At 72.2% G+C, this 46908-nt stretch carries 40 protein-coding genes, 2 pseudogenes and 2 CRISPR repeat arrays; of the genes and pseudogenes, 16 read left to right on the forward strand and 26 right to left on the reverse strand.

All coding sequences use genetic code 11. The annotated features are described in order from the left end of the window. Together GQS09_RS06770 and GQS09_RS06775 are read right to left on the reverse strand one after the other, a co-directional pair. A partial coding sequence (locus tag GQS09_RS06770) for a serine/threonine-protein kinase (RefSeq protein WP_165985077.1) occupies positions 1-846 on the reverse strand: 846 nt, incomplete at its 3' end. Between the two features lie 158 nt (positions 847-1004). Beyond that, entirely contained in the window at positions 1005-1370 is a 366-nt protein-coding gene (locus GQS09_RS06775) for a PH domain-containing protein (RefSeq protein ID WP_165985078.1), read from the reverse strand. A 213-nt stretch (positions 1371-1583) separates the two neighbouring features. Between GQS09_RS06775 and GQS09_RS06780 the strand changes: the two genes are divergently transcribed. Next, positions 1584-2531 (forward strand): NADP-dependent oxidoreductase, encoded by a 948-nt coding sequence (locus GQS09_RS06780; RefSeq protein ID WP_165985079.1) that lies wholly within the window; start codon positions 1584-1586, stop codon positions 2529-2531. Positions 2532-2596: 65 nt separating this feature from the next. On the opposite strand, the gene GQS09_RS06785 is transcribed toward GQS09_RS06780, so the two are convergent. From GQS09_RS06785 to GQS09_RS06795, 3 genes are read right to left on the reverse strand one after another with little or no spacing between them, the layout of a single operon-like run. Further along, entirely contained in the window at positions 2597-3244 is a 648-nt protein-coding gene (locus GQS09_RS06785) for a DUF3618 domain-containing protein (protein WP_165985080.1), read from the reverse strand. Further along, entirely contained in the window at positions 3220-3651 is a 432-nt protein-coding gene (locus tag GQS09_RS06790) for a phage holin family protein (RefSeq protein ID WP_165985081.1), read from the reverse strand. Before GQS09_RS06790 ends, GQS09_RS06785 begins: the two co-directional genes overlap by 25 nt. 3 nt (positions 3652-3654) lie before the next feature. Continuing rightward, positions 3655-4260: a hypothetical protein gene (locus GQS09_RS06795; RefSeq protein WP_165985082.1), complete on the reverse strand. Its 606-nt coding sequence runs from the start codon at positions 4258-4260 to the stop codon at positions 3655-3657. A 387-nt stretch (positions 4261-4647) separates the two neighbouring features. Between GQS09_RS06795 and GQS09_RS06800 the strand changes: the two genes are divergently transcribed. The 5 genes from GQS09_RS06800 (at position 4648) to GQS09_RS06820 (ending at position 10871) form a co-directional block, all read left to right on the forward strand. After that, positions 4648-7350, forward strand: coding sequence for a hypothetical protein (locus tag GQS09_RS06800; protein ID WP_165985083.1), 2703 nt, complete (start codon positions 4648-4650; stop codon positions 7348-7350). A 150-nt stretch (positions 7351-7500) separates the two neighbouring features. Beyond that, positions 7501-8064 carry an isochorismatase family cysteine hydrolase gene (locus GQS09_RS06805; RefSeq protein ID WP_399552433.1) on the forward strand — a complete coding sequence of 188 codons (564 nt, stop codon included), beginning with the start codon at positions 7501-7503 and terminating at the stop codon, positions 8062-8064. A 72-nt stretch (positions 8065-8136) separates the two neighbouring features. Beyond that, complete coding sequence (locus GQS09_RS06810; protein ID WP_313896022.1) at positions 8137-9129, forward strand: AraC family transcriptional regulator; 993 nt, start codon at positions 8137-8139, stop codon at positions 9127-9129. A gap of 57 nt (positions 9130-9186) precedes the next feature. Then, positions 9187-10008, forward strand: coding sequence for a carbohydrate-binding protein (locus GQS09_RS06815; protein WP_165985084.1), 822 nt, complete (start codon positions 9187-9189; stop codon positions 10006-10008). A 185-nt stretch (positions 10009-10193) separates the two neighbouring features. Beyond that, positions 10194-10871, forward strand: a complete 678-nt coding sequence (locus GQS09_RS06820; RefSeq protein WP_165985085.1) for a cyclopropane-fatty-acyl-phospholipid synthase family protein — start codon at positions 10194-10196, stop codon at positions 10869-10871. Positions 10872-10883: 12 nt separating this feature from the next. On the opposite strand, the gene GQS09_RS06825 is transcribed toward GQS09_RS06820, so the two are convergent. From GQS09_RS06825 to GQS09_RS06850, 6 genes are all read right to left on the reverse strand, one after another. Further along, complete coding sequence (locus GQS09_RS06825; RefSeq protein ID WP_207957543.1) at positions 10884-12236, reverse strand: erythromycin esterase family protein; 1353 nt, start codon at positions 12234-12236, stop codon at positions 10884-10886. 108 nt (positions 12237-12344) lie between these two features. Further along, entirely contained in the window at positions 12345-12980 is a 636-nt protein-coding gene (locus GQS09_RS06830; protein WP_165985086.1) for a DUF305 domain-containing protein, read from the reverse strand. A gap of 101 nt (positions 12981-13081) precedes the next feature. Beyond that, the gene (locus tag GQS09_RS06835; protein ID WP_165985087.1) at positions 13082-13507 is read right to left on the reverse strand and encodes a DUF6153 family protein; all 426 of its coding nucleotides are present in this window, start codon (positions 13505-13507) and stop codon (positions 13082-13084) included. A 37-nt stretch (positions 13508-13544) separates the two neighbouring features. Further along, on the reverse strand, positions 13545-14441 hold the full coding sequence (locus GQS09_RS06840) for an SGNH/GDSL hydrolase family protein (RefSeq protein WP_165985088.1): 897 nt from the start codon (positions 14439-14441) through the stop codon (positions 13545-13547). Positions 14442-14743: 302 nt separating this feature from the next. Then, positions 14744-16774, reverse strand: coding sequence for a PA14 domain-containing protein (locus GQS09_RS06845; protein WP_165985089.1), 2031 nt, complete (start codon positions 16772-16774; stop codon positions 14744-14746). 214 nt (positions 16775-16988) lie between these two features. Further along, positions 16989-17789: an NAD(P)H-dependent oxidoreductase gene (locus tag GQS09_RS06850; RefSeq protein WP_165985090.1), complete on the reverse strand. Its 801-nt coding sequence runs from the start codon at positions 17787-17789 to the stop codon at positions 16989-16991. Between the two features lie 98 nt (positions 17790-17887). Here GQS09_RS06850 and GQS09_RS06855 point away from each other — a divergent pair, with 98 nt between their 5' ends. Then, a complete protein-coding gene (locus GQS09_RS06855; RefSeq protein WP_165985091.1) occupies positions 17888-18817 on the forward strand; it encodes a helix-turn-helix domain-containing protein in 930 nt (309 codons plus the stop codon). Positions 18818-18909: 92 nt separating this feature from the next. On the opposite strand, the gene GQS09_RS06860 is transcribed toward GQS09_RS06855, so the two are convergent. Further along, positions 18910-20091: an FAD-dependent monooxygenase gene (locus GQS09_RS06860; protein ID WP_165985092.1), complete on the reverse strand. Its 1182-nt coding sequence runs from the start codon at positions 20089-20091 to the stop codon at positions 18910-18912. Positions 20092-20331: 240 nt separating this feature from the next. On the opposite strand from GQS09_RS06860, the gene GQS09_RS06865 reads away from it, so the two are divergent. After that, a complete protein-coding gene (locus GQS09_RS06865; protein ID WP_165985093.1) occupies positions 20332-20898 on the forward strand; it encodes a nitroreductase family deazaflavin-dependent oxidoreductase in 567 nt (188 codons plus the stop codon). Here the strand turns inward: GQS09_RS06865 and GQS09_RS06870 are convergent. Then, entirely contained in the window at positions 20792-21856 is a 1065-nt protein-coding gene (locus GQS09_RS06870; protein ID WP_313896023.1) for a saccharopine dehydrogenase, read from the reverse strand. The genes GQS09_RS06865 and GQS09_RS06870 overlap by 107 nt on opposite strands. 97 nt (positions 21857-21953) lie before the next feature. Here GQS09_RS06870 and GQS09_RS06875 point away from each other — a divergent pair, with 97 nt between their 5' ends. Continuing rightward, positions 21954-22580 carry a TetR/AcrR family transcriptional regulator gene (locus GQS09_RS06875; RefSeq protein ID WP_165985094.1) on the forward strand — a complete coding sequence of 209 codons (627 nt, stop codon included), beginning with the start codon at positions 21954-21956 and terminating at the stop codon, positions 22578-22580. A gap of 42 nt (positions 22581-22622) precedes the next feature. On the opposite strand, the gene GQS09_RS06880 is transcribed toward GQS09_RS06875, so the two are convergent. Continuing rightward, the gene (locus GQS09_RS06880) at positions 22623-23534 is read right to left on the reverse strand and encodes an oxidoreductase (protein WP_165985095.1); all 912 of its coding nucleotides are present in this window, start codon (positions 23532-23534) and stop codon (positions 22623-22625) included. Positions 23535-23616: 82 nt separating this feature from the next. Between GQS09_RS06880 and GQS09_RS06885 the strand changes: the two genes are divergently transcribed. Then, the gene (locus GQS09_RS06885; RefSeq protein WP_165985115.1) at positions 23617-24252 is read left to right on the forward strand and encodes a TetR/AcrR family transcriptional regulator; all 636 of its coding nucleotides are present in this window, start codon (positions 23617-23619) and stop codon (positions 24250-24252) included. A gap of 218 nt (positions 24253-24470) precedes the next feature. On the opposite strand, the gene GQS09_RS06890 is transcribed toward GQS09_RS06885, so the two are convergent. Continuing rightward, positions 24471-25574 carry a hypothetical protein gene (locus GQS09_RS06890; protein WP_165985096.1) on the reverse strand — a complete coding sequence of 368 codons (1104 nt, stop codon included), beginning with the start codon at positions 25572-25574 and terminating at the stop codon, positions 24471-24473. 404 nt (positions 25575-25978) lie between these two features. Continuing rightward, on the reverse strand, positions 25979-27406 hold the full coding sequence (locus tag GQS09_RS06895; protein ID WP_165985097.1) for an endo-1,4-beta-xylanase: 1428 nt from the start codon (positions 27404-27406) through the stop codon (positions 25979-25981). Between the two features lie 1132 nt (positions 27407-28538). Here GQS09_RS06895 and GQS09_RS06900 point away from each other — a divergent pair. Continuing rightward, complete coding sequence (locus GQS09_RS06900) at positions 28539-30008, forward strand: non-reducing end alpha-L-arabinofuranosidase family hydrolase (RefSeq protein WP_165985098.1); 1470 nt, start codon at positions 28539-28541, stop codon at positions 30006-30008. A gap of 448 nt (positions 30009-30456) precedes the next feature. Here GQS09_RS06900 and GQS09_RS30915 read toward each other — a convergent pair. The 3 genes and pseudogenes from GQS09_RS30915 to GQS09_RS06915 all read right to left on the reverse strand — a co-directional run. After that, positions 30457-30600 (reverse strand): annotated as a pseudogene (locus GQS09_RS30915) (DNA-binding protein); the annotation flags it as partial. Positions 30601-30607: 7 nt separating this feature from the next. Beyond that, the gene (locus GQS09_RS06905; RefSeq protein ID WP_165985099.1) at positions 30608-31006 is read right to left on the reverse strand and encodes a PIN domain-containing protein; all 399 of its coding nucleotides are present in this window, start codon (positions 31004-31006) and stop codon (positions 30608-30610) included. Positions 31007-31147: 141 nt separating this feature from the next. Further along, complete coding sequence (locus GQS09_RS06915; protein ID WP_165985100.1) at positions 31148-31396, reverse strand: type II toxin-antitoxin system CcdA family antitoxin; 249 nt, start codon at positions 31394-31396, stop codon at positions 31148-31150. 918 nt (positions 31397-32314) lie between these two features. Here GQS09_RS06915 and GQS09_RS06920 point away from each other — a divergent pair. The 5 genes and pseudogenes from GQS09_RS06920 to GQS09_RS06940 all read left to right on the forward strand — a co-directional run bounded on the left by GQS09_RS06920 (position 32315) and on the right by GQS09_RS06940 (position 34492). After that, positions 32315-32575 (forward strand): CopG family transcriptional regulator, encoded by a 261-nt coding sequence (locus tag GQS09_RS06920; RefSeq protein ID WP_165985101.1) that lies wholly within the window; start codon positions 32315-32317, stop codon positions 32573-32575. Then, entirely contained in the window at positions 32572-33015 is a 444-nt protein-coding gene (locus tag GQS09_RS06925; RefSeq protein ID WP_165985102.1) for a PIN domain-containing protein, read from the forward strand. The genes GQS09_RS06920 and GQS09_RS06925 overlap by 4 nt, the downstream gene beginning before the upstream one ends. Before the next feature lie 51 nt (positions 33016-33066). Then, positions 33067-33306: an XRE family transcriptional regulator gene (locus tag GQS09_RS06930; RefSeq protein WP_165985103.1), complete on the forward strand. Its 240-nt coding sequence runs from the start codon at positions 33067-33069 to the stop codon at positions 33304-33306. Between the two features lie 495 nt (positions 33307-33801). Continuing rightward, positions 33802-34169, forward strand: a pseudogene (locus GQS09_RS06935) (type II toxin-antitoxin system RelE/ParE family toxin). Continuing rightward, entirely contained in the window at positions 34169-34492 is a 324-nt protein-coding gene (locus GQS09_RS06940) for a helix-turn-helix domain-containing protein (protein WP_165985104.1), read from the forward strand. Before GQS09_RS06935 ends, GQS09_RS06940 begins: the two are co-directional and overlap by 1 nt. A 58-nt stretch (positions 34493-34550) precedes the next feature. Then, positions 34551-35920: a CRISPR direct-repeat array (repeat unit 28 nt; unit sequence GGGACCATCCCCGCAGGCGCGGGGAGCA). Between the two features lie 117 nt (positions 35921-36037). Here the strand turns inward: GQS09_RS06940 and cas2e are convergent. The 7 genes from cas2e to casA all read right to left on the reverse strand — a co-directional run bounded on the left by cas2e (position 36038) and on the right by casA (position 45705). Then, the gene (cas2e, locus tag GQS09_RS06945) at positions 36038-36400 is read right to left on the reverse strand and encodes a type I-E CRISPR-associated endoribonuclease Cas2e (protein ID WP_165985105.1); all 363 of its coding nucleotides are present in this window, start codon (positions 36398-36400) and stop codon (positions 36038-36040) included. Continuing rightward, positions 36397-37344 (reverse strand): type I-E CRISPR-associated endonuclease Cas1e, encoded by a 948-nt coding sequence (gene cas1e / locus GQS09_RS06950; protein ID WP_165985106.1) that lies wholly within the window; start codon positions 37342-37344, stop codon positions 36397-36399. Before cas1e ends, cas2e begins: the two co-directional genes overlap by 4 nt. A 3-nt stretch (positions 37345-37347) precedes the next feature. Then, on the reverse strand, positions 37348-38064 hold the full coding sequence (gene cas6e / locus GQS09_RS06955) for a type I-E CRISPR-associated protein Cas6/Cse3/CasE (RefSeq protein WP_165985107.1): 717 nt from the start codon (positions 38062-38064) through the stop codon (positions 37348-37350). Continuing rightward, complete coding sequence (cas5e, locus tag GQS09_RS06960; RefSeq protein WP_165985108.1) at positions 38064-38822, reverse strand: type I-E CRISPR-associated protein Cas5/CasD; 759 nt, start codon at positions 38820-38822, stop codon at positions 38064-38066. The genes cas6e and cas5e overlap by 1 nt, the downstream gene beginning before the upstream one ends. Beyond that, a complete protein-coding gene (gene cas7e / locus GQS09_RS06965; RefSeq protein ID WP_165985109.1) occupies positions 38819-40021 on the reverse strand; it encodes a type I-E CRISPR-associated protein Cas7/Cse4/CasC in 1203 nt (400 codons plus the stop codon). Before cas7e ends, cas5e begins: the two co-directional genes overlap by 4 nt. Positions 40022-40090: 69 nt before the next feature. Next, a complete protein-coding gene (gene casB / locus GQS09_RS06970; RefSeq protein ID WP_165985110.1) occupies positions 40091-40960 on the reverse strand; it encodes a type I-E CRISPR-associated protein Cse2/CasB in 870 nt (289 codons plus the stop codon). A 44-nt stretch (positions 40961-41004) separates the two neighbouring features. Beyond that, on the reverse strand, positions 41005-45705 hold the full coding sequence (gene casA / locus GQS09_RS06975) for a type I-E CRISPR-associated protein Cse1/CasA (protein ID WP_207957548.1): 4701 nt from the start codon (positions 45703-45705) through the stop codon (positions 41005-41007). Positions 45706-46634: 929 nt separating this feature from the next. Beyond that, positions 46635-46907: a CRISPR direct-repeat array (repeat unit 29 nt; unit sequence GGGACCACCCCCGCAGGCGCGGGGAGCAC). Position 46908 lies beyond the last annotated feature (1 nt).

Below are 46908 nucleotides of genomic sequence, written 5' to 3' on the forward strand. Positions count from 1 at the left end.
GTCCGGCAGCGCCCTCGCCCACCGGCCGCCGCCCGCGCCGCGCTCCGCGGTCAGCGCCGCCGCGGCCGGCCGGGCGCCGGGCTCCTTGGCCAGCAGCGGTTCCACCACCGGGCGCAGCCCGCCGGGCAGATCGTCCAGCACCGGCGGCTCGTGCATCACCCGGTAGAGCAGGGTGGCGGTGGCCGGCGACTCGCCGGTGTGCTGGAACGGCCCGTGCCCGGTCGCGGCGAAGACCAGCAGCGCGCCGAGCGCGAACACGTCGGCCGCCGGGGAGAGCTCCCGGGCGCCGCCGACCTGCTCCGGGGCCAGGTAGCCGGGGGAGCCGACGACCCCGCCGGTGTGGGTGACCGGCGAATCGTCCAGGGCGCGGGCGATGCCGAAGTCGATCAGCTGCGGGCGCTGCGGGGCCAGCAGCACATTGGACGGTTTGAGATCGCGGTGGACCAGGCCCTCGGCGTGCACGGCGGCCAGTGCCGCGGTCAGTTCGGCGGCCAGTTCCCGTACCGCCTCCGGGGCCAGCGGGCCGGCCCGGAGCACCCAGTCCTCCAGGGAGGGCGCGGGCACGTACTCGGTGGCCAGCCACTGCGGGCCGTCGCCGCGGCTCCAGTCGACCACCGGCACGGTCCACGGGCTGCGGACCCGGTCGGCGTTGCGTATCTCGCGTGCGAAGCGCAGCCGGAAGCCCGGGTCGCCGGTCCGCTCGGCCAGGATGGTCTTCAGTGCCAGCGCCCGGCCGCCCGGGGTGCGCGCCAGATAGACCCGGCCCATGCCGCCGGCCCCCAGCCGGCCCAGCAGGACATAGCCGCCGATCGCCTGCGGGTCCTCCGCATGCAGTGACTCCACCACGCCGTTTCCCCCTCAGCCGCGCACCCGCCAGGGCTCAGGGTACGGCAGCGACCGTCTCCGGAACGCCCCGCTCTGCGGGGAAAGTTCGCCCGCCCGGCGCCGCCGCAGCCCTTGGTGGGGACGCCGCCCGGGCCCCGGACGGTTTCGCCGCCCGCCGCCTAGCGCATGGAGAAGTGCGCCAGGATCGCCTGCACCTCGTAGATGTCGACGCCCTTGGTGAAGGTCTTCTCGATCGGCACACTGCTGCCGGACAGCCAGATCTTCAGCTCCGAGTCCAGGTCCATGTGCCCGGAGGTCTCCACCGCGAAGTGCGAGATGCTCCGGTACGGGATGGAGTGGTACTCCGTCTTCCTGCCGGTGACGCCCTGCTTGTCGATCAGGATCATCCGCCGGTCGGTGAACAGGATCATGTCCCGGATGAGCTGATACGCGGCGTGCACCTGCTCGCCCTGCGCCAGTATCCGCGCGTACTCCTGCTGCGCCGCCGCCGGATCGACCGCGTGCGCGTTCCCGAACAGTGCCATTGCCCCGCTCACCCCTCCGCTCCCGGACCGTGCCCCTCCCCGCACTGTAACCCTCCGGCACGGCGGTGCGGCCCCGCCGGATCGCCGGGCCGGCACCGGAGGGTCACCGGTTCGGGCGCGGCCGTGGTGCGGGCGGGCGGCCGGGAGGGTCCCATGGCGGTGGTGGCGCGGTCCTCCCTGCCCCGCGCCACCCGACAACGTACGGAGCACCCCATGCGCGCACTCACCGTCCCCGCCGCCGGCCGGCAGCCCGTGGTCTCGGAGCTGCCCGTACCGTCCCCGGGCCCGGACCAGGTCCTCATCCGGGTCCGGGCCGCCGCCCTGAACGCCGTGGACACCGCCCTGGCGAGCGGTGCCATGGCGGAGCGGATGGAGCACCGCTACCCGCTGGTCATCGGGCGGGACGCGGCGGGCGTGGTGGAGGCGGCGGGCGCCGGCGCGGGCCGCCTCCGGGAGGGCGACGAGGTGTTCGGCAACATCCGGCTTCAACCGCCGGTCCAGGCCGGGACGGTCGCCGAATACGCGGTGCTGCCCGCCGGGCATGTCGCCGCCAAGCCCGCCGGCCTGGACTTCGTCACCGCCGCCGCCCTGCCGCTGGCCGGTGCCGCAGCCGTCGGCTGCATCGACGCCGTCGCCGCCGAACCGGGCCAGTCCGTGCTGGTGATCGGTGCCACCGGGGGCGTGGGCTCCTACGCCGTGCAGCTGCTCGCCGCCCGGCGGGTCACCGTCGTCGCCAGCGGCACCGCGGCCGACACCGACCGGCTCACCTCGCTGGGTGCCACCACGGTCGTCGACTACACCACCGGCGATCTGGTCGAGCAGGTGCGTGACGTGTATCCGGACGGAGTGGACGCCATGATCGATCTGGTCTCGCGCACCCCGGACGCGGTTCCGCTGGAACTCGTCCGCAAGGGCGGCCGGGTCGCCTCCACGCTCGGCGCCGCCGACGACCAGACCCTGACCGCGGCCGGGCTGTCCGGCAGCAACGTCATGGCCGCCCCGGAGGCCGGGGTGATCGCCCCGCTCGCCCAGGAGGCCGCGGCCGGCACCCTCACGGTGGACGTCAGCACCGTGCTGCCCCTCGACCGGGCGGCCGAAGGGCTCTCCACCCTGGCCGCCGGCGAGGCGCGCGGGAAGATCGTCATCAGCATCGACGGCTGACCGGCCGCGGGCGCCCGCGGCCCGCCCCGGCCGGCCCGCGACCGGCCGGGGCGGGCGGGTGGCTGTCAGCCGGGGCCGGGGGACTGCCGCCGCGCCTCGTCGGCGACCTGCCGCCCGGACTCCCGGGTGTCCTCCCGGACCTGTCCGGCCCGCTCCCGCGCCTGCTCCCCGGTGGTCCGGGCGGCCTCCGTCGCGGTCTCCTTGACCTGCTCGGACGCCTGCTTCGCGGTCTGCGTGGCATCCTCCTTCAGCCGCTGGGCCGACTCCGTGGCCGCCTGCTTCACCGGCTCCAGCGCCTCGCCAGCCCGGCCGGACGCCCGCCCGGCGGCCTGCTCCTCCGCCTGCGAGGTGGGCAGCAGGGAACCGGCGAGCAGCCCGGCGCCGAAGGCCACCAGGCCCGCCGCCAGCGGGCTGCCCTGGGTGCGGCGCATCGCCTGCTCCGGGCTCTGCCGCACCGCCTGGGCCGTCTCCCCGGCGCCCCGCTGCACGGAGTGCGCCGCCTGCCGTGTCCGGTCGGTGGCCCGTCCGCCGGTCTCCGAGGCCGTTCCCATGACCCGTTCGCGCAGTCCTGACATGGTGCCGCGTACCTTCTCGTTCCGCCGGTGCATCATCCGTTTCGGGCTCGTCTTGTCCGCGAGCCGGTCGACGTCCTCCGACAGCCGTTCCCGGGTCTCGGCGATCTCGGCCCTCACCTGGTCGGGTGACGTGCCCATCGGGCGTCCTCCTTCAGCGTCTCCAGGGTCTGTTCCGGCTTCGGGGACACGCTCCGCATCCGGGCGCGGCCCATGACGAACAGCACGGCGGCGATCACCGCCCACAGCACGGCGACGATCAGCGCCGCCCAGCCCGCGTCCATCACATTGGCCAGCCCCAGCATCAGCGCCAGGGACAGGAACAGGGCGACCATGTAGCCGCCGAAGCCCGCCCCGCCGAACATGCCGGCGGCCTTGCCCGCCTTGCCGGCCTCCTGCTGGATCTCCGCCTTGGCGAGCTGCACCTCCTGCCGGAACAGCGTCTGCATGTCGGAGGTCACCGCCGACAGCAGCTCGCCGACCGAGGCGTCCTCCTCCCGCGGCGCCGTGCGGTGCCGCGGGGGCGACTCCTGCTGAACCGAGGCCATGTCTCACACCTCCGTTCCGTACCCCTGCGCCGCCAGGGAGCTGCCCTGGCCCTGACCCGGGCCCAGCGCCGGACCCTCGGTCCGGCTCTCGGCCGCGGGCTGACGGGAGCCGTCCGGCTGCCCGTTCCCGGCCGCCGCCTTGCCCGCCTTGGCCATGCGGCCGACCACCAGACCGGCCACCAGCGCCCCGCCGAGGAACGCGCCCGGCCTGCGGCGCGCAAAGTCCTGGAGATCTCCGATCAGACCCTGCACCCCGTTGCGGTCCAGATACTCCGCGGCACGGTGACCGCCTTCGGCCGCCTGGGCGGCCAGCGTGCGGGCCGGGGAGTCGTCGGGGGCGTTCCGCGCCATCCCGTCCAGATCGTCGGCCCACTGGCGCACCGTGCCGGCCAGGCGTTCCACCTGCCCCCGGCCCTCGTCCGCCACGCGCTTCCTGAGATCCTGTGCGGCCTCTCCGGCCTGCCGGCGGGTCTCCCCGGCGACCGCGCCCGCCTGCTGGGAGGCGGTCGCGGCGACCTCGTCGGCCGCCTGCCCGGCCCGGCCGGCCGCGGCCGTGGCCTGGTCGCGCGCAGCCTGCCTCGTCTCCTGCACTCGTCCGCCGTCAGTCATGAGCGCTCCTTCCCTGTACGGGCGCACATTCGACCCTGGGCGGGTTGCCCGTCACGGGGGCGGGAAACCCCCGGGGGCGGGCGGTTCAGCGGGCGGTTCAGCAGGCGGTTCTGCCGGAGCGCGGCAGGTCGGCGAGGGAGGCGGCGGGGCGGCCGGCCGGGCGGGGCATCGCCGACGCCGTCCGGCGGGCTGCCGGGCCGGGACGGCCGCCGCCGGTCCGCGATGCCGTCCCGGGCCACCGCCGCGGCCCGCCCCTCCCCGGCCCGGCCGCGGATCAGGCCCTGCCCGGGTGAACGCCGGCACCGGACCCGGTGAACGTGCGTGTGACGTACAACATTAGGCTGCGGCCATGGCCCCGCCGTCCGGGGCCGCAGAAGGGAGCCCCGCATGACGGCAGGCGACAGACCGGAACCCCGCAGACGGACGCGCACCGCGCTCACCGCCATGGTGCTCGCCACCGTGGCACTGCTGGTCCCGGGCCAGGCGAACGCCGCGACCACGTCCACTTCTCCGGCCACCGCCGCGCCGGGCCTGCCGGCGCAGCCGGCGGCACCGGGCGGGGAGGCGGACGCAGCCGCGGCGGCCGGACCTCCGGCCGACGCCCCGGTGGCCGAGGCGGAACTCGCCTCCGGCGCCCGCCTGAAGGTCCGGGCGCCGGAGGACGAGGGTGCCGCCCCCGTCTTCCAGATCACGCCCGGACAGGCCGGAGCCGGACCGGGAGGAACCGGGGAGGGCGGTGCCGGGGAGGGCGGTGCCGGGGAACCGGCGCAGGGCCCCTACGCCTTCACGGCGGAGGACGGCACGCTCACCGTGCAGCCGCTGGGCGGCAGTGAGGCGCTGCCCGCCACCGAGATCGAGATCCCCGAGGAATCCGGGGACACCGGCTCCGGCATGTCCACCATGGGCGGTGCCGCGGAACTGGCCGCCTTCCGCACCGCCGCCCCGGAGGGCACCTACCCGGTCAAGCTCGTCCTGGACACCGACGAGAGCTTCGCCTACAAGTCGATGGTGGTCTGGAACCGCCAGACCTGGACGACCCACTGGGTGCGGGACGGTGGTACGTTCACCGACCACGGCTGGGTCAACCTGCCGCCCGGCAGCTATCTCGGTGTCACCATGTTCGACACCCTGGACAGGGCGGCCGCGTACCTGCTGGTGCAGCCCTTCACGGTGACCGACAGCAGGCGCACCATCGTCTTCGACGCCGGTAAGGCCCGGGACACCCGGATCTCGGTGGACGCCGCCCATGACCGGCGGGCCGACATGGCGGTGTCCCTCGCCGTGCCGCGCGGCGGCATCACCGGCTTCGTCGGCGTCGGCAACGCCAAGGTCCATGTCACCCCCTTCACCGCCACCGGCACCGAGCTGCACGTGCGCGAGGTGCGGGTGCAGAAGGGCACCACGCCCGTGACGCACTCGCCCTACCGCTACGACCTCTTCCACTCCTTCGTCCGCACCGTGCCGTCCTCCCCGGTCGTGTCGGTGCGGACCGCGGATCTGGCCACGTCCGTCAGCACCTTCCGCAGCCAGGGCAACACCGGCCAGTCGTACCTCTTCTCCGCTGCCGTCCACGGCCCCTGGATGACCGGTACGGTCGTGTCCCCGGTGCGGCTCCCGGCCCGGGTCACCGAGTACCAGACCCCGGGCGTCAGTTTCTCCCGGGTCCTCATGTACGGCGACGGCCAGCTCCTCGACCTGGCCGACCGGACGCTGCCGGCCGGCACCTCCCCCGGCGAGACCATCGGCATCGCGCCCTTCGCTCCCCGGCACACCGACCGCCTCCAGTCCCGCCGGTACGGGGACACCGTCACCGTGTACGAGCCGGTCCCGTTCACCGACGCCACCGGCCGGGACGGCCACGGCGGAAGCGCCACCTGGTCCTACCGGCTGACCGCGGACGGCACGACCATCGGTGAGGGCTCCGGCCTCGGGCTCTACGACAGCGCCGCCCACGCGGTGCCGTCCCCGGCCTCGGACATGGCCCTCGACCACACCGTCACACGGCGGTCACCGCAGGCCCGGCTGTCCACCACGGTGCGGCGGGAGTGGACCTACCGGGGCAGCACCACGGGCGCACTTCCGCTGCTCGATGTCGACTTCTGGGTCTCCGGGCTGAACTCCCGCAATACCTCCGCCGGCTCACCGGTCCGGATATCCGCCAACGCCCGTTCCCGCTCCGACCACGCCCAGGAGACCCTGACCGGGCTGGAGTTCTCCACCGACGACGGCGCCACCTGGCGCCCCCTGGAAGTGCCGGGCACCGGCAAGAAGGCCACCGTGGAACTGGCCGTGCCGGCCGACGCGGCCTTCGTCTCCCTGCGGGCCACCGCCGAGGACGACAACGGCGGCACCGTGCGGCACACCGTGGTGCGCGCCTTCGCAGGACCGGCCGGGCACCGCGGCGGCACCGTCGGCGACATCTCGGTCTCCGGGTTCTCGCTCAACGACGGCTCGCCCCTGGTGGTCGGCACCCGGCAGTACCAGTACGTCAATGGTGAGGTCACGGTGACCGTCCCGGACGGCCTGGGCGGCGCGGAGGTCATGCTCTACCGGGGCTCCTACGACGCACCGGATGCCGAGCTGCCCAGCAGCAACGTCGTCTGCGAGGCGGCCGGCTCTTCCGGGACCTACTCCTGCGGCGTGCTGTTCGCCGTCTCGGGCCACTTCTCGCTCGGGGACAACGGGCTGGCCGGACCGTGGAAGGCGGCCGTGATGGCCTGGTCCCGGGACGGAAGCCACTACACCGAACTGCCCCAGGCCGGCACCACCTCCGTGCGCCGGCACACCACGGTGGACCTGCGGACCTGGCCGCGCTACGTCGCCGAGGGCGAGCCCATGATCATCGCCGGTCAGCTGGACCGCGCCGACTGGGCGGCGGGCACCTACCGCCCGCTGGGCGGCCAGTGGGTGGCCCTGGAGCACCGCGCGCCGGGCAGCAGCACCTGGATCAAGATCAAGGGCGTGAAGTCCGCCGCCGACGGTGACGTGCGCACCACCGTTCCCGCCGCGAACGGGTACTACCGCTGGCGGTACAAGGGCGGGATCTACACGGCGGGGACCGTCTTCACCGAGCGCGTCTTCGCCTACTGACCCCGCGCGTCCCCGCCCCGGCCCGGCGGCGGTGTGTGCGGCGCCGACCGCCGCACGCCGTCGCCGGGCCCGGCCCGGGGCGCATACGCTCGGCGCAGTGACCGGCAAGGTTCCGTGCGGAGCCGACAGGTGTGGAGGAGACAAGGCAGCGTGCCCCAGCTCGCCATGAATACCGCGGCGCTTGTCGTGGTCGACATGCAGAACGGCTTCGTCAACCGGCACAGCGCGCACATCGTGCCGGCCGTGGCCGGGCTGGCCGGGCAGTGGCTGGCGAAGGGGCGGCCGGTGATCCTCACCCGCTACCAGAACCACCCCGGCAGCCCGTTCGAGCGGTTCTTCTCCTGGACCCGGCTCCGGCACCCGCCGGAGACCGATCTGGTCCCGGAACTGTTCGACATCACCTTTCACGCCCGGGCGGTGGTGACCAAGCCGGGCTACTCCCTCTTCACCCCGCAGGCGGACCAGCTCATCGCCCGGGAGGGCTGGACCGACCTGGTCTTCTGCGGCATCGCGACGGAGAGCTGCGTGCTGAAGTCCGCCGCCGACGCCTTCGAGCGCGGCTTCGCCCCGTGGATCGTCACCGACGCCTGCGCCAGCGACGCGGGCCGGGCCGTGCACGAGGCCGGCCTGACCGTCGCCCGCCGGCTGATCGGCCCGGGCGGGCTCATCACCGCCCGGACCGCCCTCACCAGCCCCGCCGACCACCCGCACTGACCCGCCGCGGCCGGGCCTCCCGCGCCGCCCGCGGACTGGGACCGTCCCGGGGGAAGCCCTAAGGTGTGCCGCGTGTCCCCGTCCGTCCCCGCACCGGACCGCCCCGGCACCGCCGACGACCCCGTGCCGCTGCACCGGCTGGAGGTGCCGGCGCCGCAGGTGCTGCCGTTCGCCATGGGCACCTTCGACACCATCGGCCCGCTCTCCCGGGCCGCCTTCCCGCACCGGCACACCTTCTACGAGGTGACCTGCGTGACCAGCGGCAGCGGCCGCCATGTGGTGGATTCCGCGGCCCGCCCGCTGCTGCCCCCGCAGCTGTGCGCGGTGGTCCCCGGCCAGGTCCACCACTGGGCGGACGCCCGGCGGCTGCGCGGCTGGGTGGTGCTGTTCAACGCCGACTTCCTGCTGGCCCACCCCGGGGACCGGGAACTGCTGCACCGGCTGGGCGGCCAGCCGCTGCTGCCGCTGGACGGTGAGCAGGCGGACGCGGTCACCGCTCTGCTGCGGGAGCTCCGGCGGGAGTTCCTCGCCCGGGCCCCGGGCCATCTGTCCGTGCTCCAGTCGCTGCTGCACGTGCTGCTGGTGCGGGCCGCCCGGTGGGCGGAACGGCCGGCCCGGCCCGCCGCCGCGGCGGGCCCGGCAGGCCCGGCAGGCGCGGCAAGGCCGGCGGCGGCCGGGGAGGACGACCGGGCGCGGGCCCTGGCCCGGGAGTTCCTGGCGCTGCTGGCCACGCCCGGGGCGGTGGCCGTACCGCTGGCCGGGCATGCCGCCCGGCTGCGGGTCTCCGCCGGGTATCTGACCGAGGCGGTCCGGAAGGCCACCGGCCGCCCGCCCGGGCGGCTGCTGCGGGAGGCCCGCACCCTGGAGGCCAAACGCCTGCTGGCCGCCACCGATCTGACGGTGCGGCAGGTCGCGTCCCGGGTCGGCTACCCCGATCCCGCCTACTTCTCCCGCTTCTTCCGCCGCGAGACCGGCATGAGTCCCGGCGACTTCCGGCGCGGTTCCCGCGCCGATCACCATGTTCACCGTGCGGAGTCCCTCGCCGACGGTCCGGCCGGCTCCTAGCGTTCCTGCGGGGCGCCCCCACAGCCACCCCCACCCCACCGACCGCAGGAGACCGCCATGGACGACCACCCCACGCCCGGGCGCCGGTCCGGCCTCACCCGCAAGGGCCTGCTGAAGACGGCACTCGCCGCCGTCCCGCTGTCCGCCGCGTTGGGCGGCGCGGGCGCGGCCACCGCGCTGGCCCGGGACGCCGGTCCGGGGCACCGGCCGCTCACCCCGACCCCGGTGTGCGACGACGGGGACGACCCCACGCCCCCGCAGATGGAGGGGCCGTACTTCAAGCCCGGCTCGCCGCGCCGCACCTCCCTGGTGGACGCCGGAACGCCCGGGGTCCGCCTCACCGTCAGCGGCCGTGTCTTCGGCCTGGCCTGCCTGCCGGTGCCGGACGTGCTGCTGGACTTCTGGCAGGCGGACACCAATGGCGCCTACGACAACGCCGGCCACCGCTTCCGGGGCCACCAGTTCACCGACCAGCGGGGCGCCTTCCGGCTGGAGACGATCGTGCCGGGCCTGTACCCGGGCCGCACCCGTCACCTGCACGTCAAGGCGCAGGCCCCGGGGCGGCCCGTGCTGACCACCCAGCTCTACTTCCCGGGCGAGCCGCGCAACGCCACGGACGCGCTCTACGATCCGGCGCTGCTGATGCACGTCCGGCAGGCCGGCGCGGGCCGGGAGGCCGGCTTCGACTTCGTGCTGAACCTGGAACAGGACGGCGGCGGCTCCCCGCAGCCGCCGGGCGGCACCTGGGCCGCGGGCACCGCCTACGCGGCCGGGGACACCGTCACCCACGGCGGCAGCGGATACCGGTGCCTCCAGGCCCATACCGCGCAGCCCGGCTGGGAGCCGCCCCACGTCCCGGCCCTGTGGCAGCGCCTGTAGCGGTCCCCCGCCGCGGACCGGGTACGGAAACGGAACGCCCGTGGCCGCCCCTGCCGTTCTTCCCGTTCCGCCCCGCCCGGCCCTCCGGCGAGTCCCCGGGGGGCCGGGCCCGTGCCGGGAATTCCTTGTTGCCGGAACGGCAACAATACTGGCGGTTCCCGCCCCCGTCTCCGCACTCTTACGGCATGAGCGATCACACCGAAACCCCCGCGCACGGCCCCGCGCACGGCCCCGCGCAGGACGCCGCCGACGGCGCGGCCTACTGGGAGAACCACTACGCCGCCCGTGACCAGGTCTGGTCGGGCAGGGTGAACGCGCCGCTGGCCGAGTTCGCCGCGAACCAGACCCCCGGCCGGGCCCTGGACCTCGGCTGTGGCGAAGGCGGCGACGCCGTGCACCTGGCCGGGCTCGGCTGGCGGGTCACCGCCGTGGACATCTCCGCCCTCGCCCTGGACCGCACCCGGGCCCGGGTGGAGGCGGCCGGTCTGGCCGACCGGGTGACCACCGAGCGGCACGACCTCTCCCGCAGCTTCCCGGAGGGCACCTTCGACCTGATCAGCGCGCAGTATTTCCAGGCGCCGTTCGAGTTCTCCCGCCCGGAGATCTTCCGCCGGGCCGCGGCGGCGCTGACCGCGGGCGGCGCGCTGTTCATCGTCGACCACGGGGCGCCGCCCCCGTGGGCCGGGGCCGCGCACGCCCACCACCACTTCCCCAGCGCGGAGGAGATCCACGACGGCATGGGTCTGGACCCGGCCGTCCACCGCACGGAACGCCTGGGCACCATCCAGCGCGAGGCCACCGGCCCGGACGGCGTGACGGGCCTGCTCACCGACAACGTGATCGTCATCAGGCGCGTCGCCTGAGACCGGTACACGTCACTGGCCGGTGGGCCAGGTTTCGGCTTCGCCGGCCCGGCGGTCGTCGCGGTGCAGCGGCTCCAGCGCGTGGGTGCGGTCCAGATGCAGCAACGCGTCGTAGCGCAGGCCGGGCACGGTGGGCACGTAGTTGCCCCACCGCTCGGCCCCCGGCCGGTAGACCACGCCGATCGCCCGGTGGTCGCGGACCGTCCGCCGCCAGCCGGCACCGGCCGCACCCGCGCCCGCGCCGGTCTGTTCGCCCGTGTCCTCCCAGACGAACAGGCCCGCTCCGCCCGGCAGCGCCCGGTGCATGAGGTCCTCCAGGCTGCCGCTCCGGGCCGGCGGCACGGTCATCTCCCGTGGCGGGCGCCCCCACTCGTCGGCGGCGATCACCGTGCCCTCGTAGGAGCCGAGGCCGACCAGCACCACACCCTCGTCCGCATGCCGCTCCCGCAGCAGCTGCCCGACGTTGACCATGCCCGCCGCCGCCATGTCGGTGGCCCTGGCGTCCCCGATATGGGTGTTGTGCTCCCAGATCACGGGCTTGCTGCGGGGCCCGAAATGCTCCGTCAGCCGGTCCAGGGTGTCGGCCATGTGGTGGTCGCGGATGTTCCACGACGCGGGGCCGCCGCGCACCATGGCCCGGTAGTACCGCTCCGCGCCCGCCACCGCCTCGGCGTTCTGCCAGGCCGCGAAATCCGCCGGCCGGCCGTCGGCGGCCCGCTGCCGCACGGCCCGCTCGCGCAGCCCGGCCAGCAGGGAGACCACCTCCGGCTCGCAGCCCTCCGGCACCAGGCCGGTGGCCACGGCGTAGGACTGGGGATCCTCGGCGTAGGGCTCGAAGCAGCGGAAGGCGGCGAGCGCGGGCTGCACCCGCTCCGGGTCGTGCGCCCGCAGATGCTCCAGCACGGCGTGCAGCGACTCCCACAGGCTGTAGACGTCCAGGCCGAAGAAGCCGACGCGCCGCCCGGCGGGCAGGGCGAGGTTGTGGGCGCGCAGCCACCGGGTGAACCGGACCACCTCGGTGTTGGCCCACATCCAGCGCGGCCAGCGGGCGAAGGCGGCCAGCGCCCGGGCCGGGTCCTCCGGGGCGTCCGGGGCGGCGGTGACGCTGTGGTGCACCGTCTCGCAGTCCGGCCAGTCGCCCTCCACCGCGACCAGGGAGAATCCCTTCTCCTCGATCAGCCGCCGGGTGAGGTCGGCGCGCCACCGGTAGAACTCGGCGGTGCCGTGCGAGGCCTCGCCGATCGCCACGTAGCGGGCCTCACCGATCCGGTCCAGCAGCGGGTCCAGGGAAGCGGGGCCGGTCAGCGGCATCGCCTCGTCCCGCAGCCGGGCCACCTGGTCCGAGGGGAATCCCGTGAGCGTCATGGCGCGCCTCCCTCGTGTGCGCCTGCTCCGCCCATGAAAACCCGGGCCCGGCCGCCCCGCACCCGGGGCCGCCGCACCCGGGGGCGGGCGGCCGGGCCGCCCGGCATGTCAGCGGCCGTCGAGCAGCTCCCGCATGCGGGTGATCTCCTCGCCGTGGGACTCCATGATCTCCTTGGCCAGCTCCCGGGCCGGGCCGTGGTCACCGTCCTCCCGCTCGGTCCCGGCCATCTCCAGGGCGCCCTCGTGGTGCTCGATCATCAGCGTCAGATAGAGGGTGTCGAAGTCGTCCCCGGTGGCACTGACGAGCTGCTCCATCTGCTCCTGGCTCATCATGCCGGGCACCGGCGCCACCCCGCCGTGGTGCCCCTCGTTCACGCCGCTCATGCCCGGGGGCACCTTCTCCTCCCACTCCTCCAGCCAGCCGGTCATGGCGTCGATCTCCGGCTGCTGCGCCCGGAGGATCTCCTCGGCCAGGGACCTGACCTCCTCGGCGGACGCCTTGCCGGGGGAGGAGGCGTTGCCCACGGCTATCTCGGACATCATCACCGTCTGCCGGTGGTGCGGGATCATGCCCTGGGCGAAGTGGACATCGGCGTCGTTGTGCCCGCCGCCGGAGGACGAGCCGGAGCCGTCGCCGCCGCAGGCGGCCAGGACCAGCCCGGCGGCGGTGACGGCTCCGGCCGCCAGGGCACGGCGCAGCGGCGAACGGTAGCGGGAGTGGTGCGGCGGACGGAAGCTGTTCATGGCAAGACTCTCCTGCGCGGACGGGGACGGATCTGCTGCGGGCGGTGCGGCGGGTGCGGCCCGGCCGCCCGGCGAGGGCGCCCGGCCACGGAGTGATCCGCCTATATGCGCAGGAGTTGCAGCTGGGCCAGTGAGGGCGGGGCCCGCAGGCCGGGCGGCACGCTCCCGGCCGGGCCGGCCGACGTGCGGACGGCCGCGGCGGGACCGCGGGCCGGCGAAGGCCGCACGGCCGCGGGCAGCGCGCCGCCGTGCACCGGCACCGGCCGGGAGAGACACGCGGGCACGGCCGGGCCGTCCGGCCCGCCGTCCTCCGGGTGGCACAGCGACGGCCCCTCGCCGTGCGGTGCGCCGTGGTGGTGGTCGGTGGTGAGGGCGGCGGCCGGGGCGAACCCGAGCACGGCCAGCAGCGCCAGCAGCGCCAGCAGGGCCGGCAGCGCGAGCAGGGCCGGGAGCGCCACGAGACCCGGCAGCGCCGGTGCCGGAACCGGACGCGGCCGTATCGGCTGTGCCGGAACCCGCGGACTCACGCCGCCATCGTACGGCCGCCGCCCCGGGAGGGTGCCGTCAGCCGAGGCCGAGGGCGGTCAGGGCCTCTTGGGCCATCCTGTTCTGGCCCAGGGCGTTGGGGTGGACGGGGATGAGGCTGGTGCCGAACAGGACGGGCTCGATCCAGCGGGTGCCGCGGGGCCGGCAGGCGTCATGGCCCTCGGAGACCTGCGACAGATCGACGAAGACCGCACCGGTCTCCTCGGCGGCGCGTTCGATCACCGCGTTGAGGTGCGCCTGGAGCGCCCGCAGATACGGCACGTCACCCGAGGCCACCGGCATCTTGAGGAAGCAGGACGGGTCGGCGGTGGCGGGCAGGATCCACGGGTAGCCGAGCACCGCCACCCGGGCGTTCGGGGCCTCGGCCCGCACCGCCTCCAGCGCGGCCTTCACCGCCGGATAGGTCTGTGCCTCCACCTGGTCGTCGAAGGTGCTGCCGTAGAGGTGCTTGCAGGGGCTGCCGTGGCCAGCGGTGAGGATTCCGGCCGAGCCGCAGGCCAGGATGGCTCCGATGAAGGTGTTGTTGTCGTTGCCCCCGATCGTCAGGGTGACGAGGTCGGTCTCCGGGCCGAGCGCGTCGAGCTGCGGGGCGACCCCGGGGTACTGGGACGAGGCGAAGTGCCGGGTCTGGGCGGCGCCGCAGGTGACGTCCGTCAGCTCGGCGCCGATGCGGTCGGCGATGACCTTGGGGTAGCTGGCCCCGGAGCGGAAGCACAGCAGCGGGGCGGTGGAGTCGGCGGGCAGGACGCCCGAGCCCGCGCTGTAGCTGTCGCCGAGGGCGACGTACTCCAGCGGACCGTCGTCGGCGGCCTGCGCGGCGGCCTGCGCGGAGGCGGGTGCGGCGAGCCCGAGGGCGGCCGTGCACAGGGCGGTGAGGGCGGCGGTCAGGGCACGGCGCAGCGCGCGTTTCGGCATGAGTCCTCCTCGGCTCCGGGCATGGCGAAGCCCGGCGTCGTGATGAGCGGCGGAGGCTCGGTGGCGAGCGGGAAGGGGCCGGTGTGCTGCGGTCGGGTCAGGCGGCACTTCCCGCCGGGGCGCAGCGGCGGGTCGCGGTTACCGAGCAGTTTTACTTGCCGGTAATGTGCCGCCGCGCCGCGCCGCCGTCAACGCTCCGCGCAGAACTTTCCGCACGGGACGTTCCGCCCCGGCCGGCGTCCGGGGACGACGCCGTGCGTGCTGTCCGCCGGACGCCCGGCCAGGGGCGTGTGCCGGCGCTGCTAGTACGTCACCGCGTACGTGTCGTCCGCGATGGTCTCCCCGTCCTGGTAGACGGCGGCCACCCGGTAGTAGGTCGTGGTCCCGCCCGGGATGGTGCGGTCGTAGTACGACCAGTCGTCCTCGGGGAGTTCCGCCAGCAGTTCCCAGTCCCCCGACCCGCGGTTCCAGCGGTGCACCAGGAAGCCGGTGATCTCCTCGGCGGGGCGCTCCGCCTCCGCGGCCACCAGCCAGACGACCCGGCCGTTCTGATCCGCGCTCAGGCTGACGAACGGACCGCCGGGCGCCGGTTCCACGGGCGGACGCATGTCCAGCTCCGTCAGCTCGACGACGGCCGCTTCCGAGCCCGGGGACAGCCGGTTGCCGTACTGGTCGACGGCGACGACGCTGTAGCGCACCTGCTCGGCGTCCGGCAGCGTGCGGTGGAAGTAGGTCTCCTCGGTGGTGGTCAGGGGGGTCAGCCAGATGTGGTCGAGCATGGGCTCGTACCGCCACTCGCCGCCCGCCAGGGTGCCCCTGAACAGGACGTAGTGAGCGATGCCCGCCGACTCGTCGCCGTCCCAGCTCAGGGCCACGCCGTTCTCCCGCGGCTCGGCGGTCAGGCCGGCCACCGCCGGGGGAGGTGTGGTGTTGACCGGTACCTCGGCCATGACATCCACCGAAGGGGTGCCCTTGTTGCTGCTGTAGTCCGACGCCACGATCCAGTAGTAGTGGGTGCCCTGCGGCACGGGCGTGGTGTCGGTGAACGTGGTGCCCCAGGTCCTGCCGACCGAGGCCACCTGCCCCCCGGCCGCCCGGGGCTGCGTCGAGCGGTAGACGACGAAGCCGCTGAAGTCCGGGCTGGTCTCGGCGGACGTCTCCCAGGTGAGCGTCACGCCGCGCTCGTCCACCGAGGCGACCGGGTCCAGCGCCCGGTTGGCGGGCCCAGTGGTGTCCTCGGTGTAGAAGACGGCGTACCGCGAGGGCTCGGACTCCGCGCCATTGGCCTTCACGGCGGTCACCACGTAGTAATACGGATGACCGGTCTGCGGCAGGTCCTCCCTGAAGTACCCGCTGGTGAGCAGCGTGCTGCCACTGACCAGGTTGGCCTCGGTGGTCTCCACCGGCAGTCCGGTGGAGCGGTAGACACGGTAGCCCGCGATGTGCACGTCGGCGTCGTACTGCCAGTACAGCTTGGCGACCGTGGAATCGCCGATCTCCCAGTTCTCCTCCACCCCGGTCGGCGCGGGGGGCGGCGTGCCCTGCGCGGCCACGGTGGCGGCGGCGCCGGCGGATTCGTTGCCGGCCTTGTCGACGGCGCGCACCTGGTAGTCGTAGCTGCTGCCGTCGGCCGCGACCTGCTCCTTGAACCACGGGCTGGTCAGCGGCGCGGTGCCGGAGACCCGGGTCCAGTGGTCCGTCCCGGCGGGCCGGCGGTAGACGCGGTAGCCGGCCAGGTCCATTTCCGGGCTTTCCGCCCAGTTCAGCTTCGCCTGACCGGCCTCCTCGCTGTACCAGGCGGTCAGGTCTGCCGGGGCCAGTGGCGGGGTGTGGTCGTCGGTGGTCGAGGTGCGGGGTGCGTAGCGGAATTTGGCGCTGGCGGAGCCGGACCAGTTGGCGTATTCGATGCGCAGGGTGTGGCGGCCGCGGGGGATGGTGACCTGTACGGTCCTGGACCGCTGGGTGGTGGTGTCCTTCCACAGGTCGATGGTGCGGGTGCCGTCGAGGTAGACGCGGATTCCGTCGTGTGCGGCGGCGTAGAGGTTGAAGGGGCCGCCGGAGCCGAAGTCGCGGGTGAGGGTCCAGCGGACGGAGAAGTTGTCCGAGGGCATTCCGGGCAGCGGGGCGCCGCCGGCCCACCATTCGGTGATCTCGCCGTCGCAGTCCTTCTTCACCGGAGTGCCGGAGAGGGAACCATTGGAGAAGAACTCACGGGTGAACTGTGTGGAGGAGCAGGAGACCGACGCCTGCGCCGGGGGGACGACGACGAGGCTGGTTCCGGCGGCGACGGCAGCGGCGGCGGAGCCGGATATCAGCCAGTTTCTCTTCTTCACTTGGCGGCAAGGTCTCTCTGCACAGTGGCCCGGAAGCGGACTCGGGCGCGGCGGGCGGCCGTCGGGGGCCCGGGAACGACGGAGGATGGATTGTGCAGGGAGTGTAGTGGTCGCGTGATCACGGCGACAATCCGGAGCCCACTGTTGAGTGCGCCCGGCCGCCCGGCCGGGGGCCGCGCCGGGAGCCGGAGGGCGTGCCGGCGCGGGCCCGCGGTCAGGCTTCCGCGCGCAGGTGAATGTCCAGGCCACCCGTTCCCGGCGGTTCGGCACCCGGCAGCAGGCGCATGCCGTGGTCGTAGTCGCCCCCCGTCAGGGACCGGAAGGGGACCGGCTCGTCGGTGAACAGCCCGTCGAGCCGCCTCCCGTACGCCTGGCGCGCCTGCGCGAACCGCTCCGCGGGCACCTCGTTCGCCTCGTACACCGCGAACGGTTCGAGCGGCGCCATGCCCGTGAACCAGAACAGGCCGTGCTGGAGCGGGTGGAGAAGATCGGCCAGACGCCCGTGGATGCCGCGGTCGGAGAACGCCGACGCGCGGGCACCGGCCGTCACGGACACCAGCGCCCGGCGCCCGGCCAGCGCACCCCCGCCGTAGGGCGGCGGCACTGCCGGGCCGTAGCCGAACCCGCAGGTGAACACCCGGTCGATCCAGCCCTTCAGGATCGCCGGTACGGAGAACCACCACATCGGGAACTGCAGGATCACCGCGTCCGACCAGCGCACCTTCTCCTGTTCCGCCATGATGTCCGGCGACAGCCGCCCGGCCAGCGTGGCGCGTTCCGAGGCGGTCATCACAGCCGGCCCCCGGCCCGGCTCCAGGGTCTGGCCGGGGAAGTCGTCGGCGTCCACGGCCGCCTTCCACTTCATCGCGTAGAGATCGGAGACCCGCACCTCGTGCCCGGCCGCCCGCAGGTGCCCGGCCGCGAAGGCCGCCAGGGCCGCGTTGAGCGAACGGGGCTCCGGGTGGGCGCTGACAACAAGGATCTTCTTCCGCTGCCGCGGTGTGGCTTCGGTCATGCGACCACGTTCCCCCGGCCGCGACGGGGCAGCCAGCACCCTGTGCAACCGGAGGAGCCGCGGTCCTGGTACCGCCGGGGCCACGCATACTGGAGCGCATGGACGGCGTCGACCGGGTCAGCGTCAGCACCGGAACCACCGGCACCACAGAAACCACCGGCATCACAGGAACCTCCGGCGGTTCCGGGACCGGTGACGGCCGGCGGGAGCTCGGCCGCTTCCTGCGCGTGCGCCGGGAGCGGGTCGCCCCGGAGCAGGTCGGCCTCACCGGAGGCGGCCGCCGCCGGGTGCGCGGCCTGCGCCGCGAGGAACTGGCCCAGCTCGCCGGGATCAGCGTGGACTACTACGTGCGCCTGGAACAGGGCCGGGCCACCCAGCCGTCCCCGGAGGTGCTCGACGCCCTCGCCAGGGCCCTGCGCCTGGACGCGGCCGGGCACAAGCACCTGGTCACCCTGGCCACCGCCAGGCGGGGCGCCGCCCCCGCGGCCCGGGTCAGCCCGCAGCTGCGGCGGCTGCTGGACGCCATGGAACGGCTGCCCGCCTTCGTGACCGACCACCGCCTCGACGTGGTGGCCTGGAACCTGCTGGGTGCCGAACTGATGGGCGGCCTCGCCGAGCCCGGACGCCGCGACCCGAACAACGCCAGGTATCTCTTCCTCGATCCCGCCTCCCGGGCCGTCCACCCCGACTGGGAGGACCGGGCCGCGGAGGCCGTGGGCCAGCTCCGGGTCTCCGCGGGCCGTTACCCGGACGACCGGGAGCTGACCGCGCTCCTCACCGAACTGTCCGCCCGCAGCGCCGACTTCCGGCGCATCTGGGACGCCGGGGCGGTGGTGATGTGCACGGCGGGGCGCAAGCGGCTGCGCCACCCGGTGGCCGGACTGCTCATCCTGGACTACGAGACGCTGCACGTGCCGGCCGCGCCCGGCGAAACCGGCCTGGTGGTGCACGTGTTCAGCGCCGGGGAACACAGCCGGGAGGCCGCCGCCCTCGCCCGGCTGGCGCCGCCCCGCCGCGCCCGGCCGTAACCGCCGGATCGCCCGCCGGGCCGTCCGCCCGCCCCGGGCGGGAGAAGAGGGAGGCCGCAGCGCGGCCCAGCGGTGACCGGCCCGTGCTCCCGTCACGGTTCACGGGTAGTCCCGGCGGTGAGCGGCATGTCCAGCAGGTCCAGCGCGGGCCGGACCAGGGCCCGGTACCGGCGGTCGGCCACGGCCCGGGGCACGGCCCGCAGCGCGGCATCGCGCACGGCGCGGGCCGCCGCCGGGCGCCACTGGGCCACGCTTCCCATCCGGCGCGAGGCGAGCCGGAGCGCGCGCACCCGGCGGTGGCGCAGCGCCGCGTAGCGGGCCGGGACGCCGGCGGTGCCGGGGCGCAGGGCCAGCGCCAGGGCGTAGGCGTCCTCGATGGCCATGGCCGCGCCCTGCCCCAGACTGGGAGGCATGGCGTGGGCCGCGTCCCCGAGGAGCACCACGCGCCCGCGTCCCCAGACCGTCCGGCCGTGCTCCTCCAGGTCGTGGCGGAGCGGCGGAGGACCGGGGAGGAGGTCGAAGAGGCGGGTGAGTCCGCCCCGGTGGTGGGCGAAGGCCCGGCGGAAAGCCCCGGGCTCCTCGGGCACGGGGGCCCCGCGCGGCGCGGCCAGGACGAAGTAGGAGTAGAGCCGGCCCTCGGGCAGGGGAACCGCGCCGATGCGGGAGCCGGGCCCCCACGCCTCCACGGGCCGGGTGATACCGGGATTGGGCGTGAGGGCACGCCAGCAGGTGTCGCCGCTGTAGCGCGGGGCGGCCGCGTCCCCGGTGAGGTGGGCCCGCACCGCGGAGCGGATACCGTCGGCACCGATGACCAGGGCGTACGACCCGGACCCGGCCCCGGACCCGGACGCGGACCCGGACTCCCCGTCGCAGCCGGCCTCGACCGCGTCACCCGCCTCGGTCAGGGAGGTGACGGTCTGTCCGGTGCGGACCCGCACCTCCGGCGGAAGGGTGCCCCGCAGGGCATCGTGCAGGGCGGTCCGGGTCATGGTGAGGGCGCCGGGTCCGCCGGGCAGCGGCCGGGGGACGAAGCGCCGCAGCAGCGTGCCGTCCGCGCGGACGATGTCGAAGTCCCGCACCGGACGGCCGCATCCGGTGAGGTCGACGCCGAGGGCGGTGAGAACGCGCACGGCGTTGGGCGCCAGGACGATCCCGGCACCGGCGGGCGTGAACCGCGGCATGCGTTCGGCGACCTCGACGTGATGGCCGATGCGCGCCAGGGCGAGCGCGGCGGTGAGGCCGCCGATGCCTCCGCCGACGATCAGGACGCTCATGCCGGGACCCCGCTTCCGGCCGGACACCGCGACGGGGTCCGCCCCCGGCCCGCACGGGGCGGTGCCTTCGCGCCCATGTCACCGGCCACGTGCACCGAGCATACCCACGAGGTGCCGGCCCGGAGACGGCTGCCACCGGCAGGGGGCCGCCCCAGTGGTCAGGATCGGAGAAGCCCCCGGAACCCGCCCGGGCCCAGCGTGATTCCCGAGGACATCGAGCCGGCCGACCGGAGGCACTCCATGACACGGAACCAGCAGGCGGGCACCGCCGCCAAGCGCACGCCGGGTACGCCAGGACCGGTGTCGCGATGGATGCAGCAGAAGATGAACACCCGCATGAACCGCAAGGTCCGGCGTGGCCGCGGCAGCTTCACGGGGATGGACGTACTGATCCTCAACACGGTGGGCCGCCGGAGCGGGCAGCCGCGGGAGACCCCCGTGGCATGGTTCGCGGACGGTGCGGACGCCTGGCTGGTCGTCGCCTCCGGGGGCGGCAGCCGGCACCCGGACTGGCACGCCAACCTGATGGCACACCCGGACCGGGCGTCGATCGAGCTGCCCGGTCGCGATGCGGTGGAGGTGACGCCGCAGCGGCTCGCCGGCACCGAACGGGAGCGGGCCTGGCAGCGCATCACCGCCGCCCAGCCCCGCTACGCGAAGTACCAGAGCACGTCGGACCGGGAATACCCGGTCATCCGCCTCACCCCGCGCCGAGGCCCCTCGGGCGCCGCCTGCCCCGCGCCGCCGCTCCCGGCCGGCCGGGCGGCCCATCGAGGGCATGGAGGGCATGGAGGGCATGGAGGGTGACGCCTTCCGCGGCCAGGCGCTCCGGCAGGTCGGCCAGCGGCGGCAGTTGTTCGAGGTGGTGGACACCGGCGGGCAGGCGCCCCTCCAGCGCGCTGCGGGCGGCGTGCGCCGCCACCAGGCCGCTGATCCGGCTCTGTGCACGGCCGGTCAGGGCGTAGCCGGCGTGCCGGTCCTGACGCCAGGCGTCGGCGCGGACCGCGAACCGGTCGCCGCCGAGGTGGATCCGCCGCAGCGCGGCCGTCAGCGCCCGCCGCGGCCCCGGGTGACGGGCGGCCGGGCGCAGCGCGAACAGCACGCCGGTGGCGGTGCGGGAGTCCAGGCACAGCCGGGTGGTGACCTCCGGCACGCCGAGTGTGCGCGGCAGGGTGTGCTGGTCGGAGAACGGGAAGGGGTGTGCCGTCCGACGGCCGTGGCCCGGCAGCGTGACGCGGCGCGTGCGGGCGGCGCCGGGCGAGGCGGCCAGCGCCTCGACGGTCCACCGCACCGCGTCGGCGCCGTGCCGCTCTCCCGCGCCGAGCAGCACGGTCAGCTCCAGGCGTTCCGCGCCGCCGACGGCGTCGTGCGCCCGGCGTGCGAGGAGGTTCGTCAGGCCCGGGGCGACGCCGACGCTGAGCACCGCCGTGGCGCCGGCGGCGGCCGCCACGCCGTCCAGCCCCGCCACATCCGCCAGCAGGCCGGGCTGGGCGTTCACGTCGACGAGATGGATGCCGCGTTCCAGGCAGGCCCTGGCCGGCCCGGCGTCCGGCGGCTGGACGCACAGCACCACCGCCTCGATGCCGTCCAGGCCGTCCAGCGCCCGGCGGAAGCCGTCGGAGTCGGTGACGTCCGCCCGGACGCCGCGGCTCCGGCCCGCGGTCAGGACCTGGTCCGGGAACCAGCGGCCGAGAGCGGCGGTCACGGCCGATCCGACGGCTCCGTGGCCGCCCACGACGAGGACCCGCCCGTTCGTTGTCGTCACACTCCCATGGAATATCACTGTAGTGTGACTACAGTCAAAGCCCGGCAGCAGATCCCGGCCGGGAACAGCGCCCGGAGCGGGAGGAGGAGGAACCGCCGTGACCGCTCGCCTGTCCCGCGCCGAGAAGACCCGCCGGACGCGGCAGCGGATGCTGGACGCCGCGGCCCGTCTGTTCGTGGCGCGCGGCTGGACCGGCACCACCGTGGAGGACATCGCCCGGACCGCCGAAGTCGGCGTGCAGACCGTCTACTTCACCTTCGGCACCAAGCGCGCGCTGCTGGCCGAGGTGCTGGACACCGTGATCGCCGGCGACGCCGACCCGGTCGCCACCCTGGACCGGCCCTGGGCCCGCGCGGTGGTCGCCGAACCCGATCCGGCCGTCCAGCTCACCCGCCAGGCCGCCGGCGCCCGCGCCGTCCTGGAGCGCGCCGCTCCCGTGCTGGACGTGGTCCGGGGCGCCGCCGCCTCGGACGCGGACATGGCCGAGCTGTGGCGGACCAACCAGCGGCAGCGGCACACCGTCCAGCTCCGTTTCGCCGAAGCCCTGGTCCGCAAGGCCGGCGGCGCACTGCGCGACGGCCACGACGCGGCCTCCGCCGCCGACATCGCCCTGGCTCTCCTCGGCCCCGAGACCTACGGCCTGCTGGTCACCGGCCAGGGGTGGTCCCCCGCCCGCTGGCAGCAGTGGGCCGCCGACGCCCTCACCCGCCAGCTCCTGCCGTAGCCGCCACCCCCGCACCCCGGTGGCCGGTCCGTCCCGCCGCCCTCAGGCGGCTGTCGCCGGCTCCGGGAACACCACGCCGGTCAGTTCCTCCGACACCGTCCACAGGCGCCGGGCGGTGGCCGGGTCGCTGGCCGCCTGCGTCCGGCCGACGAGTGTCGGGGCGCCGCGCATCTCGCCGAACCCGTCGGGTCCGACGTAGCTCGCGCCGGGCAGGTCCTGGACGGCCGCGTACAGGGTGGTCAGCGCGCCGGCCTTGCTGTCCTGGGCGTACACGCGGTTTCCGAGCCACATGAGGGCCCGCCGCACCGCGCTCGCGTCGTGGCTCTGGAGCCCGGTCGCGGACCATCCGGGGTGGGCGGCCAGGGCACGGACGGAGGAGCCGGCCGCGGTGAGCCGGCGCTGGAGTTCCAGCGTGAACAGCAGGTTGGCGAGCTTGGACTGACTGTATGCCGCGACGGGCGCGTACTCGCCGGTCATGTTGAGGTTGCCGAAGCGGATGGACGGCCTGCCGGGTGCGCGGTGCGCCTGGGAGGCCACGGTCACCACGCGGTCGGTGAGGTGCGGCAGCAGCAGGTTGGTCAGGGCGAAATGCCCCAGGTGATTGGTGCCGAACTGCAGCTCGAAGCCGTCCTTGGTGCGCGCCTCCGGGACGTTCATGACACCGGCGTTGTTGACGAGCAGGTCCAGGCGGCCCTGCCAGGAGGCGGCGAACTCGCGGACGGAGCCGAGGTCGGCCAGGTCGAGCCGGCGCACCTCCACGCTGCCCCGCACGGTCGCGGCGGCGGCCTCGCCGCGCCGCGGGTCCCGCACGGCGAGCACGACGTGGGCGCCTGCGCGGGCCAGGGCGCGGACCGTGTCGAGGCCGAGCCCGCTGTTGGCCCCGGTCACGACGGCGATGCGGCCGGTCTGATCGGGGATGTCGGAGATATCCCACTTTCTGGGTGTGCTGTCCATGAGAGGGAATGTAGTCGCCGCCAACAATGATGTCAATGTCAACATTGTTGGCGGTGCCAACCCCCTCGTTACACTCACCACCATGCAGACCGCGCCGCACCGCTATCACCACGGAGACCTCCGCGCAGCCCTGCTGAACCGTGCCGAGGAGACCCTCAGGGAGAAGGGGCGGGGCGCCCTGTCCCTGCGGGAACTCGCCCGCGACCTGGGCGTCAGCCACGCCGCACCGGGCCGCCACTTCAAGGACAAGCAGGCCCTGCTCGACGCCCTGGCGCTCTCCGGATTCGAACGGCTCGGCGCACTCCTCACCGCCTGCCGGGAGCAGGCCGGCGAGACCTTCGCCCGGCGGCTGGACGCCGTGGCCCGCGCCTACGTGGACTTCGCGACCGCCAACGCCGAACTGCTGGACCTGATGTACGCGGCCAAACACGAGCCCGCGGCCTCCGAGGCTCTCGTCGCCTCGGCCCATCGCGGATACGAGCAGATCATCGAAATGATCACCGACGGGCAGCGCCGCGGCGAGGTGCGTCCGGGACCGGCGGAACGCCTGACCCTGGCGGTCTTCTCGGCGCTCCACGGCTACGCCTCCCTCGCCGCGAGCGGCATGCTCCCCCCGGGCGCGTCCGAGCACGGGCTGGACGACACGATCGCGCACATCCTCCGGGGATGCGCCCCCGGCCAGAGCCCGCCCCTCCCCGGCACGGCCGGCCACCGCTGAGGACCACGCCCGGCCGGGGCCCGGCCTCAGCAGGGACGGTGAGCACCGGACCCGCGTGCCGGGCCCGGGCGGAACGCGCCACCGGGGCGGAGACCGGGGAGCGTCCTGCGCCAACGGCTGGGACGAGGCAGGAGGCGCCGGCCGCGGGCTCCGTTCCGCGGGCTCCGTTCCGCGGGCGTCGGCCGCGTGGGCCGGCCGACCGTCCTGCCCACCGGTGATCAGCTCTCGGCCGCGGGGACCAGGCGACTGAAGTAATTGCGGAGTCGGCGCACTTCGTACTCATTGACCACGAAGAGATTGGCGACGGTTTCCCCCCGGGCATTGGCCTGCGCCTCCCACCCGCATTGACCGTCCCAGACGGCGAAGTTCCGGTTCAGGTCGGTGTCCAGGGTCCGGCGCTCGGCGACGAGCACCGCCACTCCCGCCTGTCGTTGCTCTTCCACCAGATCGTTCAGCTCGGGGGAGACTTCGTCCGTGATGAAAACCCGGGTGATGCGCACACCCCGCGCCATCGCCTCAAGGTTGGCCTGCCAGTAGGCATTGCCCACGTCGCTGCGCCACCAGGCCGTTTCGTGCGCGATATTGGTGACGGCCTGCAGATGGTTCTGGCAGGTGCGGGTGGCGGCGAGGAGATGCTCGTAGTCGTCTCCCCGTCGTTCCATGCGTCCCCGGCTCAGGTCGTGCAGGTCTTCCACCAGCCGCCCTATCAGCTGCCGTGCCTCGGTGTGGAGCAACTCGCCGGAGCGCTGCTCCCCGATGCGTCGGCTTGCGCCGGCGATTGCGGTCAGCTCTCCCGCCAGCCAGTCCGGGGCACGTACAAGTTCCCTGAGTTCGAAACGGCGTTCAGCGCGGGCCGTGGCGCCCAGGACGAGGGAGACAGTGGTGACCATCAAGCCCGCCAACAGCGACTCGACACCGCTGGCCGCACCGGTAAGCCCTAACGACAAGGACAGCACGAGGGCAAGAGCCGTACCCAAGAGCGTCACGGGGTCACTGTGGGTGATGACCCGGAGGGTGTCCCCCCGTCGCTCCTCGGGCCGGCGCATGGTATTCGTCACCACGACAGCATAGAAGTCCCGTGTGCGTTCCGTACGCCCGTCCGACCACAGGCGGGACGCTGGATCGGCGCCGTGCAGCACCGCATGGCCCGGGCCGGAGAGCGCCGCAGCGCCTCCGCGGTGGCTGGTGATGTCGCCTCTCCTGCCGGCCGAGCCGGACCATGTCGCCACCGGTGAACCGGGCCGGGCGGCTACGGTGAGCGCTTCGACGACATCCGGCGCTGGATGGGGCACGGGCGCCTCACGGCGGGCGATGGCCTCCACGGTGCAGACGCGTACGTCGCTCCACTTGTTGCTCCGGGCGTTGCCGCTCCGCCCCCGCCACCGGACGACAGCTTGATCATGTGCCGCTGCTGGTTGGCGCCGCCCCGGTCGGCATGCTGGACGACGCTGCCGCCGCCGGCGGTGGAGGCGCCCCGCACCTCCACCGCCTTGCCGCTGCTGCGATCGACCAGGACGTACCGGAGCGCCTGTGTCCACCGCCGCGGCCTCGGCAGGCGCCGGCAGCCCTGAGCGGGCGCGGTGATCACCGAGGTGAGCAGGCCGTCGCGAGGACTGCCGCCAGTACGGCGGTGAACCGGGACTGCCTTCGAGGTCTGCGTGGGCGGGCGGAGAGAGCCGCACCGCAGGCCTTCATCGATTCACTCCCTTGTCGGCGGCAGGCCCCGTCAGGTAACGGTCCAGCGCTGGTTGCTGCCGTTCCAGCAGGAGTAGAGCTGGAGCAGGGCGCCGTTGCCGGAGCCTGCGGCGTCGAGGCAGAGGCCGGACTGGACGCCGACGATGGAGCCGTCGGAGTTCACGCGCCACTTCTGGTTGTCGCCGCCCCAGCAGCTGTAGATCTGGACTCTGGTGCCGTTGCCGGTGCCGCCGGCGTCCAGGCACTTGTTGCCGTAGACCCTGAGCTCGCCGGCGGCGGTGTACGTCCACTGCTGGTTGGTGCCGCCGTGGCAGTCCCACAGCTGGACCTGGGTGCCGTCGGAGGTGCTGGCGCCCGGCACGTCCACGCACCGGCCCGAACCGACGCCCCTGATCTGCCCGGAGTCCGGAGGGGGCGGCTCGGACGAGCCTCCGTTGAGTGCGTCGAGGACGGCGTCGTAGGCGGGCTTCTTGCTGCCGTTGTCGTTGAACAGCAGCGGCGTGTGGTGCGATCGCCAGGAGTCGCTGTCGCGCACACCCCAGACGGTGATGCCGAGGCAGCGCGCGACTGCCAGGCAGTCGTTGATCACGTTGGCGTAGGTCGTGGGCGAGGCGCCCTGGATGTCGAGTTCGGTGACGGAGACGTCGACCCCGAGGGCGGCGAAACTCTGCAGGGTGGTGCGGAAGTTGCTGTTGTAGGGGTTGCCCTCGTTGAAGTGCGCCTGGAAGCCGACGCAGTCGATCGGCACGCCGCGCTGCTTGAAGTCCCGGACCATGGCGTACATGGCCTGGGTCTTGGCCGCGTTCCAGTTCTCGACGTTGTAGTCGTTGTAGCAGAGCTTGGCGGCCGGGTCGGCGGCGCGCGCGGTGCGGAAGGCGACCTCGATCCAGTCGTTGCCGGTGCGCTGCAGGTTGGAGTCGCGCCGGGCTCCCGAACCGCCGTCGGCGAAGGCCTCGTTCACGACGTCCCACTCGGCGATCTTGCCCCTGTAGTGGCCCATCACGCCGTTGATGTGGTCGATCATCGCCTGGCGCAGCGCGCCGCCGCTGAGGCTCTGCATCCAGCCGGGCTGCTGGGAGTGCCAGGCCAGGGTGTGGCCGCGCACCTGCTTGCCGTTCTGCACCGCCCAGTTGTAGATGCGGTCCCCGGCGGCGAAGTTGAACTGGCCCCGCTGGGGTTGGAGGGCGTCGATCTTCATCTCGTTCTCGGCCGTCACCGAGTTGAACTCGCGGTTCGCGATCGTTATGTACGTCGAGTCGTTCATCCTGCCCGCGGCGATGGCGACGCCGAAGTAACGACCGCTCTGCGCCGCCGCGGCGCCGAGCGTGCTCTCGGCGGCGTGTGCTCTCGGCGGCGCGACCAGTGCACCGGCCATCCCGAGGACGCCGACGATCAGGGCTATCAGCAGACCGCGGAACCTCCGGCGGACGGCGGGTGGGGATATGGCATACGAGCCCATGACTGTGCCTCCAGGGTCGACATCACGGAAGGACTGAAGTGCGGCGGAAGGCGTTGTCCGCCCCCACGCGGCAGGCGGACGAGGCGGGCCGGAATCCGGGCATCACGGGATCACCGGACACCATGGGCGCGCGAAGGGCAGCGGATTCGGCGGGACGGTGAGCGACGCCGGCGCCAGGCCGTGGCGGACGACCACGGCCGCGCGTACCGGACGCGGGGCGGTGGCCGGGTTTCGACAGAGGCATGGGGGTACTCCATCGCGGCTCAGCCGGGGGGACCGCCACGCGGCGTCGCGTACCTCTCCACCTGTGCGAAGAGCCAGGATGCGCGGGTGCGGACCTCACCGGATCGGAAACGGGGCGGTGCGGGTGCTGTGGTGCGCGGTTTTTCTGCCGTGCAGCACAGATTGCTCGGGGCACACGGTTCGAAATTTCGAACCGTGACCGACTTCTCAGACAGCGAGATTGCGGGTTTGACGGTGGATCGTCAAGCCCTCGCGAAAAAATTTTCGCGCCTTGCCCGGAACTTTTCGTAACCCGGCGAGTCGGACGGGGACCGCCAGGCCCCAGCGCCGCCGTCGGCGGATGCCGTAGCGCCGGACCCCGGCGAAAGGATCGAACCAGCACGTCGGCGAGCTCACGCGGCCCTGAGGTGACAGGGTCCGGGTTCCGGCCGGCCGCACGAGGTCGAGTACCGGCCAGGGCCGGACGTGCTCGCTGAAGCCCGAAGGAGAGGCGCTGTTTACGGACAGATCGGCGACAGGCCTTGACCGGGAGGCCCCACGTTCCTAGCTTGTCGCGTCAAGGAGTCCGTGAAGTTTCGCAAGTTTTTCGGCAACTCACACGTCCCACCCGGAGGTCTCCATGGCCAACACCCCCCGGACGCCTGGTGGAGCCGCCGGCGTGACGGCCCTCTGGCGGTAGCCGTCACAACCGGGCGTCAGCCGGGGCGGCCGAAGGCCGGAGACCTCTCGCGTCTCGGTCCACGGCGAACTGCTCCGGCTTGAGCGCCCAGCGCACCAACTCTTCGCATACGCGGCCGCCTTCGCACCTCTCCCGTCCCTGACCCCCGGGCGGCCGTTCCGTAGTTCATCGGGGTCACCTCACCCCCCACCCCAGAAAGGGAGGCCTCTGATGTGGTTTCGCCGTCCGTCCCGGCTCCGCCTGAGACGCCCGATCGCCGTCCTTGCGCCCTTGCTGCTCGTGGCCACCTTCCTCGGTGCCCAGCCCGCCGGCGCGGCGACCGTCGACACCAACGCCTGGTATGTGCTGGTCAACCGCAATAGCGGCAAGGCCCTGGACGTCTACAACCTGGCGACCAACGACGGCGCCCGCATCACCCAGTGGACCAGGAACGATCAGAGCCAGCAGCAGTGGCAGTTCGTCGACTCCGGCGGCGGCTACTACCGCATCAAGTCCCGCCACTCCGGCAAGGTCCTGGACGTCTACAACTGGTCCACCGCGAACGGCGGCTCGATCGTCCAGTGGGCCGACCACAACGGGGCCAACCAGCAGTGGCGGCTGGCCGACAGCTCGGACGGCCACGTGAGGCTGATTTCGCGCCACAGCAACAAGGCCCTCGAAGTACAGGGCGCCTCCACCGCCGACAACGCGAACATCGTCCAGTACGACGACTGGGGCGGCGCCAACCAGCAGTGGCAGCTCGTCAAGGTCGGCGACAGCAACCCCGGCGGCCCGTGCGCTCTTCCCTCGACATACCGCTGGACATCAACGGGCGCGCTGGCGCAGCCCAGGTCGGGGTGGGTCTCGCTCAAGGACTTCACCGTCGCCCCCTACAACGGCCGGCACCTCGTCTATGCGACGACGCACGACACCGGGACGCGCTGGGGTTCGATGAACTTCAGCCCGTTCAGCGACTGGTCGCAGATGGCCTCGGCCGGCCAGAACGCGATGTCGGCTTCCACCGTCGCGCCCACGCTCTTCTACTTCGCGCCGAAGAACATCTGGGTGCTCGCCTACCAGTGGGGCAGAACCGCCTTCTCCTACCGGACATCGAGCGACCCCACGAACCCGAACGGCTGGTCAGCCGAGCAGGAGCTCTTCTCCGGAAGCATCTCCGACTCCCCGACCGGACCCATCGACCAGACGCTCATCGCCGACGACACGCACATGTACCTGTTCTTCGCCGGTGACAACGGCAGGATCTACCGGGCCAGTATGCCGATCGGGAACTTCCCGGGCAGCTTCGGCACGACCTCGACAGTGATCATGAGCGATACGACGAACAACCTGTTCGAAGCCCCGCAGGTCTACAAGCTGCAGGGCCAGAACCGCTACCTCATGATCGTCGAGGCGATCGGCTCGCAGGGCCGCTACTTCCGCTCGTTCACAGCCACCAGCCTGAACGGCTCATGGACACCCCAGGCCGCGAGCGAGAGCAACCCCTTCGCCGGCAAGGCCAACAGCGGCGCCACCTGGACCAACGACATCAGCCACGGCGAACTGCTCCGCACCAGCGCCGATCAGACCATGACCGTCGACCCCTGCAATCTGCAGCTCCTCTACCAGGGACGCAGCCCCGACTCCGGAGGCGACTACGGCCTCCTCCCCTACCGTCCGGGCCTGCTGACACTGCAGCGCTGACGGCGTGACACGGCTCCGGCTCCGGCATGGAGCCGGCGTGGCGGGCTCGGCGGAAGGCCGAGCCCGCCACGCCACGCGGCAACGCCAGGACTCATACGGCGACGGAGCGCGGGTCGGGCAACGCTCACGGTCCGAGGGCCGTCCCGCCCGCGAGATCGGGCGGGGCGGAGCCCTGCCCGGTGAATCCGGCCGATCGGCCCCCTGGTCCGTGGCGGGCTCGGCGGCGGTGTTCGTCGAGTTCGATGCTGTGGGCGATGGTGTCGGGCGCACTTGAGGACCATGCGTAGCTTGTTGAGCACCGTTGTCCGGGCGAGTTCGATGAGCAGATGGTGATCGGGGGTGGGGCTGTCGGTTCCGGTGGGGCACGGCCGAGTGCTCTTGTCACCGTTGTTGTCTGCTGCTGACCGCGGTGAAGGGCACGGATGGGGCACGGGGGCAGTCTGCGGTGTCAGACGGCGATGAGGCGGATGCGGTCGCCGCAGAGTCTGCGCATGTCGTCGATATCGGAGGTCAGCATGGCAACGGGACCGGGCTGGCGCAGTGCCGCCTCGGCGACGGTGGCGTCGATGGCGTATTTGTGACCGTGCAGCCCGGTGGCNTCAGACGGCGATGAGGCGGATGCGGTCGCCGCAGAGTCTGCGCATGTCGTCGATATCGGAGGTCAGCATGGCAACGGGACCGGGCTGGCGCAGTGCCGCCTCGGCGACGGTGGCGTCGATGGCGTATTTGTGACCGTGCAGCCCGGTGGCTTTCAGTAGCTCCGCCGCCGCCTTCGCGGCCTGGTCGGTGACCGGTTCGATCTTCAGCCGGGACAGCGCCCAGCGCAGCCGGGGCATGTTCACCCGGCCGTGACTGGCCTCCACGATCGTGTTGGCGCTGATCACCAGGTCGGCACCCATCTCATGGAAAACCTGGAACAGCGCCAGCGTCTTGCGGTCCTGGACCACCCAGGCCGAGAGTCCCTGGGAGTCCAGCACGACCGTCTCGATCTGCTTCATGCCGCTTCCGGCTCCCCGGTGCCCTCCTCGTACCCGAAGATCCGTTCGTGTGCCTCNCCTGGAACAGCGCCAGCGTCTTGCGGTCCTGGACCACCCAGGCCGAGAGTCCCTGGGAGTCCAGCACGACCGTCTCGATCTGCTTCATGCCGCTTCCGGCTCCCCGGTGCCCTCCTCGTACCCGAAGATCCGTTCGTGTGCCTCGGCCAGTTCCTCGTCGGTGAAGGCGCCATGCTGCTCCTGGTGGCGGTGCAGATCCTCCCCGAGCAAATGGTGCCGGATCTGCCGGGCTACCGCCTCTGCCACATATCCGGAAATGTTGTCGGTCAGCTTTTTCAGCTCCGCCACCTGCTCGGTGGGCAGCGTCACGGTGATCCGTGTGGTACTGGCCATGACTGCAAGCATACTGCAATATGCGCCATCCTTGATGCGAGCCGGAGTGTTGCGAGCCCTCCAGGGCTGATCACGGCCGGCTTCTCCACCGGCAATCCGGAAACTGCCGTCCGGCCGCACCAGGCTCGGCACCTCAGGACGGACGGGATGGAGCGACCGGTGCCGCACGCCTTCGAGACACGGCGTGAGGCGGACAACCACGCTGCCGGGAACCAGATCGGGGCCGGCCGCATTCGGGGGGGGGCGGGAATCGGTTCCGGAACGGCCGGTGGTCCCACGGCCCCAGGTGGACGCGCTTGCGGCCGCTGGGTGTACCTGGCGGCCTGCGATCCCGCCCGGCCGGAGGAACAGGCCGGGCTGCGGCAGTTGGTTGCCGCTCCGGAGCCGGCCGGGATGTGGGAGCGGCCCGCCGAGCCTGAGCTGACCTCCGGTCGGCGCGCGCCCCGGGGAGACGAAATCCCGGGTCGGCACATGGGCCACGGATGTGCGTCGCGGGAGGTCGCCGACGCGCTGCACGCCCGGGTTCAGGGGGAGCGAGAGAAGGCGGCCGGGAAGCGATCCGGCGGGACTTCTGGTGCGCGTGGGCTTAATTGGTCTGGACAAGACAAAGGCCCGGGTTGGGGCTCATGTCCCTGGCCTGGGCCTTTTCGCGTGTGGAGCGGGCGCGACGAGAATCGAACTCGCGCTCTGAGCTCGGGAGTCCCCGGCCTTTCAGCACCCAAACCATCCCTGACCTGCGTAAACGGCTACCTGCCGACGCCCCCGCGAAGCCCTGATCGCACCGCTGCTGACCGGTGCTGCCCGCTCTGAAGGGCACGGATGGGGCACGCCGGCACTGCGCTGCCTTGGGTGAGTCGAGGCCCGGGCATCGCGGCGTCCTGGCGGTGTGGTGGCGACCACGTGTACTACGATAGGTACATGTCTCTCAAGCGCACCAACGTCTACGCCGATCCGGAAGATCTGGCGATCATCAAGGAAGCGGCCCGGCGTCGCGGTGTCAGCGAGGCCGAGATCATCCGTCAGGGCATTCATCTGGCCGCCATGGCGAACCGGGTCTGGAACGAGCCCTTCTTCTCCCGGACGTTCGAAGGGGCCGGCCGTACTCTCGGCCGGGATGAGGTGAGGGAGGCTGTCGCCGAGGCCGCCCAGCGGGAGACGGAGTCCGGGACCGCCGCGTGATCATCGTCATCGCCGACACCTCGGGCCTGCTCGCTGCCCTGGACTCCACCCATCCCGAACACGTGGCGGCCGGTGAGGCCCTCATGGCCGCCGGCCTGCTGGTGATGTCGCCTCTCCTGCTGGCCGAGCTGGACCATGTCGCCACCCGTGAACTGGGCCGGGCGGCGGCGGTGAGCGCTGTCGACGACATCCGGCGTTGGATGGCCCGGGGCCGGGCCGCGGTTCCCGAGGTGACCGAGCAGCACCTGGCCGCGGCCCAGTCACTTCGTGCCCGCTGCGCCGCCCTTGATCTCGATCTGGCCGACGCCGTCAACGTCGCCCTCGCCGCGGACTACGACACCGATGCGATCCTGACCCTGGACCGCCGCGACTTCCGCGCGGTACGTCCCCTGGGCCGCCACAAGGCATTCCGTCTCCTCCCGGACGACCTCCCCGTCTGAAAGGGGAGGGAAGCCTCTGCCTGTCCGGTCCTCGGAGGAGAGCGTGCGGCGATGGACCGGCTGGTGGCGGAGGTGCGGGCGTACCGGCTCGCGGAGATCCGGCGTGAGCAGGCGCTGACCCAGCGCGCGGACGCCGAGGCCATGGGGGTCTCAGCCCCGCGCGTGTCCGCGATCGAGCACGGTGACACCGACCGCACCGGACTGGCAACCCTCCGCTCGTACGTGGAAGCGCTCGGCGGGCGGCTGCGCGTGGCCGCGGACTTCGGCGACACCGAGTTCACCGTCGCCTGACCGTCTCGCGCGGCTATGGTGCGCGGGGCTTGAATCGGAGCGGACAGCACAACTGCCCAGGCCGGGGATCACGCCCCTGACCTGGGCATTTTGTGTCAAGCGGGCGACGAGAATCGAACTCGCGCTCTGAGCTTGGGAATCACCGGCGCTTCCGCACAGAAACATTGCTTGACCTGCGTAAACTTCCGCATCCACCCCTTTGGCAAAGGGCCTGTGAGCGCCCCTTGTGACCGTTGCTGACCGCTCTGAAGGGCATGGATGGGGCACGCCTCCCGGGAGAAGCGCGAACACCATCGCAGAGAGTCATCCCACGGCGGGAAGGTCGATGTCGGCAGGACTGTGATGACCTAGCGCGGGCTCGAACGAGGCCGCGCCTTGGGATCCGCGCTCGCGGCGGGCGGGATAGCTGGTCTAGGCCGACGTCGGCCTTGTCTCGGCGGCTGGCCCCATCGATGAGCTTGCCGTATGCATCCGATTGTATATATCGTTGAATGCATGGATGACGGGTACGCGATCGAGGCCGAACCCGAAGTGCGGGGTTGGCCAGAGCTGCTTCCGCTCCGCCTGTACCGTCGCGTCGAGGACAAGGCGGACCGTCTCCTTGCCGAGCCCACGACGCTCGGCGAACCGTACTCACGGCACCTGGGAGGCAAGCTACGTGAACTGCGATGACCCTCGACGGGGACGCTGTTCGCATCCCGTACTGGCTCGCCCCAGACAGGCGGATCGTTCTGCTGACGGTCTTCCGCAAGACCAGGATGCGTGAAGCAGCCGAAATCGAACGAGCCCACCAAGCCCAGAAGGTCTGCGAGGCCGAGCATGGCCCGGCGCAGCACATTTACGACCGCACAAGGGAGGCGTGATGAACCATAGCCAGTGGAATACGCGTCGTACCAGGCAGCTTCTCGGTGAGGCCGTTGAGTACGACCAGGACTACGTCGACGCCCGTCTGGCCGGCGACCTCGGGCAAGCCATCTATGACCGCCGCATGGAGATGGGACTCTCCCAGGCCGAACTGGCCGAGCGTGCGGGCATGACCCAGCCGCAGATCTCCCGCATCGAGGGAGGTGACACCGTACCCACGCTTCCGCTGCTGCGTCGCCTGGCCAAGGCCCTGAACGGCTCGCTGAACGTGTCCCTGGAGGCGGAAGACTCCCGCGTCACCTTCACCCCGCACGCGGCATGAGTATGCACCTCTCAGTCGAGAACGACTGAACCCCCAGGTGCTGCATCTGGTAGGAGTGGGGACCATCCCCGCAGGCGCGGGGAGCACCCGGGGCCGCCCGGCCCGCCGTCCTTCACCAAGGGACCATCCCCGCAGGCGCGGGGAGCAGCGGTCTTCACCGCCGAGGTTGCCGGGCAGCCGGGGACCATCCCCGCAGGCGCGGGGAGCAGACACAGGTCCTCTCCTTGTTCGTGTCGGTCTCGGGACCATCCCCGCAGGCGCGGGGAGCAGGGGCCTGATCGCCCCGGTTGAGGTGCTGGACAGGGACCATCCCCGCAGGCGCGGGGAGCACGCACAGGTCCTCTCCTTGTTCGTGTCGGTCTCGGGACCATCCCCGCAGGCGCGGGGAGCAGGGGCCTGATCGCCCCGGTTGAGGTGCTGGACAGGGACCATCCCCGCAGGCGCGGGGAGCACGAGACCGCTCGCGCGGTCGCGGGTGATCAGCAGGGACCATCCCCGCAGGCGCGGGGAGCAGTGGGCTGCTCCGCCCGCTCCCGTTCCCGGGTCGGGACTATCCCCGCAGGCGCGGGGAGCAGTGCTCGTCCAGGAAGCACCGCACGACCACAGGGGGACCATCCCCGCAGGCGCGGGGAGCAGGCCGTAGAACTGGGCCGCCGCAGCTGCCCGCAGGGACCATCCCCGCAGGCGCGGGGAGCAGCGGCCGAGGACGGCGCGCGGCCCGAGCTGCTGGGGACCATCCCCGCAGGCGCGGGGAGCAGCGCACCGCCTGGCGCTACCAGATGGCCGACGAGGGACCATCCCCGCAGGCGCGGGGAGCAGCAGCTCTGGTACGGGCAGGCGCTGCGGGAGATGGGACCATCCCCGCAGGCGCGGGGAGCAGGCGCGGTGCCCACATCAGAACAAGCCCCGTTGGGGACCATCCCCGCAGGCGCGGGGAGCAGGCCACCGCCTGGCGCTACCAGATGGCCGACGAGGGACCATCCCCGCAGGCGCGGGGAGCAGCAGCTCTGGTACGGGCAGGCGCTGCGGGAGATGGGACCATCCCCGCAGGCGCGGGGAGCAGGCGCGGTGCCCACATCAGAACAAGCCCCGTTGGGGACCATCCCCGCAGGCGCGGGGAGCAGGCCCTGAGCGCATCCCGCGTCAACTTGTGGCTGGGACCATCCCCGCAGGCGCGGGGAGCAGGGGCGGGTCTTCGTGAACAGCATGAGCGATTTGGGACCATCCCCGCAGGCGCGGGGAGCAGCGGCGGGGGTCGTGGCCGAGGACTTGCACCGGGGGACCATCCCCGCAGGCGCGGGGAGCAGTTGGGCGGTGTCGCCCACGAAACACAGGTCGCGGGACCATCCCCGCAGGCGCGGGGAGCAGACCGTGCCCGGCAGGCACCACAACCTGATCCGGGGACCATCCCCGCAGGCGCGGGGAGCAGAGGAGTCGACCAGCGTCTTTATCCTGCGGGGGGCCAGTTTTTACTTGCTTGCAGAGATTCCGACATTGGGTGTAATCCTGACCTTCAGGTCGAAAGGGTGGGCCAGTTCCTCGGCTCTATCGGTTGCCGAAGCGCCGGCGTTTGGCCGCCTTGCTCCAGCCCTGGGGCGGGGGGTTCTGGGCGCGTGTCTCTCCGGTGGGATTCGCGAGGCTGGGGCGGTGGATCAAGGTCAGGCCCTCGTGGTCGATGGGATGCCAGACGTGGTCATGGCTCTCGAAGGTGAAGCCCTGTTCGTTGTTGGTCTGGTAGGCGAGCAGGGCTCGTCCCTTTCCCGAGTACTGGCGTACCTCGGCCCACAGGATGTCCCGTACGCGGGCCGAGGGGGCGCCAAGGAAGACTCCGGGGGAGATCTCCAGCAGCCAGCGGGTGAGAAATCCGCGCAGGCCGGTGGGGCAGTTGGCGAGGACGATGACGGTCACCAGATGGGTTCCTCACCGTGGTTGCGCCCGCTTTCGACGTGGAGGTCTCCGTCGCCCAGCAGCGTCACCCGATCCCGGGCGTCCGATGTATCGCGGGTTCCGTCGTAGCCGAGCAGGTTCTTGATGTCTTTCACGCAGCGGTCGAGGAGGCCAGTTTGGCTGATGCGGTCCCGCAGCGCCCTTCGAGTGCGGGTCGCCACGTCCTCCTGGCCCTCCGCCGCCGCGTCGAAGGCGGCGGGTATCGCCACGTCTGTCTTGTAGAGGTCGGCCACGTCCATGACGAAGGAGCGTTCATGGCCGGAATGCACGAATCCCAGCCCCGGTGAGCAGCCGAGGGCTGTGACCACGGCGTGCGCGATGCCGTACATGCACTGGGCGGCTGCCGTCACCCCCTGGTTCGGAGCGTCCCCGGCGGAGAAGTCGTCGCGGTTGTACTCGCGGCGACGCCAGGGCACGCCGGTGCGAGCCGATTCCCGGCGGTAGCACTCCTTGAGACGGCGGCCCTCCATGCTCAGCAGGTCCTGGCGCGTGCAACCGGCCGGGTCCTCGTCCGGGAAGCGCAGCCGGTACATGGCCCGGGCCACCTCCAGGCGGGTGCGGCGGTTCGCCCACGCCGTGGCCTGCGCCTCGACCAGCCCGGAGGAGCGGGTCAGGGCCCGCCCTCCGGCGTAGAAGCGCACACCCTGCTCGCCGACCCACACCACCCCGGCCCCGCACTCGCCGAGGACCGACATGGCCTGGTGGGTCACCCGGGTGCCGGGACCCAGCAGCAGGGTGCCGATGGTGGCGGACGGGATGTGGGTCACCCCGTCGGCGTCCGTGGCGGTGATCGCATTGTCCTCCCGGTGGACGGTGCACCGTTCCAGGTAGACGAATGAGACCCGATCAACGATCCGGGTGAGGTCACGGGGCGATGAGGTACTTCTGCGGCTGACGGTGCTCATCGCTCACCGCACCGGGGCGAGGGTCATGAGACCGCACCCGTACGCCTTGGCCTTGCCCAGCCCGTGGGTGAGGGTGTGGCGGAAGGCGTCGATGTCGGTGATCCGCAGCCGGCCGTCGAAGGTGACGCTGACAAAGCGCACATCGCCTCGCGGAGTGCTGTCGTCCCGCTTGCGGAACCGGAGGGGAGACTTGGTATGGGCGATCACCTCGTGCTCGTCCCCGTGCTCGGTCAGCCGCTGGCCGGCCGGCTTCCGAGTCACTTCGAAACCGGCCCGCTCCTGGCGCTGCAGCAGCCAGCGCACCTGGTGCTGCGGGGTCAGGTGGGCGGTCCGCTTTGTTCTGACCTCGCGGGATTCACCCGGTTTGCGGGTGTGGTGCACCGGGTTCGCCGCGAGCCGGAACGCCCAGGTGTCACCCGTCGCGAGGGCGTCCAGGAATTCGCCATAGGCGAATGTGGTCCATCCCGGTTCCTCGGACGTGGGCCAGCCGGCCTGTTCGACGAGGTGTGCCAGGTCGGGGCGGGTGGGGCTGACCATGAACAGGTCGGCCCGCCCCGATGCGTGGTGGTCCACGCGCCACAGCACCCGGGGCCCCTCCCCGTCCCGGGTCGGGAGGTCGGGGAAGGCCATGTTCACGGCACCGTGCATGAAGTGGGGCGATCCGAGAAGCCGACGAGCCCCGGTGCGGGCGGTGTTGATGCGGAAACGTGTCAGATACATCAGGAAGTCCTCGGGAAGCTCTCCGTCGCGCTGCCGGTGGGCGGATCGACGGGACGGAGGGCAGACGTCGGATCGTGGCGTGGAGGGGCGGTGGTCTGCTCGGTGAGTACGCCCCGCAGGGCGTACTGCCGGTGGCGCGGGTCGAAGCTGACGGGCTTGTCGCGCAGGGACAGGTGCGGAGTCTGGTCCGGCGGGCAGTCGAGCAGCAGGTCCAGTGACTCGGGGCCGGCCGGGCCGCCCCCGTACCTCGCCGTTCGTCCGAGCTGCTCGACGTACCAGTCGGATGCCTGCCACTCGGCCCGGCGCAGGGCCTTCTCCAGGGAGACACCCTCCTGCGGAGCTCCCATGTCCAGGGGGCGGGAGGGCGGGCAGGAGCGACGGCCGAGGTAGGGCAGGAAGCGCGGTGCGCGCACGGCCTCGTACAGGCGCCGGATCAGCTCCCGGTGCCCCTCGACACCGGCGACGAACACCGCGTCGGCGAGGTAGAACCGGTCGGAGAGCGGCATCGATTTGCCCGAGTCGGCGTGGTGCGCGGTGTGGAAGTCCCGCATCCGTGAGCCGGGTTGGTCGATCCGTACGCCGAACCGCAGGGCCGTCAGATCCGAGAGGTCCGCGTTCCGGGGGCGGCCCTCGGCTGCGGCGAGCAGTCCGAGCACTCCGCTCTTGGTGGGCGCGTTCTCCGTGCCGCGGCGGGCGAAACGGGCCGCCGAGCCCCAGGACTGGAGGGGCCCGGCCAGGCGCAGCAGCAGCACCGTCATGCGTCAAACCCCAGCCGACGCGCCACCTCGGCTCCGGCTTCCTCCAGCAGTTCCTCCAGCGTGACCTCGGAGCCGAGGTCGGCGAGCGCCTTCGTGTCCTCGCCGACACGGAAGACCCATCCGCGGTTGCCGTCCTTCTTCGTCAGCCCGTACTGCTTCTCCAGCTCCGGCACGTGAGCGGCGAGGCGCCGGCAACTCTGCTCCAGGAAGCCGCCTTCCTTGCCCTTCTGCACCGGCTTCTCGAAGGCCCCGATGAAGCTGACCGGCCGGCGGTCGCGCACCTTCACGATCACCGCCGAGGGCAGGGTGTGGTTGCCGAAGGTGTTGATCTTCCCGGTCGGGAGAGAGGTGATGAAGGCTTCGAGGAAAGCGGTGACCGCCTTCTCCACCGGGGTGCCGGGTGCCTCGTCCTTCCGGAGTCCGACACCGAGGTTGCGCCGCAACTCGTCGACGTCCACGGCGGCGTACCGGTAGAGGGTCGCGGAGTTGAAATCGATGGTGCCGATCATCCCGGCGCCGGTTTCCTCATCCGTGTTGAGGTCGTCCACGGCGGTGTAGTAGTCGGACTCGATGTCCGACTTGTGCACGCTGAGGGCGTGGGCCACCTGTGCGGCCGCCTCCACGTTGAGGTCGGCGGAGTCCGCGACCATCCGTCCGAAGAGCGCGATGTCCACCGAGTGCCGGGCGTCGATCGCCGCCCGGGCCCTGGCCTTGTTCTCCTTGTTTTTGAGGTGTTCCTCCAGAGCCTGCACGTCCTTGCCGGGGCCGCTGCCCGCGATGGCCAGTTCGGCGAGGGCGTCCAGCTGCCTCCTGCTGAGGAACATCAGGTAGGAGGACTCCGGTGCCGCGGAGCCGTCCTCGTTCTTCCCCTTGCGCTTGGGGACCGTGATGTCCGAGCCGGTCGCCGCCTTGAGGATCTTGGCGGCGAGTTCGACCGCCACCGGTTCCAGCGACTCGTCCCGGGCGATGATTCGCTCGGCCAGGGCCTCGGCCACCTTCTTCGTCCGGACGCCGAGTTCCTCGGGGGGCAGAAGGTCGTTGAATGCCTTCCGGGTGGCGCGCTTCCATGCCTGGCTGGAGACCCGCGCCCGGCGAACTCCTCCGAAGTATGCCGACTTGGGCGTTCCGGTGTCGTCGCGGTTCAGGTTGCTCGGCGGGACGGTCTGGAGGATGTGGACATCGAGGATGGTTCGGGTCACCGTGGTTCCGTTCTGCTTGTGATCTGGTGGTGTTCCGTCGATGTGCGGCGCCGGGATGAGCGGCGGGGGTTAGTCACCCGCGTCGGCGATGGTGAAGTCCGGCAGGTCCTCGTCGAGGGGAGACGCTCCGTTCCCCTCCTCGCTCCCGGGCTCGGCCCTGCCGTAGGCGAAGTGGAACTCGCGGCCCCAGGCGCGTCGGACATCGTCGCGGCGGTTCTCGTTCTGCCACAGGTGGAGTTGGTCGGCGAGAAGCCCGTAGTCCAGGGGAATCCGCGAGGCGCGCAGCAGCAGCACCATCTCGCGCAGGCGGACGCCCAGGGTGTCGATATCGGTCGAGGTGCCGATCCGCACGAAGCGTTTGCGGATGGTCGGGCTGATCTCCTCGACCGGCTCGGTCTCCTCCCGCTTGCCGTCGCCCGGCTCTTTCCCGGCATCGGATGGCTCGGAGCGGTCACGCGTGCCGCACTTTCCGTGGGCCAGCCGCCGTACCGAACGGCCGAGCGGCCAGCCGGGCACGTGCATCGGTTCGTCGCGAAGGGAGTGCTGGTGGAGCGCCCAGAGGGTGACGGCGAGGTGCACCGCCTCCTCCTCGCTCTCCGTATCTCGCTCGTCCATCCGACGACGGGGGGAGGGGATGTGCCCGGATGCGGGCATGCCTTCGTGACGTTCCTCCTCTGCCCGGCGTTCCTCCTCCCGGAGTTCCGTCAGGGCCTCCAGGTGGTGGAGTCCCCACCCGGTGGGCGAGGCGTACACCCTCCGGCCGGCCTCGCGCCGCAGTCTGGCCACCGCCGCCACGGCGGCCGGAACGTCCTGCCGGTATCCGGCCTGCAGGCGGGGAATGGTGCGAAGCGTGGCCCGGCGGGGGAGGTGGTGCCGATCGCCGCTTCCGGTGCGGGTGGAGCCGTCTCCGCCGTCGGCGGGACGGGTGCTCGTGGTCATGATGGGTTCTCCGTACGGTTGTCGCGGGCGGTGCCCGGACCGGCTCAACGGGAGGAAGTGGGGGTGCCGGCGGCGGGGCGTTCCCCGGCCGGTCCCAGCACCTTGTTCAGTCGGTGGACGAACCAGTTGTGGGCGCGGCCGGCGTCCATCAAGCGGGTCCCGATGCCGGGGACATCCGTCATTCGTCCCTCGTCCGCGGCGGGCCCGGCGGAGGCGAGAAGTTGACGACCGAGCCGCAGGACGTGTCGGCGGACCGTGCGTCGCCACTCCTGGCGTGCCGTGGCCGGATCGGGATAGGCCAACAGGTCCTTCAGCCAGGCCCGGTAGGGTCCGTCCAGCGTTCCGAAGCCCAGGTCACGGGCGGCGTCGACGGGTGCTTGGGGATTCGTGCCGGCGGCCCGGGCGAGGTTCCCGGCGAGTTGGCCCAGCGCGGCCACGGCCGACTCCGCCTCGTGGACCGCGTCCACGGCCGCGGCGCCGTACACCGGGTTCTTCTCGTGCAGGGTGATCACCGGCAGCACCACCGAGTCGTCCACGATCTCGTCCACCACGGACTGCTGGGTGCCGTACACCGCGCCGACCAGGCGCAGCCGGATCAGTGTGCCCGGGGTGATCTCGGTGGAGGTGATGACCCGGGCGAACCACTCGGCCACCCCGGGGCGCAGGGCCTCGGCGGGCTCCCCCCGCTTTCCGGTGTCCGTATCCCCTTGCCGGGCCGGCAGCAGCGAGCCCAGGCCGCGCCAAGCCGCTCGGCTCGGGTCGTGCCGTCGCGGTGTGTACACCGGCACCCGGCCCTGCTTCTTCTCCTGCGTCGGGCTGCGACGCCAGCCCGACATCGGCTCCACCTTCCACGGCGCGGGGAGGGCGAGCGGATCGCCGTAACCGAGGACCACACCGGTCACCGCGCCGTTCTCGGCGTGCAACCGGATCCTTCGGGACTGCCAGGTGTAGAGGTCCCGCAGACCGGTGGGGTGGGCGCCACCGGAGTCCTCCCCGCGCGGCCCGGGGCCCGGCGGGGGACGCCGCCACACGGGACGGTCCTCGCCCCCCTCACCGCCCTCCGACTTCTCGTACGCGTCCTCGAAGGCGATGAGGTTGAGCAGCAGCGTTTCCCGCAGCGTGGAGCCCTCCGCGAAGACCCCTCCCAGATTGCCCAGGGAGCCCACGCCCAGGGGATAGACCTTCCCCTTCTTCGCCCGGTCCTCGTCGCCCACCATGGCGGACTTGATGCCGGAGGTGTCGTAGGCGTGGGTGTGCACCAGCCATCGGGCGGCTTCGGCATACGGGAGCCGGTCGACTCCCGGGCGCCGCATGGAGAAGAAGACGGTGCCCACCGGAACGTCGGCGACGATCCGGCTGAGCGGAGCCACTTCCTGCTTGGCGGTGCACAACCCCGCCACCTGGTAGAACGGATGCTCGGGGTGGAACAGGCCGAAGCGATCGCGGTGGCGTTCGAGGTACGCCGGGAGACCGGAGAAGGGATCCGGCGACAGCCACAGATCCTCCCAGTCCTCGATCTCGGCGGGGCCGTCCAGGGCGTCGTACACGATCGCCAGCAGCAGACGCAGCAGGGCCATCTCCTGCGTGGGCACATCCCCCACCAGCCGTCGCAGGTCGCCCGCCCGGGCGAAGAGGCCGAGCAGGGACAGCTCCTCGACCGTTCCGTCGAGCCGTTGCACGGGCAGCCATGGGGAGGAAACCAGATCAAAGGACGGCGGTCCGGTGGCCGCCGACGGCTCCGCACTCACCGACCTTCCTCCCGCGTGCTCCCCGCTCGCGGGAGTGCCGCTAACCGGCACTCCCGCCGATGCTTCCCCATCACGCCTGCTCTGTTCACCTTGATCACTTTCTTCCGGCCCGGAGCCGTCTTCGGACGGACCCGGGGTGTTCGCGGGCACGCCGGAGGGAGCCACCCGCAGTCCGTCGACCGGGCTGTACGTGAGGTCGAAGCCTGCCAGTCGGGTCTGACAACGCTCATCGAGGACGAGCAACAGCTCGCCGGCCAGCCAGGGGCACTCCTTCACCTGCCAGGCCGGGACCAGGAAACGCTCCAACTCGTCGATGGTGCGGTCGATCAGCCAGGGCTTGCTGAAACGCCCCGGCAGGGTCAGGGCGCTCGCGGCGACCGCCTCGGCCGCGCGACGGCCCGGCGGGAAGTCCGTGGGCAGCTCCAAGCCACCCCGCCCGCCCTCCTCGCCACCGTCCAGCCACGGCACGGTGGTCAGCCGACCGTCCGCCCGCCGCTGGACGACCAGCACCTCCAGGGTCTCCTCGCCGTCCCGCACCTGGGCGCGGCCCGTGCTGCTGTCGTCGGCGTCCCCGGCGTGGGCCTCCAGCCACCCGTACACCGGGCGACCCGGTCGGCGCACCCGGTCCAGGAGGAACCCCTCCGCCTTGTCCCGCTTCTCCGACAGCAGCGCGCGGTGTTTCCCGCGGGCCTCGGCCAGTTCCTCCGCCCACGTCTTCGGCCCGACCTCCTCCTCGCCGTAGGCGCTCTGCACCAGCGGGCTGATGTCGGCGGGAAGCCGCAGGGGCTTCCCGTCCAGATGGGGTCCGAGCACGGCCAGCGCACGCAGAAGCGTGTAGTCGCCCTGGTAGACGGCTCGCGATCCCTTGACGGGCGAGGGCGGCGTCGCCTCCCAGTCCACGCCGGTCACCAGGCACCGCGCCCGGGTCAGCTTCTTCGGGCGTCGTCGCGGATGCCGGTGCAACCGACCCATCCGCTGCAACACCAGGTCCACCGGGGCGAGATCGGTGACCAGCACGTCGAAGTCGATGTCCAGGGACTGCTCCACCACCTGGCTGGCCACCACCACGTGCCGCTCGGGTCGCCTCTCGCCCCCCGGGCCGAACCGTTCCCGCAGATCCGTGTCCTTCGCGGCACGGTCGGCGGCCAGGAAACGGGAGTGCGTCACCGTCACCGCGTCATCGCCGAACCGCTTCCGCAGCACCTCGGCGGCCTCCAGGACCCGGTCGACCGTGTTGCGCACGACCAGGGCACAACCGCCGTCGGCCAGCTCCTCCTCCAACCGGTCGGCCAAGACCGTCACGTCATCATCCAGCCGCTCCACCACCACATCCGTATCGCGCCCCGAGTCGAACGCGGGTCGAACGGTGAGAGCCGGACGACCCGGGGCTACGGCCGTGATCAGGGGATAGGCGTCCGCCGCCACCTCTGCATCCGCCCCTGCCGACCCTGCGTAGGCGGCGGCCAGAGCACGCCTGCGCTCGGCCGGAAGAGTCGCGGAAAGCAGCACCACCGGCACCCGGTACGCCGCCAACCACTCCAGGACCCGATCCAGGTACCGCCCCATGTACGCGTCGTAGGCGTGCACCTCGTCGATGATCACGACCTTGCCCGCCACCGCCAGATGCCGCAGCGCCAGATGCCGGCTCTTCAGCCCGGCGAACAGCACCTGATCGATGGTGCCCACCGCGAACGACGCGAGAAGCTGCTTCTTCCGGCCCCGCAGCCACTGATGGGCATGGAGTTCGGCCGGTTGGCCGCGCTTCGACCCTGCTTCACCGACACGCTCCTCCCCGTCCGGGTCAACTGCGGCGATGGTCCGGTGTCCCTGTTTCAGCAGGCCGGCCCACCGGCCGTTGAGCGCCGCCTTGGCATGGGCCAGGACGACGGAACGGGGTTCTCCGTCGCCCGCGGGCAGCTGTTCCACCCAGTTCATCAGCCGGGAGAACATGGCATCGGAGGTGGCCCGGGTGGGCAGCGCCACGAGCACGCCCCCCGCGCCCGTCCGCGCGGCGAGAACCTCGGCCGCGGCGAGGGCGGCCTCGGTCTTCCCCGCACCCATGGCCGCCTCGACCATGATCAGCCCGGCTGTCGGCATGGAACGCGCCACGCGGACCGCCTCCTCCTGGACCGGCCGCACCTCCGCGCCCCTCAGCTTCGGGAACCGCTTCGCGAACAGTTCCCCCGTCGACTCCCGCGGCATCCCGGGCGTCCAGGGCTTCGGCAGGTCGAGACCGTCCCACGCCGCCCGTAACCGACGCCGTTCGCCGATCGGCCCGGCGGGAAGCCAGCTCTCGGGGTCGTAGGGGAAGAGTTCCGAAGCGCTGGCGATCCAGTCGGACACGATCACCAGGGCGGTCAGGATCACCTGTACGGGCTGGGGCAACCGCGCCGTCCCCCACTCCGGCAGCCGATTCGTCACCCCCGCCAGATCCGCGCACCCATCCATCAACTCGTACTGAACCCGGCGCCACACCTCCTCGCTCGGTCCCGGATGCCGCAGAAGATGCGGACGCAACTGGAGGTCGTGGATCTGCTGGTGATCGGGGGGCGTCCCGTGGTGACCACCCGCCACGACGGCGAACTGCCCGGAGGTTCGCCCGGTGAGCCCGAACCGTTCCTCCATCCACTCCTGCAGGAGCAGTTGGCCCGCCAGCCCGTGGGGCGCCAGCCGTCGGTCCAGTCCGTAATCCTTCTTCAACGGCATGTCGAGGCCGACATCCCGCATGCGATCGGCCAGAGTGTCGACCTGGCAGGCGAAGGCGGGGGTGGCCTTGCCGATGTCGTGCGCGGTCGCGAGGAACCGCACGAGCTTGCGGGCGTCCTCCTCCCCAGCCGGCAACGCCCCGGACACCAACTCCTGGAGCGTGCGGGGCACCCAGTGCTCCCACAGCTCCCCGGCGACGCCCCCGCTGTCCGCCATGTGCCGCCACAAGGGCAGCCAACTCTCCGTCTTCCGGTCGTGCTTCGCCCATGCCGCTCGTGCGGCCCGGGACAACCCGGCGAAAGGAGCCTCGCCGTCCTCGGGATGCGTGATCACAGGGGTATGGAACACGCTTGACTCCCCTTGGGTAGGTCTTCCTCCGAAATACCCCCGTGACGCGGAGCGGGATGGTAGAGGCCTTGCTGCGCCGGTGGAGAGGCCGCCGAGGAGGCTTGCGTCTGCATCGACAGACGCAAGGTCCTCGTCATCTCCCAGGCCCAGCAGATCCGAGGCATGGGTTTCAAGGGATGAGGATCAACACCGCAACGGCTCCCCACAGCATGGGGGCATACGGGGTGGGTGCCGCCAAGCAGGCGGCGAGAAGCGCAAAGAGTAACTTCCGCTCACAAGGATGGGGCGGGGACCCCGAGGAGTGATCGGACCCTTTCGTGGTACCCACAGGTACACTCTCCTTCGTCTTGGCTAATGCACTGGCAAGACATGTCGGGCCCGTCCTTCTCGCCCCAACGAGAAGTACACGGGCCCGACTTCATTTGTCGGGAGCCGTGCATCTGACGTGCCTTCAGATCGACCCTAGCATGTTTCAGGTGAAGTGCCTTTGTTGTGCGACCCTCTTGGAGCTCGGACATCCTAGTTCTAAACCTAAAGCTCTCTTGTGACTGAGTGCCGCTCAGCCCTCCTGGTTTATTGATCTGAGATTCGATGATCCGAACAACTGTTCTTCAGTGCATGTGTTCCTCGGATCTTTCAGCCCCGCAGCGGCAGGGAGCATTCAGCACGCCACACAGGCGCCCGGCCTTCCTAGGGGCCACCCCCGCAGGCGCGGGGAGCACTGTGACGGGCAGTGTAGAAGCGGGCACCGACGGGGCCATCCTCTCGCAGACGCGGGGAGCGCTGTAGCCCACCTCTGGGGGTACTGAATGGCCGGGGCACTCCCGTAGACGCGGGGGCCCCGCCCGCCACCGCTCGGTGGTGAAGGTCGGAGGACTACCCCCGCAGGCGCGGGGAGCACCTCGCGGCCCGCGAGGAGCCGCCACGCCCGCTGGGACCACCCCCGCAGGCGCGGGGAGCACACCTCAAAGGACCCGGTGATCGCGGCCGGCGCGGGACCACCCCCGCAGGCGCGGGGAGCACCCGGTCGCCTCACTGTGGACGGCGTCCGCATCGGGACCACCCCCGCAGGCGCGGGGAGCACACGTCCTTCGCTGTCACCTCCCGTGACATGACGGGACCACCCCCGCAGGCGCGGGGAGCACC

This window comes from Streptomyces sp. YIM 98790, assembly GCF_011421595.1.
Classification (GTDB): domain Bacteria; phylum Actinomycetota; class Actinomycetes; order Streptomycetales; family Streptomycetaceae; genus Streptomyces.

Bases quoted from the DNA above. Each gene is read 5' to 3' on its own strand.
- GQS09_RS06775 (WP_165985078.1), bottom strand. From the start codon at position 1,370: ATGGCACTGTTCGGGAACGCGCACGCGGTCGATCCGGCGGCGGCGCAG.
- GQS09_RS06780 (WP_165985079.1), top strand. From the start codon at position 1,584: ATGCGCGCACTCACCGTCCCCGCCGCCGGCCGGCAGCCCGTGGTCTCG.
- GQS09_RS06785 (WP_165985080.1), bottom strand. From the start codon at position 3,244: ATGGGCACGTCACCCGACCAGGTGAGGGCCGAGATCGCCGAGACCCGG.
- GQS09_RS06790 (WP_165985081.1), bottom strand. From the start codon at position 3,651: ATGGCCTCGGTTCAGCAGGAGTCGCCCCCGCGGCACCGCACGGCGCCG.
- GQS09_RS06795 (WP_165985082.1), bottom strand. From the start codon at position 4,260: ATGACTGACGGCGGACGAGTGCAGGAGACGAGGCAGGCTGCGCGCGAC.
- GQS09_RS06800 (WP_165985083.1), top strand. From the start codon at position 4,648: ATGACGGCAGGCGACAGACCGGAACCCCGCAGACGGACGCGCACCGCG.
- GQS09_RS06815 (WP_165985084.1), top strand. From the start codon at position 9,187: ATGGACGACCACCCCACGCCCGGGCGCCGGTCCGGCCTCACCCGCAAG.
- GQS09_RS06820 (WP_165985085.1), top strand. From the start codon at position 10,194: ATGAGCGATCACACCGAAACCCCCGCGCACGGCCCCGCGCACGGCCCC.
- GQS09_RS06825 (WP_207957543.1), bottom strand. From the start codon at position 12,236: ATGACGCTCACGGGATTCCCCTCGGACCAGGTGGCCCGGCTGCGGGAC.
- GQS09_RS06830 (WP_165985086.1), bottom strand. From the start codon at position 12,980: ATGAACAGCTTCCGTCCGCCGCACCACTCCCGCTACCGTTCGCCGCTG.
- GQS09_RS06840 (WP_165985088.1), bottom strand. From the start codon at position 14,441: ATGCCGAAACGCGCGCTGCGCCGTGCCCTGACCGCCGCCCTCACCGCC.
- GQS09_RS06850 (WP_165985090.1), bottom strand. From the start codon at position 17,789: ATGACCGAAGCCACACCGCGGCAGCGGAAGAAGATCCTTGTTGTCAGC.
- GQS09_RS06855 (WP_165985091.1), top strand. From the start codon at position 17,888: ATGGACGGCGTCGACCGGGTCAGCGTCAGCACCGGAACCACCGGCACC.
- GQS09_RS06860 (WP_165985092.1), bottom strand. From the start codon at position 20,091: ATGAGCGTCCTGATCGTCGGCGGAGGCATCGGCGGCCTCACCGCCGCG.
- GQS09_RS06865 (WP_165985093.1), top strand. From the start codon at position 20,332: ATGACACGGAACCAGCAGGCGGGCACCGCCGCCAAGCGCACGCCGGGT.
- GQS09_RS06880 (WP_165985095.1), bottom strand. From the start codon at position 23,534: ATGGACAGCACACCCAGAAAGTGGGATATCTCCGACATCCCCGATCAG.
- GQS09_RS06885 (WP_165985115.1), top strand. From the start codon at position 23,617: ATGCAGACCGCGCCGCACCGCTATCACCACGGAGACCTCCGCGCAGCC.
- GQS09_RS06895 (WP_165985097.1), bottom strand. From the start codon at position 27,406: ATGGGCTCGTATGCCATATCCCCACCCGCCGTCCGCCGGAGGTTCCGC.
- GQS09_RS06900 (WP_165985098.1), top strand. From the start codon at position 28,539: ATGTGGTTTCGCCGTCCGTCCCGGCTCCGCCTGAGACGCCCGATCGCC.
- GQS09_RS06905 (WP_165985099.1), bottom strand. From the start codon at position 31,006: ATGAAGCAGATCGAGACGGTCGTGCTGGACTCCCAGGGACTCTCGGCC.
- GQS09_RS06915 (WP_165985100.1), bottom strand. From the start codon at position 31,396: ATGGCCAGTACCACACGGATCACCGTGACGCTGCCCACCGAGCAGGTG.
- GQS09_RS06920 (WP_165985101.1), top strand. From the start codon at position 32,315: ATGTCTCTCAAGCGCACCAACGTCTACGCCGATCCGGAAGATCTGGCG.
- GQS09_RS06930 (WP_165985103.1), top strand. From the start codon at position 33,067: ATGGACCGGCTGGTGGCGGAGGTGCGGGCGTACCGGCTCGCGGAGATC.
- GQS09_RS06940 (WP_165985104.1), top strand. From the start codon at position 34,169: ATGAACCATAGCCAGTGGAATACGCGTCGTACCAGGCAGCTTCTCGGT.
- cas1e (WP_165985106.1), bottom strand. From the start codon at position 37,344: ATGAGCACCGTCAGCCGCAGAAGTACCTCATCGCCCCGTGACCTCACC.
- cas6e (WP_165985107.1), bottom strand. From the start codon at position 38,064: ATGTATCTGACACGTTTCCGCATCAACACCGCCCGCACCGGGGCTCGT.
- cas5e (WP_165985108.1), bottom strand. From the start codon at position 38,822: ATGACGGTGCTGCTGCTGCGCCTGGCCGGGCCCCTCCAGTCCTGGGGC.
- casB (WP_165985110.1), bottom strand. From the start codon at position 40,960: ATGACCACGAGCACCCGTCCCGCCGACGGCGGAGACGGCTCCACCCGC.